50 protein-coding genes and 1 pseudogene (1 of these 51 running past the window's edge) are annotated in these 56,615 nt (G+C 72.3%); 18 read left to right on the top strand and 33 right to left on the bottom strand.

Going from position 1 to position 56,615, the window contains the following annotated elements; genetic code table 11:
- Together ACTMSW_RS24405 and ACTMSW_RS24400 are read left to right on the top strand one after the other, a co-directional pair.
- A protein-coding gene (locus tag ACTMSW_RS24405) for an N-acetyltransferase family protein (protein WP_441183009.1) crosses the window boundary here: on the top strand, positions 1-360 show its 3' portion. 159 nt of this gene lie to the left of the window's left edge; only the last 360 of its 519 coding nucleotides appear in the window; its start codon lies off the left edge, out of view; the stop codon is at positions 358-360.
- Positions 361-440: 80 nt separating this feature from the next.
- Positions 441-1,400 (top strand): alpha/beta hydrolase family protein, encoded by a 960-nt coding sequence (locus ACTMSW_RS24400; protein ID WP_441183008.1) that lies wholly within the window; start codon positions 441-443, stop codon positions 1,398-1,400.
- Positions 1,401-1,534: 134 nt separating this feature from the next.
- On the opposite strand, the gene ACTMSW_RS24395 is transcribed toward ACTMSW_RS24400, so the two are convergent.
- The 6 genes from ACTMSW_RS24395 to ACTMSW_RS24370 all read right to left on the bottom strand — a co-directional run bounded on the left by ACTMSW_RS24395 (position 1,535) and on the right by ACTMSW_RS24370 (position 8,461).
- A complete protein-coding gene (locus tag ACTMSW_RS24395) occupies positions 1,535-3,217 on the bottom strand; it encodes a bifunctional 3'-5' exonuclease/DNA polymerase (RefSeq protein WP_441183123.1) in 1,683 nt (560 codons plus the stop codon).
- 172 nt (positions 3,218-3,389) lie between these two features.
- Positions 3,390-4,190, bottom strand: coding sequence for a carbohydrate ABC transporter permease (locus ACTMSW_RS24390; RefSeq protein WP_441183122.1), 801 nt, complete (start codon positions 4,188-4,190; stop codon positions 3,390-3,392).
- A gap of 169 nt (positions 4,191-4,359) precedes the next feature.
- On the bottom strand, positions 4,360-5,301 hold the full coding sequence (locus ACTMSW_RS24385; protein ID WP_441183007.1) for a carbohydrate ABC transporter permease: 942 nt from the start codon (positions 5,299-5,301) through the stop codon (positions 4,360-4,362).
- A gap of 23 nt (positions 5,302-5,324) precedes the next feature.
- Complete coding sequence (gene ngcE / locus ACTMSW_RS24380) at positions 5,325-6,728, bottom strand: N-acetylglucosamine/diacetylchitobiose ABC transporter substrate-binding protein (protein WP_441183006.1); 1,404 nt, start codon at positions 6,726-6,728, stop codon at positions 5,325-5,327.
- Between the two features lie 24 nt (positions 6,729-6,752).
- Positions 6,753-7,502 (bottom strand): sugar isomerase domain-containing protein, encoded by a 750-nt coding sequence (locus ACTMSW_RS24375; RefSeq protein WP_441183005.1) that lies wholly within the window; start codon positions 7,500-7,502, stop codon positions 6,753-6,755.
- Positions 7,499-8,461, bottom strand: a complete 963-nt coding sequence (locus ACTMSW_RS24370; protein ID WP_441183004.1) for a MurR/RpiR family transcriptional regulator — start codon at positions 8,459-8,461, stop codon at positions 7,499-7,501. Before ACTMSW_RS24370 ends, ACTMSW_RS24375 begins: the two co-directional genes overlap by 4 nt.
- A 191-nt stretch (positions 8,462-8,652) precedes the next feature.
- Between ACTMSW_RS24370 and ACTMSW_RS24365 the strand changes: the two genes are divergently transcribed.
- Complete coding sequence (locus ACTMSW_RS24365) at positions 8,653-9,639, top strand: N-acetylglucosamine kinase (RefSeq protein WP_441183003.1); 987 nt, start codon at positions 8,653-8,655, stop codon at positions 9,637-9,639.
- Positions 9,640-9,964: 325 nt separating this feature from the next.
- Here the strand turns inward: ACTMSW_RS24365 and ACTMSW_RS24360 are convergent, their stop codons facing one another.
- The 3 genes from ACTMSW_RS24360 to ngcE (ACTMSW_RS24350) are packed head-to-tail and all read right to left on the bottom strand — an operon-like array spanning position 9,965 to position 13,227.
- Positions 9,965-10,873, bottom strand: coding sequence for a carbohydrate ABC transporter permease (locus ACTMSW_RS24360; RefSeq protein ID WP_441183002.1), 909 nt, complete (start codon positions 10,871-10,873; stop codon positions 9,965-9,967).
- Positions 10,870-11,778, bottom strand: a complete 909-nt coding sequence (locus ACTMSW_RS24355) for a carbohydrate ABC transporter permease (RefSeq protein ID WP_441183001.1) — start codon at positions 11,776-11,778, stop codon at positions 10,870-10,872. The genes ACTMSW_RS24360 and ACTMSW_RS24355 overlap by 4 nt, the downstream gene beginning before the upstream one ends.
- Positions 11,779-11,808: 30 nt before the next feature.
- Positions 11,809-13,227 (bottom strand): N-acetylglucosamine/diacetylchitobiose ABC transporter substrate-binding protein, encoded by a 1,419-nt coding sequence (ngcE, locus tag ACTMSW_RS24350; protein WP_441183000.1) that lies wholly within the window; start codon positions 13,225-13,227, stop codon positions 11,809-11,811.
- A gap of 198 nt (positions 13,228-13,425) precedes the next feature.
- Between ngcE (ACTMSW_RS24350) and ACTMSW_RS24345 the strand changes: the two genes are divergently transcribed.
- Complete coding sequence (locus tag ACTMSW_RS24345; RefSeq protein WP_441182999.1) at positions 13,426-14,838, top strand: acyltransferase family protein; 1,413 nt, start codon at positions 13,426-13,428, stop codon at positions 14,836-14,838.
- Here ACTMSW_RS24345 and ACTMSW_RS24340 read toward each other — a convergent pair.
- From ACTMSW_RS24340 to ACTMSW_RS24325, 4 genes are all read right to left on the bottom strand, one after another.
- Positions 14,810-16,300 (bottom strand): CoA-acylating methylmalonate-semialdehyde dehydrogenase, encoded by a 1,491-nt coding sequence (locus ACTMSW_RS24340; RefSeq protein WP_441182998.1) that lies wholly within the window; start codon positions 16,298-16,300, stop codon positions 14,810-14,812. The genes ACTMSW_RS24345 and ACTMSW_RS24340 overlap by 29 nt on opposite strands.
- Complete coding sequence (locus tag ACTMSW_RS24335) at positions 16,297-17,604, bottom strand: aspartate aminotransferase family protein (RefSeq protein ID WP_441182997.1); 1,308 nt, start codon at positions 17,602-17,604, stop codon at positions 16,297-16,299. Before ACTMSW_RS24335 ends, ACTMSW_RS24340 begins: the two co-directional genes overlap by 4 nt.
- 65 nt (positions 17,605-17,669) lie before the next feature.
- Positions 17,670-18,536, bottom strand: a complete 867-nt coding sequence (locus tag ACTMSW_RS24330) for a hypothetical protein (protein ID WP_441182996.1) — start codon at positions 18,534-18,536, stop codon at positions 17,670-17,672.
- A gap of 22 nt (positions 18,537-18,558) precedes the next feature.
- The gene (locus ACTMSW_RS24325; protein WP_441182995.1) at positions 18,559-19,434 is read right to left on the bottom strand and encodes a hypothetical protein; all 876 of its coding nucleotides are present in this window, start codon (positions 19,432-19,434) and stop codon (positions 18,559-18,561) included.
- 106 nt (positions 19,435-19,540) lie between these two features.
- Between ACTMSW_RS24325 and ACTMSW_RS24320 the strand changes: the two genes are divergently transcribed.
- Positions 19,541-20,503 (top strand): hypothetical protein, encoded by a 963-nt coding sequence (locus ACTMSW_RS24320; RefSeq protein WP_441182994.1) that lies wholly within the window; start codon positions 19,541-19,543, stop codon positions 20,501-20,503.
- Positions 20,504-20,548: 45 nt separating this feature from the next.
- Here ACTMSW_RS24320 and murD read toward each other — a convergent pair whose 3' ends face one another.
- Positions 20,549-21,898 (bottom strand): UDP-N-acetylmuramoyl-L-alanine--D-glutamate ligase, encoded by a 1,350-nt coding sequence (murD, locus tag ACTMSW_RS24315; protein WP_441182993.1) that lies wholly within the window; start codon positions 21,896-21,898, stop codon positions 20,549-20,551.
- Positions 21,899-21,985: 87 nt separating this feature from the next.
- On the opposite strand from murD, the gene ACTMSW_RS24310 reads away from it, so the two are divergent.
- Complete coding sequence (locus tag ACTMSW_RS24310; RefSeq protein WP_441182992.1) at positions 21,986-23,335, top strand: hypothetical protein; 1,350 nt, start codon at positions 21,986-21,988, stop codon at positions 23,333-23,335.
- A gap of 110 nt (positions 23,336-23,445) precedes the next feature.
- On the opposite strand, the gene ACTMSW_RS24305 is transcribed toward ACTMSW_RS24310, so the two are convergent.
- The 3 genes from ACTMSW_RS24305 to ACTMSW_RS24295 form a co-directional block, all read right to left on the bottom strand.
- Positions 23,446-25,254 (bottom strand): PucR family transcriptional regulator, encoded by a 1,809-nt coding sequence (locus tag ACTMSW_RS24305; RefSeq protein ID WP_441182991.1) that lies wholly within the window; start codon positions 25,252-25,254, stop codon positions 23,446-23,448.
- Between the two features lie 78 nt (positions 25,255-25,332).
- Positions 25,333-26,784 carry an argininosuccinate synthase gene (gene argG / locus ACTMSW_RS24300; RefSeq protein WP_441182990.1) on the bottom strand — a complete coding sequence of 484 codons (1,452 nt, stop codon included), beginning with the start codon at positions 26,782-26,784 and terminating at the stop codon, positions 25,333-25,335.
- 36 nt (positions 26,785-26,820) lie between these two features.
- Positions 26,821-27,696 (bottom strand): TrmH family RNA methyltransferase, encoded by an 876-nt coding sequence (locus ACTMSW_RS24295; protein WP_441183121.1) that lies wholly within the window; start codon positions 27,694-27,696, stop codon positions 26,821-26,823.
- A gap of 388 nt (positions 27,697-28,084) precedes the next feature.
- Here ACTMSW_RS24295 and ACTMSW_RS24290 point away from each other — a divergent pair, with 388 nt between their 5' ends.
- Positions 28,085-28,342: a hypothetical protein gene (locus tag ACTMSW_RS24290; protein ID WP_441182989.1), complete on the top strand. Its 258-nt coding sequence runs from the start codon at positions 28,085-28,087 to the stop codon at positions 28,340-28,342.
- Between the two features lie 21 nt (positions 28,343-28,363).
- Here ACTMSW_RS24290 and ACTMSW_RS24285 read toward each other — a convergent pair whose 3' ends face one another.
- The 4 genes from ACTMSW_RS24285 to ACTMSW_RS24270 form a co-directional block, all read right to left on the bottom strand.
- Positions 28,364-30,565, bottom strand: coding sequence for a transglycosylase domain-containing protein (locus tag ACTMSW_RS24285; protein ID WP_441182988.1), 2,202 nt, complete (start codon positions 30,563-30,565; stop codon positions 28,364-28,366).
- A gap of 155 nt (positions 30,566-30,720) precedes the next feature.
- Positions 30,721-31,503, bottom strand: coding sequence for a hypothetical protein (locus ACTMSW_RS24280; protein ID WP_441182987.1), 783 nt, complete (start codon positions 31,501-31,503; stop codon positions 30,721-30,723).
- A 127-nt stretch (positions 31,504-31,630) separates the two neighbouring features.
- A complete protein-coding gene (locus tag ACTMSW_RS24275; protein ID WP_441182986.1) occupies positions 31,631-32,740 on the bottom strand; it encodes an SPFH domain-containing protein in 1,110 nt (369 codons plus the stop codon).
- A 4-nt stretch (positions 32,741-32,744) separates the two neighbouring features.
- Positions 32,745-33,218 (bottom strand): NfeD family protein, encoded by a 474-nt coding sequence (locus ACTMSW_RS24270; RefSeq protein WP_441182985.1) that lies wholly within the window; start codon positions 33,216-33,218, stop codon positions 32,745-32,747.
- A gap of 83 nt (positions 33,219-33,301) precedes the next feature.
- Here ACTMSW_RS24270 and ACTMSW_RS24265 point away from each other — a divergent pair, with 83 nt between their 5' ends.
- Positions 33,302-34,618 carry a serine hydrolase domain-containing protein gene (locus ACTMSW_RS24265; protein WP_441182984.1) on the top strand — a complete coding sequence of 439 codons (1,317 nt, stop codon included), beginning with the start codon at positions 33,302-33,304 and terminating at the stop codon, positions 34,616-34,618.
- Positions 34,619-34,630: 12 nt separating this feature from the next.
- Here ACTMSW_RS24265 and ACTMSW_RS24260 read toward each other — a convergent pair whose 3' ends face one another.
- The gene (locus tag ACTMSW_RS24260) at positions 34,631-35,446 is read right to left on the bottom strand and encodes a DUF3097 domain-containing protein (RefSeq protein WP_441182983.1); all 816 of its coding nucleotides are present in this window, start codon (positions 35,444-35,446) and stop codon (positions 34,631-34,633) included.
- 193 nt (positions 35,447-35,639) lie between these two features.
- Here ACTMSW_RS24260 and ACTMSW_RS24255 point away from each other — a divergent pair, with 193 nt between their 5' ends.
- Complete coding sequence (locus tag ACTMSW_RS24255; RefSeq protein ID WP_441182982.1) at positions 35,640-36,434, top strand: hypothetical protein; 795 nt, start codon at positions 35,640-35,642, stop codon at positions 36,432-36,434.
- Positions 36,435-36,442: 8 nt separating this feature from the next.
- Here the strand turns inward: ACTMSW_RS24255 and ACTMSW_RS24250 are convergent, their stop codons facing one another.
- The 5 genes from ACTMSW_RS24250 to fabG form a co-directional block, all read right to left on the bottom strand.
- Positions 36,443-37,024: a Uma2 family endonuclease gene (locus ACTMSW_RS24250; protein WP_441182981.1), complete on the bottom strand. Its 582-nt coding sequence runs from the start codon at positions 37,022-37,024 to the stop codon at positions 36,443-36,445.
- Positions 37,025-37,199: 175 nt separating this feature from the next.
- Positions 37,200-37,979, bottom strand: coding sequence for an HAD-IIA family hydrolase (locus ACTMSW_RS24245; protein ID WP_441182980.1), 780 nt, complete (start codon positions 37,977-37,979; stop codon positions 37,200-37,202).
- Between the two features lie 31 nt (positions 37,980-38,010).
- Complete coding sequence (locus ACTMSW_RS24240) at positions 38,011-39,042, bottom strand: ferrochelatase (protein WP_441182979.1); 1,032 nt, start codon at positions 39,040-39,042, stop codon at positions 38,011-38,013.
- 112 nt (positions 39,043-39,154) lie between these two features.
- Positions 39,155-39,922, bottom strand: coding sequence for an enoyl-ACP reductase FabI (gene fabI, locus ACTMSW_RS24235; RefSeq protein ID WP_441182978.1), 768 nt, complete (start codon positions 39,920-39,922; stop codon positions 39,155-39,157).
- 24 nt (positions 39,923-39,946) lie between these two features.
- Positions 39,947-40,651, bottom strand: coding sequence for a 3-oxoacyl-ACP reductase FabG (gene fabG, locus ACTMSW_RS24230; protein ID WP_441182977.1), 705 nt, complete (start codon positions 40,649-40,651; stop codon positions 39,947-39,949).
- A 422-nt stretch (positions 40,652-41,073) separates the two neighbouring features.
- On the opposite strand from fabG, the gene ACTMSW_RS24225 reads away from it, so the two are divergent.
- Positions 41,074-41,235 carry a hypothetical protein gene (locus tag ACTMSW_RS24225; protein ID WP_357037833.1) on the top strand — a complete coding sequence of 54 codons (162 nt, stop codon included), beginning with the start codon at positions 41,074-41,076 and terminating at the stop codon, positions 41,233-41,235.
- A 48-nt stretch (positions 41,236-41,283) separates the two neighbouring features.
- Here the strand turns inward: ACTMSW_RS24225 and ACTMSW_RS24220 are convergent, their stop codons facing one another.
- The 3 genes from ACTMSW_RS24220 to ACTMSW_RS24210 are packed head-to-tail and all read right to left on the bottom strand — an operon-like array spanning position 41,284 to position 44,323.
- The gene (locus ACTMSW_RS24220) at positions 41,284-42,234 is read right to left on the bottom strand and encodes a VWA domain-containing protein (RefSeq protein ID WP_441182976.1); all 951 of its coding nucleotides are present in this window, start codon (positions 42,232-42,234) and stop codon (positions 41,284-41,286) included.
- Positions 42,231-43,238, bottom strand: coding sequence for a DUF58 domain-containing protein (locus tag ACTMSW_RS24215; protein WP_441182975.1), 1,008 nt, complete (start codon positions 43,236-43,238; stop codon positions 42,231-42,233). The genes ACTMSW_RS24220 and ACTMSW_RS24215 overlap by 4 nt, the downstream gene beginning before the upstream one ends.
- Positions 43,217-44,323, bottom strand: coding sequence for an AAA family ATPase (locus tag ACTMSW_RS24210; protein ID WP_441182974.1), 1,107 nt, complete (start codon positions 44,321-44,323; stop codon positions 43,217-43,219). The genes ACTMSW_RS24215 and ACTMSW_RS24210 overlap by 22 nt, the downstream gene beginning before the upstream one ends.
- 278 nt (positions 44,324-44,601) lie before the next feature.
- Here ACTMSW_RS24210 and ACTMSW_RS24205 point away from each other — a divergent pair, with 278 nt between their 5' ends.
- The 3 genes from ACTMSW_RS24205 to ACTMSW_RS24195 are packed head-to-tail and all read left to right on the top strand — an operon-like array spanning position 44,602 to position 47,028.
- On the top strand, positions 44,602-44,832 hold the full coding sequence (locus tag ACTMSW_RS24205) for a hypothetical protein (RefSeq protein WP_441182973.1): 231 nt from the start codon (positions 44,602-44,604) through the stop codon (positions 44,830-44,832).
- A 22-nt stretch (positions 44,833-44,854) separates the two neighbouring features.
- Positions 44,855-45,403: a PH domain-containing protein gene (locus ACTMSW_RS24200; RefSeq protein WP_441182972.1), complete on the top strand. Its 549-nt coding sequence runs from the start codon at positions 44,855-44,857 to the stop codon at positions 45,401-45,403.
- Positions 45,400-47,028 carry a PH domain-containing protein gene (locus ACTMSW_RS24195; protein ID WP_441182971.1) on the top strand — a complete coding sequence of 543 codons (1,629 nt, stop codon included), beginning with the start codon at positions 45,400-45,402 and terminating at the stop codon, positions 47,026-47,028. Before ACTMSW_RS24200 ends, ACTMSW_RS24195 begins: the two co-directional genes overlap by 4 nt.
- 19 nt (positions 47,029-47,047) lie before the next feature.
- Here the strand turns inward: ACTMSW_RS24195 and ACTMSW_RS24190 are convergent, their stop codons facing one another.
- A complete protein-coding gene (locus ACTMSW_RS24190) occupies positions 47,048-48,070 on the bottom strand; it encodes a phosphatase PAP2 family protein (RefSeq protein ID WP_441182970.1) in 1,023 nt (340 codons plus the stop codon).
- Between the two features lie 149 nt (positions 48,071-48,219).
- On the opposite strand from ACTMSW_RS24190, the gene ACTMSW_RS24185 reads away from it, so the two are divergent.
- Both ACTMSW_RS24185 and ACTMSW_RS24180 read left to right on the top strand, forming a co-directional pair.
- Positions 48,220-48,621: a thioesterase family protein gene (locus tag ACTMSW_RS24185; protein ID WP_441182969.1), complete on the top strand. Its 402-nt coding sequence runs from the start codon at positions 48,220-48,222 to the stop codon at positions 48,619-48,621.
- Positions 48,618-49,448: an MBL fold metallo-hydrolase gene (locus tag ACTMSW_RS24180; RefSeq protein WP_441182968.1), complete on the top strand. Its 831-nt coding sequence runs from the start codon at positions 48,618-48,620 to the stop codon at positions 49,446-49,448. Before ACTMSW_RS24185 ends, ACTMSW_RS24180 begins: the two co-directional genes overlap by 4 nt.
- Positions 49,449-49,592: 144 nt before the next feature.
- Here the strand turns inward: ACTMSW_RS24180 and ACTMSW_RS24175 are convergent, their stop codons facing one another.
- Positions 49,593-50,528, bottom strand: coding sequence for a carbohydrate kinase family protein (locus ACTMSW_RS24175; protein WP_441182967.1), 936 nt, complete (start codon positions 50,526-50,528; stop codon positions 49,593-49,595).
- Positions 50,529-50,927: 399 nt separating this feature from the next.
- Between ACTMSW_RS24175 and ACTMSW_RS24170 the strand changes: the two genes are divergently transcribed.
- Positions 50,928-52,055 (top strand): lytic polysaccharide monooxygenase, encoded by a 1,128-nt coding sequence (locus ACTMSW_RS24170; RefSeq protein WP_441182966.1) that lies wholly within the window; start codon positions 50,928-50,930, stop codon positions 52,053-52,055.
- Positions 52,056-52,132: 77 nt separating this feature from the next.
- On the opposite strand, the gene asnB is transcribed toward ACTMSW_RS24170, so the two are convergent.
- The gene (gene asnB, locus ACTMSW_RS24165) at positions 52,133-54,094 is read right to left on the bottom strand and encodes an asparagine synthase (glutamine-hydrolyzing) (protein WP_441183120.1); all 1,962 of its coding nucleotides are present in this window, start codon (positions 54,092-54,094) and stop codon (positions 52,133-52,135) included.
- A 133-nt stretch (positions 54,095-54,227) separates the two neighbouring features.
- Here asnB and ACTMSW_RS24160 point away from each other — a divergent pair, with 133 nt between their 5' ends.
- Together ACTMSW_RS24160 and ACTMSW_RS24155 are read left to right on the top strand one after the other, a co-directional pair.
- Complete coding sequence (locus ACTMSW_RS24160; protein WP_441182965.1) at positions 54,228-55,709, top strand: aminopeptidase P family protein; 1,482 nt, start codon at positions 54,228-54,230, stop codon at positions 55,707-55,709.
- A gap of 278 nt (positions 55,710-55,987) precedes the next feature.
- Positions 55,988-56,615: pseudogene (locus ACTMSW_RS24155) on the top strand (hypothetical protein); the annotation flags it as partial.

Here is a 56,615-nt window from a genome sequence, read left to right as displayed (position 1 = left end):
TGGGTGATCGAGGTGGGCGGCGCGATCGCCGGCTGCGTGTCGCTGCGGCCGGCCGACGACGCCCACGTGCTGGAGCACTTCTACCTGGCCCCGCACCTCCAGGGCGGCGGCATCGGTGCGGCCGTGCTCCGCGAGCTGTTGGCGCAGTGCGACCGCGATGGCATCCGCGTCCGGCTGAACGTGCTGCAGGGCAGTGCGGCCCGGCGACTGTACGAGCGACACGGATTCACCGTCGAGACCGAGGATCCGGTGGACGTGTTCATGGTGCGCGAGCCGACCCCGACCGCTCCGCCACCAGCCGGCCATCCTGCACTGTCCGACCGGAATGATCCGGGCCGTCCGCACTTCCTGCGGACGTGACGGGTGGGTAGCCTGTCGATGTGTTCGGATGCCCGGCGGTGCGCCAGCCCGTTTCGCACCGACTCGTCAAAAGGGGTCGAATGAGGTTCTCAGTTCGCCGCGCCACCTGCCTCTTCGCCCTGGTCGCCAGCATGCTGGCCGTATCGGCCCCTCCTGCCGCCGCGCAGACACGAGTCGCCTCTCGACTACCGGTCGCGGTGTTCGCCTCGACGCTGCCCAACGGCGACGCCGCCGATGTCTACCACCCATCCGTGCCGGGACGGTTGCGTCCGCTGCTCAGTGACGCCTTCCCGGTCGTCGCGGTGCTGCAGGGCGCCAACGTCGACAAGGCGCAGTACTCGGGTCTCGGCCGGCAACTGGCCCGGATGGGATTCGTCGTGGTGATCCCGAACCACGTGCGCGCTCCGGGCGGCCCCTTTCCGCCAGGCGGCCTGTTCACCTCGCCCACCGTGGTGCCGAACGTGTTGGCCGAGGTCCTCGCCCAGGACACCGACCCGACCTCGCCGCTGTACCGGGTCGTCGACACCGCGCACCTCGCCCTGGTCGGACACTCCTTCGGCGGGGCCGTCGGCCTGTTCGCCGCGTCGGGCGTGTGTCCGCCGCCGATCTGCGACGGCCCCTACACCCGTCCACCGGCCCTGACCGCCGCCGCGTTCTACGGGACCAACCTGGCGACCGGAACCCGCCTCGACACCGACGTGGACACCACCGGGGTCGCCGTAGCTCTGGTCCAGGGAACCCTGGACGGAGTCGCCCCACCCATCGAGGCCGACACGACGTACCAGTCGTTGGAGCGACCGCGGGCACTGATCACCGTGGCCGGAGCCAACCACTACGGCATCACCGACACGGCGAACCCGCCGGGCGGGGCACCTGATCCGGTTCCCCCGACGCTGTCGCAGGAGCGCGCGACCACCGAGGTGGCCCGGTGGAGCGGCCTGTGGTTGCGCGCCCAGATCCAGGACGACCTGATCGCCCGCAGCCTGATCTACCGCGTCGGTGGCTCACGGGACGGTGTGGTGACGGTCCGCACGGACTGACCCTCTCCGCATCAGCGGCTGGGGTACAGGATCCGGTCACGACGCGCACATCCGCTGGCCTTGATGCTGGGCAGCGGGGTGGTGGCCGCAGCGGGGGAAGCCGTGACCACGCTCCGCGCCGTTCCCGCTCGGTGTCACGCGGCGTCGGCGTAACTCTCCACGATGGACAGGTCCAGCGGGAAGCGCACCGGAGTATCACCGAACAGCAGCGCCGACGCCCGCCGTCCGCTGCCGGTCACCGCCTCCGCCACCACCTCGGCCTGCTCCGCCGGGCAGTGCACCACCACCTCGTCGTGCTGGAAGAACACCAGCTCCGCGTCGGTGCCGGCCAACTCGCCGCGCAGGACGGCGAGCAACGTCGAGGCCCACTCCGCGGCGGTGGCCTGGATGACGAAGTTGCGGGTGAACCGCCCCCGTGACCGGGCCGCACGAGCCCGGGGCGACTGCGGGTCCCCGCCGCCGTCGACGTCGCCCTGCCCCTCGTCGCCGAACCCGGCCGTGCCCGGTGGGCAGGTCCGCCCCAGCCACGACCGCACCAGTCCGCCGGCCTCCCCGGTGCGGGCCGCCGCCTCGACGTACCCGAACGCCGTCGGGTAGTTGCTCCGCAGCACCGCCAGCGCCGGCACCGCCGCGCCGCCGGTCTGCCCGTACATCGCGCCGAGCAGGGCCACCTTGGCCCGGGCCCGGTCACCGCCGAAGGCGTCCTTCGCCAGGGCCGCGTAGAGGTCCCCCGCCCCACCGGCGGCGGCCAGCCGGGCGTCACCGGAGACCGCGGCGAGTACGCGGGGCTCCAACTGGCCGGCGTCGGCGACGACGAACCGCCAGCCCGGGTCGGCCACCACGGCCCGCCGGATCACCTTGGGGATCTGCAACGCCCCACCGCCCCGGGTGGCCCACCGGCCGGAGACCACCCCACCCGGCACGTACTCCGGCTGGAACCGGCCGTCGCGGACCCAGGCGTCGCGCCAGGCCCAGCCGTGCGCCGTCCAGATCCGGTAGAGCTCCTTGTACTCCAGGACGAGCGGCACCGCCGGATGATCCACCCCGCGCAGCACCCAGGCCCGCGTGTTCGGCACCTCCACACCCACCCGGGCGAAGGCCCGCACGAGCTCCGCCGGGGAGTCGGCGTGCAGCTGTCGTACGCCGAAGGCCTCCGCGATCCGCCCGGCCAGCTCAGCCAGCCGGCGCGGCGGGCCGCCGACCGGGGACGGCTCCCCGAGCAGGTCGGCGAGGAGCGCGTCGTGCACGTCGACCCGCCACGGCAGGCCGGCGGCCCCCATCTCCACGGCGATTAGCGCACCGGCCGACTCGGCGGCGACCAGCAACCGGAACCGGCCGGGATGCTCCGTGGTGGCGATGCGGGCAAGCTGGTCGGCGTACACCCGCGTCAGCGCCTCGATGCCCGGCCCCGGCGGACCGGACGGGGCGTCGAAGAGCGCGTCCTGGCCGTGGCCGGGCGGCGCCGCCGGGCGCGGCGGCGGATCGGCCGGCACCGGCGCGCCGGTGAGCCGGGCCCAGGCGGCGGCGAACGACCGGGGCTCGCCCCAGCGGCCGGCGTGCCCGAGCAGCAGCGCCTCGGTCAACTCGACGTCGTGGCACCGCTCGACCCGCACGCCCGCCCGCAGCAGCGGGGGGTAGACCGCCGCACCGGAGGCCCACACCCAGCGCGGACGCCCGTCGTGCTCGCGGGCGGCCACGGCGGCGGCGAGGTCGGTGACCGCCTCGGCGGGACCGACGGGACGGCCGGTCGGGTCGAGGGGTTGCACCACTCCCCCGCCAACCTCGTCCACCACCACCGCCACCAGCACGAACATCATTCTCCCCCGCCAGTCCGACACTCCCCACCCCCCACCCCCACCCCCACGCGGGAACGGGGCCGGTTTCACGGAAAGAGTGGCCATTCCCGGGGGAATGGCCACTCTTTCCGTGAAACTGCATGGACCACGGGGCGGGCGGGCGCGCGGCGCGCCCGGGGGGACGGGGCGGTGCCTACTTGCTGACGCCGGCGGTGAGGCCGGACTGCACCTGCCGCTGGAAGACGACGTACACGATGAGCACCGGCAGCATCGCCATGGTCACCCCGGCGAACAGCCCGGACCAGTCGGACTTGTAGCCCTGGTTGACCGACAGCTCGATCAGGCCCTGCGCGATGACCTGGTTCTTCGGCTCCCCGGAGACCGACTGCATGAGCAGGGTCGGCAGGTACCACTGGTTCCACTGCCCGAGCACGTTGAAGATGCCGATGCTGATCAGCCCCGGCTTGGCCATCGGCAGCATCACGCTGAAGAACAGCCGGGTGTGCGACGCGCCGTCGACCATGCCCGCCTCGGCGATCGCGTTCGGCAGCGTCCGGAAGAACGAGTGCATGAAGAAGACCGTGAACGACAACGACCAGGCCACGTAGACGAGGATCAGCATCACGTGCTTGTTCGGGCCGAGGAACGGCAGCACCACGCCGGTGTTGTAGACGCCCTTGAACAGCGGCACCGCGGCGAGGTAGATCGGCAGCGTCAGCCCGGACAGGAACATCCAGTAGATCAGCCGGTTGCCCGGGAACTCGTAGCGAGCCAGGACGTACGCGGCCATGGATCCCAGCAGCATGGTCAGGAAGACGCTGCCGACGAGCACCATCAGGGTGTTCAGGAAGAAGCTGTCGATGCCCGAGGTCCAGGCGCGGGCGAAGTTGTCCCACTGGAGTGACTCGGGGATCAGCGACAGCGGCTGGCGGATCACCTCGGGGTCGGTCTTGAGGGCCGACATCACCACCCACAGGAGCGGGTAGACGACCATGACCGCCCACACCACGAGGAACAGGTGGGAGAAGCCGTTGAAGATCCGGGATCCGAAGCCGTTGGCGGCGGACTCGGTTCCCCGGCCCGGTACGGCGCCGGCCGGCGGCGGAGCGGCGGGTCGGGTCCGGTCGGAGCTGTGTGTCACCGTGCTCATCGTCCAGGCCTCCTCAGTACTCGATCCGCTCACGGCGGGTGATGCGGAGCTGGAGGGCCGCCAGCAGGATCGTGAAGATCGCCAGTGCCACCGCGATCGCGCAGGCGTAGCCGAACTGGCCCTTCTGGAACGCATTGAAGTTGATCACCGAGGCGAAGATCTCGCTGGCGTGGTTGGGACCACCCTGGCTGGGCGTCATGACGTACACCAGGGCGAACATGTCCAGGGCGATGAAGCCCAGGTACACCCAGGCCACCGAGACGGTGTCCCGCAGCAGCGGCAGGGTGATCCGGAAGAACGTGTGGAAGCGACCCGCGCCGTCGAGCAGCGCCGCCTCGTAGATGTCCTTCGGGATCGACTGCATGGCCGCGGAAAAGAGCACCATGTAGAACCCGGCGCCGCTCCACACCGCGATGATCAGCAACCACCACAGCACCGCCGGTACGCCGAGGAACGGCTCGGGGTCGTTGGTGAAGGCGATCGGGTTGTCGGCGTCGACCAGCCCGATCTTCATGAGCAGACCGTTGATCAGACCCTGGCTGTCGGCCCGGTAGATCTGCTGCCACATGACGGCGATGACCACCAGGGACAGCACCTGGGGGAAGAAGAAGATCACCTTGTAGAGGCTGGAGCCGAAGACGCCCCGGATGCCGGCCCTGTCCTCGCGTCCGCCCACGTTGAGCAGGAACGCGAGGAACAGGGCCAGCGCGATCGTGAACAGCGGCACGGTGACCAGGAAGAACACGTTGTGCCAGAACGCCTTCCTGATCAGTTCGTCGGAGAACAGCCGGACGTAGTTGTCCAGCCCGACGAACTGCTGCCGGTCGGAGTAGCCTCCCCAGTCGGTCAGCGAGTACCCGGCCGCCTGGGCGAAGGGCCAGACCACGTAGAAGAGGTACAGCGCAACGGGCAGGGCCAGGAAGCCCGTGACGAAGCGCGCGACACCGTGCCGCATGGGACTCACTCTTTTCGCTCGGGTCAGGCGGTGCGGGTCTGCTTCTTGATCGACGAGTCCTTGGCGACCTTGTCGGCGGCCGCCTGCATCTTGTCGACGAACTGCTTCGCGGTGAGCCGGCCGGCCATCAGCTCGGCGGAGAGGTTCTGGCTCTCCTTGTCCAGGTCGGCGTAGAAGTTCCACAGCTTGATCGAGATCAGGTCCGGACCGGCGTTCTTCATGACCTCGTTGGCGGTGGCGATCGCCGAGTCCTGCACGTTGTCGCCGGAGCCCTTGGTGGAGGCCAGCGACTTGGTCAGCTCCGCGAACTTCGCCGAGCCGGCCTTGGACGCCACGGCCCGCAGGAACTCCTTGGCCGCCGCCTTGTTCGGCGCCTTGCTCGGCACGACGAAGCCCTCACCGGCGCCGGCGTAGACGTCCTTCGGGGCCTTGTCGCTGGCGCCCAGGCCCCAGTAGTCCGACAGCTTCATCTCGAAGCCCGGCGGGATGGTCGACGCCATCTCGTTCTTCAACCAGGTGCCCACGTTGATGAACGCGGCCTTGCCGTCCAACCACGCCTGCTGCGACTGGGTGTGGTCGAGCTTGCCCGGGAGCAGCAGCTTGTCCTTGACCATCTTCTCCCAGACCTCGATGGCCGGCAGGACGCCGTCGGCCTTCCAGGCGTTCTCCTTCAGGTTGTCGATGTCGACGACCGCCTGCTTGCCGGCGGACTTCCAGACGGTGGCCATGATCGCCCACCGCGGGTAGTAGCCGTGCACGGCGTCGTGGACGTACGGTGCCATGCCCTTCGCCTTGATCTTCGGCGCGAGCGCGAAGAACTCATCGAACGTCTTCGGCGGCGTCCAGCCCTCCTTGGCGAACAGGGCGCCGTTGTACCAGTTGCCCCACACCGTGTAGGCCACGTTGAACACGTAGAACTTGCCCTGGTAGGTGCCGTCCACGGCGGTACCGGGCAGCAGCGAGTCCCCGACGGTGCCCTCGCTGTCCCAGGCAGGCGCGGTGAGCAGGTCGTCCAGCGGCTCGATCGCACCCTCGTTGATGAGCGTGCTGATGTCCATCATGTCGGCGCCCGAGTTCATGACCAGGTCACTCGGCTGCGTCGCCATCTTCGGCTGCTCTTCGGTCTTGATCTTCTGGGTGGAGCTCATGTTGACCGTGACGTTCGGGTGCTTGGCCTTGAAGATGACCTGGTCTTCCTTGGCCCACGCGTCACCGAGACCACCGTTGAAGATGACCACCTTGACGGCGCTGTCTTCCTTCAGGCCGAACGGGTTGTCCTTGCTCTTCGCGGCACCGGAGTCGTCGGACTTGGTCGGCTCGCTGCCGGCGCAGGCGCTGAGCAGGCCGGCGGCCGGGGTGACGAGCAGACCCGCCGCCGCCGCGCGGCGCAGCAGGGTGCGGCGGTCGAGTTCGGGGGTAACAGACATCTGCGACTCTCCTTGGGATTCGGGTCAGGCGGTACGCCGGAGACGCCCGGCGTACCGCGACTCGAGGGCGTGGTTGTGCTCGTCCCCACCGGGGACGTTGGCGGAGAGGTAGATGGGGGGCACCTCTCCGGCCTGGTGGAACCGTCGTACGACCTCGGCGGTCAGCAACTGCGCCAGCAGCGCCGCGGTGACCGAGGAGACCGCACAGACCGCGCCGCCGCCCTCGAGCGGCAGCAGTGCGTCGCCGTACGGCGCGCCGTTGTCCAGCACGACGTCGGCGAGGTCGACGAGCCGCTTGCCGGACGGGTGCCGTGGGGCGACCCGCCCGGTGTGCTCGACCGAGGTGACCGCGATCAACGGGTGACCGCGACCGGTGACCAGCGCCGCCAGCTCGACCACCGAGCCGTTGATGCCGGACTGTGACGCCACCACGAACACGTCCTGCGGCTGGGGCGTCGCGAGTGCGTAGAGCTGGTGCGCGATGGCCGGGTCGCGTTCCAGCTTCGGGTCGGCGAGCATGTCACGCGGCGCGTCGCCGTGCAGCACCAGGTCGTGCAGGGAGATCCGGTTGGTGGGCACCAGGCCACCGGCCCGGGCGACCAGCTCCGCGGCGAACGCCTCCGAGTGACCGGCGCCGAAGGCCTGCAACACGCCGCCGGAGCGGAGGCTGTCGGTGATCAGGTCGGCGGCGGCGGTGAGCGCGTCGGCGCTGTCGTCGACCAGCCGGTCGAGGACCGGACGGACCGCGTCGGCGTACCCCCGGGCACTGATCATGACGTGACCCCCTTCGCGGCCTTGTGCCCGTCGACGGCCTGGGCGGTACGCCGGAAGGCCGCGTGGGCGCGGTCGTGGGTGCGCTGCGCGACGGCGATGTAGAGCAGGTCGAGCACCACGAGCTGCGGATGCCGGGCGGACAGCGCGTCCGGGCGGAAGGTGGTCGCCTGGCTGGCGGTGAGCAGCACGATGTCGGCCAGCTCGGCCAGTGGCGAGCGCGGGAACCCGGTGAGCGCGACGGTGGTCGCGCCCCGGCTGCCGGCCTCGGCGAGCATCTCGATGGTCTCCCGGGTCTGGCCGGTGTGCGAGATCCCCAGTGCGACGTCGCCGGCCTTGAGCAGGGCCGCACTGGCCAGCCCCTCGTGCACGTCGTTCCAGGCCCACGCGGCCACCCCGATGCGGTGCAGGCTGAACTGCATCTCCTCGCCGACCAGCGCGCTGCCGCTGGCGCCGAAGATGTTCACCCGGCTGGCGCCGGCGATGGCGACGGCGGCCCGTTCCACCTCGGCGAGGTCGAGCAGGGCGGCGGTGTCGTGCATGGCGCGGGTGTCGGCCGCCATGATCTGGTTGAGCACCCGGGACAGCGGGTCACCCGGTTGGATCTCGCGCCCGATGTCGACGGTCCAGCCCGCCGAGCGGGCCCGACCGGTCTCGGCCGCGATGCCCAGCCGCAGGTCGGCGTACCCGTCGAAACCCATCGCCCGGCAGAACCGGGTGATGGTCGCCGGCGAGGTGCCACTCCGCTCGGCCAGCTCGACGATCGTCGCCCGGGCCGCCGCCTCCGGGTCGCTGAGCACGTGCTCGGCGACCCGGCGCAACGCCCCCGTCAGCTCCCCCGCCCCGGCCCGTACCCGCGCCAGCACCCCGTCGGAGGCGACCCCGAGGGCACCCCGCCGGTCGAACCCGTCGGCGTCGACCACCGCGGTCCCCGCGGCGGTGTCCACCTCGTGATCAACCATCGGACGCCCTTTCGAAAAGACTGTTAACTGTTAGTGGTAAAAGTTCTTACTGAAAGCCCCTCCGTGTCAAGACCGTGGGCGAAGTTTTCAAACTGTTACCTGGCGCACAGCCTCCTGGCGGTCTCCGCTCTTGCCCGGACACGCCCGCGCCGACCAGCATGAACGCTGGTTGATCGAGGAGGTGAGACCGCATGTCCGACACCGTCGTGGTCGGCCTCGACGTCGGGGGTACGTCCACCCGCGCGACCGCCCTCACCCTCGACGGCCGCCGCGTCGGCAGCGGTCGCGCCGGCGGCGGCAACCCGACGAGCCATGGCGCCGAGCGGGCCGCCGACGAGCTGCGCGCCGCCCTGCGCGCCACGCTCGCCGACATCGACCCCGCCACGGTACGCGCGGGCGTGATCGGCCTCGCCGGAGCCGCCCGCCTGCTCGCCGACCCCGCCGGACGGGCCGCCTTCGACCGGGCCTGGCACGACGCCGGCCTGCGCTGCCCGTACGCGGTCCACGGCGACGCCCTCGTCGCGTACGCCTCGGGCACCGCCAGCCCGCACGGCACGGTGCTGATCGCCGGCACCGGGGCCATCGCAGCCGCGGTCCGCGACCTGCGGCTGGACCGCGTGGCAGACGGGCACGGCTGGCTTCTCGGCGACGCCGGCTCCGGCTTCTGGCTGGGCCGCGAGGCGGTCCGCCGCCTCCTGGCCGACCTCGACCGGGCCCGCACGCCCGGCCCGCTCGGCACCCGCGTCCTCACGTCGCTGCTCGGCTCGGCCGAGATCGCACCCCGCCCGCGGAACACCGTCGACGCACTGGTCCAGGCGGTCACCCGCCGACCCCCGGTCGAGCTGGCGCGACTCGCCCCCCTGGTCGTCGACGCGGCCGGCGACGGCGAACCGGTCGCCACGGCGCTGATCGCCGACGCAGCGGCGCACCTGGCCGAAAGCGCCGCACGGATCCGCCCGGTCGCCGCCGTCGAGCCCGTCGTCCTCGGCGGCGGCCTGCTCACCGGCGACACCCCGCTGGGAGTGGCGGTCCGCGCCGAGGTCGCCGCACGCTGGCCCGACGCGGACGTCTCAACGGCCGGGGACGGTGCGGCGGCGGCCGCCTGGCTGGCCGCGCTGGCCCTTCCGGAGGTCATCGACCCCGAGGCCCTGCACGCCCTCCTGGTCCCCACCCCCTGATGCGCCCCGCGCCAGGTCCCGCCGCACTACGCGCGCCGCGCCCCGCTCGCGCCGCAAGATCAACGCGATGTCATTGATATCAGGCTGTCCTCGGCACGCCGACACCCCGACACCAATGACATCGAGTCGATCAAAGCCGAGCGGCGAAACGGCCGGAACGGCGACGAAGACCTTTTCCGGTTATGCCTGTGGGGCATATTCATGCCGCACAGGCATAACGCTCACTCAACCACTCCCCGACGTTCTTGACCCGCCGTGCGCGGAAGACGGCGATGGTCAAAATCGGTCACGCGACCGGAGGCGGGTCCCGTGCGACTCCGGTCGGTTACTTGAGCTGGCCGGCGGTGAGACCGGACTGCACCTGCCGCTGGAAGATGACGTACACGGCGAGCACCGGTAGCACGGCGATGGTGAGGCCGGCGAAGAGCCGGGCGTAGTCGCCGGCGTAGCCCTGACTGACCGAGAGCGCGAAGAGCCCCTGGGCGAGCACCCACTTGTCCTCGTCGCCCTGCATGAGCACCTGCGGCAGCAGGAACTGGTTCCAGTGGCTGAGGAAGTTGAAGATCGCGACGCTGATCAGTCCCGGACGCGCCATCGGCAGCATCACCTGGAAGAAGAGGCGGAAGTGTCCGCAGCCGTCGACCAGCGCCGCCTCGGCCACCGAGGTGGGCAGCGTCCGGAAGAACGCGGTCAGAAAGAACACCGTGAACGGCAGGGAGTACGCGGCGTAGACCAGGATCAGGCCGGTCCAGGTGCCGAACAGGCCGGCATTGCGGACCACGAAGAACAGGGGCACCAGGGCCAGGAAGACGGGGAACATCAACCCGCCCACGAACAGGTAGTAAACGAATTGCCGGCCGCGGAACTCGTACCGGGCGAAGACGTACGCGGCGGTGGCGCCCATCAGCATGGTCAGGCTGACCGAGCCGGCCACGACGATGAGGCTGTTGAGGAAGTACCGGCCGATGTTCGCGCCGGTCCAGGCACGGACGAAGTTGTCGAAGCGCAGCGTCTCGGGCAGGCCCCACGGATCGGAGAGGATCTCGCCGTTGCTTTTGAACGCGCTGATGAACATCCACACCAGCGGCAGGACGGTCACCGCGCCCCAGAAGAGCAGGAAGCCGTGTGACAGCAGGTTCGCGACGCCGAGTTCACGGCGCAGGGGACGGTCGGCGGTGGGCGCGACCGGAACCGCGGTCTCCGCCGCCGGGGCGGTCTCGTCCAGAGTGGTCACGACAGTTCGATCCGTTCACGCCGGCCGGCCCGCAGTGCCAGCACCGCCACCGAGAGGGTCAGGAAGAACATCACCACGCCCATCGCCGAGGCGTATCCGAACTTGGTCTCGCTGCCGAACGCCGTGTCGTACATGCGCACGCCGATCACGTCGGTGGAGAAGTTCGGGCCGCCGTTGGTCATGAGCTGCACGAGGACGAATCCGTCCAGCGCGAAGATGGCCAGGTAGACCCAGGCGACCTGGACGGTGTCCCACAACAGCGGGATGGTCACCCGGCGCAGGGTGGTGAGCCGGGAGGCGCCGTCGAGCATGACCGCCTCGTAGATCTCCTTGGGGATCGCCGCCATGGCGGCACCGAAGAGCACCACGTAGAAGCCGACGTTGCTCCACACCATCACCGCCAGGACACACCAGAAGGCGGTCGCCGGGTCGCCCAGCCAGGTCGGCGCGGACAGCCCGAGGCTGGCCAACGAAGTGGTCAACAGCCCCTTGTTGGGGTGGTAGACCTCCTTCCACAGCAGCGCGATGATCACGACGGAGAGCACCTGCGGAAAGAAGTAGACCGTGCGGTAGAAGGCCGTGCCGCGTACGCCGCTGACACCGGCACGGCCCTTCCTACCACCCATGGTGAGCATCGAGGCGAAGAAGAGCCCGAGGACGATCGTCACCACCGGCACGAGCGCCAGCAGGATCGCGTTGTTCTGCAACGCGTTCCAGACGTAGTCGTCCCGCCACAGCGCCCGGAAGTTCTCCAGCCCGACGAAGTTGGCGTCGGCCGAGTAGCCGAGCCAGTCCGTGGTGGAGATCTGGAACGCCTGCAGGTACGGCGACACGACGAAGACGACGTACAGCAGGACCGGCGGCACCAGGAAGGTGACGATCAGCGGCCACTTGCCATGTCTCACGGTGCTCTTCCCCTCCCAGGGCGGACGGCGTCAGGCGTTCCGCTTGTACTTCTTGACCGAGCTGTCCTGGGCGATGGAGTCGGCGCCCTTCTGGCACTGGTCGAGGAACTCCGCCGGGCCGATCCGGCCGCTGAAGAACTCGCCGCACGCGGCGTCGACGAGGTTGCGCTCCAGCTTGCGGTAGTAGTTGTTGTAGACCCAGTTGAACCCGTTGGGGCCGGACGCCTCCAAGGCCTTGACCACCGTGTTCAGGCCGTACGGCAGCTCGACGCCCTCGCTGGCGCCGGCGACCACGGTCAGGCTGGACACCTTCTTCGTGAAGTCCTGCGCACCCTTGCGCGACAGCATCGTCCGGAAGTACTCCAGGCCACCAGCGAGGTTCTTCGCCTTGGCCGGCACCATGAACGGCTCGCCGGCGGTGCCGCGGACCGCCTCGAAGGGCAGCTTGTCGCCGCTGCCCAGGCTCGGGGTCGGCTGGACGGCCATGTTGAACCCGGTCGGGGTGACGTCCTTCTGCTCGGCCTCCAGCCAGGAGCCGCACGAGATGAAGGCGGCCTTGCCCTGGCACCAGGCGGTCTGCGACTGCTTGTGGTCCAGGCCCGCCGAGCCCTCCAGGATGAACTTGTCCTTGACGATCTGGTGCCACGCGTCGGCCGCGGCCTTCATCGCGTCGGACTTCCAGGCGTTGGGCTCCAGGTTGTCGATCGCCACGGCGACCTCCGGTCCACCGAACTTGATGGCGGTGGAGATCAGCGGCCAGCTCATGTAGCGGGGGTGGGCGCCCGCGTACGTCCACGGGGCGATGCCGGCGGCCTTGATCTGCCTGCACAGCGCGATGTGGTCGTCCCAGGTCTTGCCGTACTGCCAGTTGCGCTCGGTGAAGAGCTTGCTGGAGTGCCAGATGCCGTAGACGGTGTAGGTGTAGTTCATCACCAGGAACCTGCCGTCGTACGAACCGACCTCGACCGCGCCGGGCAGCAGGGTGTCGCGCACCTTCTTGCCGGGGATGTCGAGGCTGGGTGCGTCGAGCAGCTCGCCGAGGTCGGCGATGGCGTTCTGCGAGACCAGGCCGTTGAAGTCGATCTGACCGGCGCCGGAGTTGTTGACCACGTCCGGCGGGGTGCCGTCGACGAAGCGGGGCTGGAGGGTCTTGCTGATCTCCTGCGTGGCGGAGTGCTTGATCGTCGCCTTCGGGTACTTCTCGGTGTACATGGCCTCGTGGGCCTTGGCGTACTCCTCGCCGAAGCCGCCGTTGAAGATGACCACCTCCAGCGGCGCGTCCTCCTTGACGCCGAGCGGGTTCTGCTCGCTCTTGGTGCCCTTGTAGGTGCCGGCGTCGCCGGCGTCGTCGTCGCCACCACCGGTGGCACAGCCGGCGAGCAGCCCGGCGGCGGGGGTGGCCAGCAGGCCGGCGGCGGCGCTACGCCGCAGGATGTCACGCCTGTTCATCGTGTCTCCTCGAATCCGGTGTTCCGACGACCACCAGGTACGGGGGAGGCGGTCGTCACGCGAGGCAGGGGGGAAGTTTGTCTTCAGTTCGCAACACGTTGCTGAAGAATTTCTACGGCAGGAGAGCCCGGACTTCAACCCCCGACGGCCGAACCGTTATCACCACCGGCCACACCGCCCCTGGCATACGCTCGGTCCATGCGCCGACTGCGCGCGCTCGCCGAGGCCACGCCGGCTGGCCGGGAACGGATCGTGGACCTGCTCCGGGCGCTCGCGATCGTCATGGTCGTTCTCGGCCACTGGGTGGTGGCCACCATCGGGTACGACACCGCCGGCCGGCCGACCGCCCGCTCTGCGCTGCCCGACCTGCCGTGGGCGTACCCGCTGACCTGGATCGCCCAGGTGATGCCGGTGTTCTTCCTCGTCGGCGGGTACGCCAACGCCGCCTCACTGGCCGCACGCCGCGGACGGGGCGGCGACGCCACCGGGTGGCTGCTGGACCGGGCGGCCCGGCTGCTGCGGCCCACCACCGCGCTGCTGGTGACGCTCGCCGCCGGCGCCGCGGTGGCCTCGCTGGCCGGCGCGCCGCCCGCGCTGGTCCGCGCCGTCGTGTACTACGCCACCATCCCGCTGTGGTTCCTCGCCGCCTACCTGCTGGTGGTGCCCCTGACCCCGGCGATGACGGCGCTGCACCGCCGCTTCGGGCTCATCGTGCCGGTCGGGCTGGCCGCGCTCGTGGCGGCCGGTGACCTCGGGCGGGCGCTGGGCCCGGCGGCGCTGGCCATGCCCAACTACCTCTTCGGCTGGCTCGCCGTGCACCAGCTCGGCATCGCCTGGCACGACGCCCGGGCGGCCCGTTCCGGACGCGAGCCGGCAGGGGCAAGCGGGACCGGCGAGGGCGGCGGGACCGGAAGGGTGGGCGGGGCGGGCAGGCCCGCGCTTCCGCTGTCCCGCCGCGCCGGCGCGGGGCTGCTGGCCGGCGGCCTCGGCGCGACGGTCCTGCTCACCACCATCGGGCCCTACCCGGTGGTCATGCTGAACGTGCCCGGCGAGCGCCTGGACAACGCGGCACCCCCGAGCCTGGCGTTGCTCACGCTCGCCACCGCCCAGGTCGGGCTGATCCTGCTGGTGCGCGACCCGGTCGAGCGCTGGCTGCACCGCACCCGACCGTGGCTCGTGGTGATCGCGGTGAACGCGGTCGTGCTCACCGTCTTCCTGTGGCATCTCACGGCGGCGATCCTGCTGGTCGGCGCCCTGGACGCGATCGGTCGGCTGCCGACCCCGCCGGCCGGCTCGGCGGCCTGGTTCGCCGGGCGGCTGCCCTGGGTGCTGCTGCTGGCCGTGATCCTCGCCGTCCTGGTCGCCGTCTTCGGCCGCGTCGAGGCCCGCACCGGGCGGGGCCGCGCCGACGCCCGCGCCGGCCGAGCGTGGATCCGCACCTCGCTCACCGTCGTGGCGTACGTCGCCGTCGTGTACGCCCTGGTCGCCAACGCCCGTACGTCGCGCTCGGCCCCCGAGCCGCTGGGCCTGCCGGTGCCGGCCCTGGTGGCGTACGTCGCCGGGGCCGGCACCCTACGGTTGCTCAGGACTGGGTCGGGAAGCCGAGGTTGATCCCGCCGTGGCGCGGGTCGAGCCAGCGGCTGGTGACGACCTTGCTCCGGGTGTAGAAACGCACCCCGTCCTCGCCGTGCGCGTGCAGGTCCCCGAAGAGCGAGGACTTCCAGCCACCGAAGGAGTGGTAGGCCATCGGCACCGGGATCGGCACGTTGATCCCGACCATGCCGACCTCGACCTCGTGCTGGTAGCGCCGGGCCGCGCCGCCGTCGTTGGTGAAGATCGCCGTGCCGTTGCCGTACGGGCTGGCGTTGACCAGGCCGACCGCCTCGTCGTACGAGCCGACCCGGAGCACGCTGAGCACCGGCCCGAAGATCTCGTCGGTGTAGATCGACATGTCCGGGGTGACGTGGTCGAACAGGGTCGGGCCGAGCCAGAACCCGTCGGCGTCGCCGTCCGGCACGACGTCCCGGCCGTCCACCACCGGGACCGCGCCGGCGGCCACACCGGCCTCGACGTACCCCCGGACCCGTTCGGCGTGCGCCGCCGTGACCAGCGGGCCCATGTCGCAGCCGCGCCGACCGTCGCCGGTTCGCAGGTCGGCCACCCGCTCGGCGATCTTCGCAACCAGCGCGTCGGCGATCGGCTCCACCGCGACCAGAGCCGAGATCGCCATGCACCGCTCCCCCGCCGAGCCGAACCCCGCGTTCACCGCCGCGTCCGCGGCCAGGTCGAGGTCGGCGTCGGGCAGCACCACCATGTGGTTCTTCGCCCCGCCCAGGGCCTGTACCCGCTTGCCGGCGGCGGTGCCGCGCTGGTAGACGTACCGGGCGATCGGGGTGGAGCCGACGAACGACACCGCCCGCACCGCCGGATGGTCCAGCAACGCGTCGACGGCCTCCCTGTCACCGTTGACCACGTTGAGCACGCCGTCGGGCAGCCCCGCCTCGGCGAACCACTCGGCCAGCAGCAGCGCCGCGCTCGGGTCCTTCTCACTCGGCTTGAGCACCACCGCGTTGCCCGCGGCCACCGCGACCGGGACGAACCACAGCGGAACCATCACCGGGAAGTTGAACGGGGAGATCACGGCGACCACGCCCAGCGGCTGCCGGATCGTGTACGAGTCGACCTCGGTCGACACGTTCTCGCTGAACGCGCCGCGCAGCGCCGAGGGCAGGCCGCAGGCGTACTCGATGACCTCCAGCCCGCGCTGCACCTCGCCGGCGGCGTCGGCGAGGACCTTGCCGTGCTCGGCGGTGATCACCTCCGCGAGCAGGTCCCGTCGCGCGTGGACCAGCTCGCGGAAGGCGAACAGCACCGCCGTCCGCCGGGCCAGGCTGACGTCCCGCCAGCTCCGCGCGGCCCGTTCGGCCGCCTCGACCGCGACCGCGACGTCCGCGGCCGAGGCCAGCTCGACCTGACCGGTACGCCGGCCGGTCGCCGGGTCGAACACGTCCCCGCGCCGCTCCGACGCGCCACCGATCCGCTTGCCGTCGACGAAGTGCCCGATGAGGTTCACGCGGGAACCGCCTCGGCGGCGCAGGAGCGGATCGCCTCGACCAGGATGGCCAGGCCCTCCCGGGCCTCGTCCTCGGTGAGGGTCAGCGGTGGGCCCATCCGCAGCACGTTCCCGTGCAGGCCGCCCTTTCCGGCGAGCAGGCCACCGGCCCGGCACGCCTCGAACACGCGGGCGGTCAGCGCCGGGTCGGGTTCCGCCGTGCCCGGACGGACGAACTCGACGCCGAGCATGAGGCCCTTCCCGCGTACCTCGGCGACGCAGTCGAGACCGGCCAGGGCGGCCCGCAGGCCGTCGGCGAGGATCGCGCCGACGCGGGCCGCGTTGGCCTGGAGGTCGTGGTCGCGCAGGTAGTCGAGGACGGCGTTGCCGGCGGCGGTGGAGACCGGGTTGCCGCCGAAGGTGGAGAAGCTGATCGCCGACACCGACTCCAGCACGTCGGCCCGGCCAACCACCCCGGCCAGGGCGAAGCCGTTGCCGACGCCCTTGGCGAAGGTGAGCAGGTCCGGCGTGACGCCGTGCGCCTGGTACCCCCAGAAGTGCTCACCGGTACGACCCCAGCCGGTCTGCACCTCGTCGCTGATCAGCAGGATGCCGTGCTCGTCGAGCACCTTCTTCCAGGCCGCGAAGAGCCCGTCCGGCGGGGCGACGAAGCCGCCGACGCCCTGGATCGGCTCGGCGATCAGGCAGGCCACGTCGCCGGCGGTCTGGGTGGCGAGGACCTCGCGCAGATCCTCCACGGCCGCCTCGATCCGGTCGGACTCCGGCAGCCGGGACAGCAGGCCGCGCAGCCGCTCACCGGAGTGCAGCCAGGCCACCTGGAGCGGGTTGAGACCGCTGGCGGACCAGTTGCGGTTGCCGGTGACGCCCATCGCCGCGTACGACCGGCCGTGGTAGCTGTTGCGCACGGCGAGGATCTGGTGCGAGCGCCGGTGGTTGGTCGCGACCAGCAGCGCCGCCTCGTTCGCCTCGGTGCCGGAGTTGGTGAAGAAGACCCGGGCGTCCGGGATACCGGACAGGCGGGCGATCTTCTCGGCCAGCTCGATCTGCTGGCGGATCAGGTAGATCGTGGAGGTGTGCACGATGCCGGTGCGGATCTGCCGCTCCACCGCGTCGCGGATCTCCGGGATGTCGTAGCCGATCATGTTGGTCAGCACACCGCCGAAGAAGTCCAGGTAGGTGCGGCCCTGCGCGTCGGTCACCCGGCGACCGGAGCCGGAGACCAGCTCGATCGGCTCGGCGTAGTAGAGCGGCATCCAGGACGGGAGCACGGCCCGGTGCCGGGCCAGCAGGTCGTCGGTGGTCATCGTGGCACCTCTCAGCGCGGTTGGCGTCCCCGCACGCTCTCATCGCCCCAGGCCAGGGACAACTGTCACTGTGTAGCGCGAGCCCACCATCCGCCTGACACCGCGTCAAGCCCCGCACTGTCGTTCCTGTCAGCCCTCGCCTCCCCGGCCGACGTTTTCCGTCGTCGTTTCCCTCGTCGGCGACCCGATCCGTATCGGTGGACGGTCGCGCGGACGGGCACCGGCCGACCGGCCCGGAACCGGCCGGGCAGGTGCAGGGCGACGGCGACGACCGCGAAGGCGAGCCACGCGCCGGCGAGAGCGGACCAGGCCGGACCCTCCTGAAGGTGGTGGTAGGTGGCGAGGAAGCCGACGAGGGCCAGGCTGTTGCGGACGAAGTGCCGGGTGAACTCGGGCAGGTGGTGCCGCGCCTCGACGGCCACCAGGACCCCGGAGTACGGGAAGGTCACCACCATGCCACGGAGCAGGTGACCGAGCAGGCCGGTGCAGACGGCACCGGCGAGGACCACCGCCAGCCGGGCCGGTGCCGGCACACCGCCCCGGCGGGCGTCCACGGGCTCCACCGGGACCTCGCGCCGCGCCGACCGCCCGTGCAGCAGCGCCATCGCCGCCGCCCAGAGCAGAACCGACCCGGCCAGCGCGGCCCCGAACGGCACCGGGGTCGCCAGCAGCAGGGCGCTGAGTCCCACGTACACGGCGACCCCGGCGAGGTCGGCGACGAGGATCGGCCACCGCCACCGGTGATGGGTGAGGACGACCGTGCCGAAGAAGAGGTTCAGGCCGAGCACCCCGAGCAGTTGGGCCGCGTCCACCCGGTGGCCGGTGGCGACCAGGGCGAGCGTCATCGGCAGCGGAAGGCTGTAGACGAACGCGCGCAGCCGGACCGACCGGATGAGGCTGACCGTCCAGACCACGGCCGTCACGAGCAGCACGCCGCTCCACGTCATCGGCCGGTCAGCCGTCCTGGTACGAGGCGACGCCCGCGCACCGCTCGAACGCCCGGGTCAGCCGGTCCACGTCCGTCGCCCGGACCGAGAACAGGTTCTCGGTGATCTCGCCGTGGGCGCTCATCCGCGCCTCCCAGCAGCTCGTCCCGTCCCAGACGGCCAGGTTGCCGTGCAGCCGTGCGCCGACCACGCCCAGCGGCAGCAGGCCGACCCGCACCCCGGCCCCGCGCTGCACCGACACCAGTCGGGACAGCTCCTCGGACATCTGCGCGTAGACGAAGATCCGCGTGACGCGCACCCCCCGGTCGAGGGCGGCGAGGTTCTCGTCCCAGTACCGCCGCCCGATCTCGCCGTGCCACCAGGCCAGCTCACCGCCGACCCGGGGCACCACGTTGGTCACCGCGTCGAGCCGCCGTACGCAGTCGCGGGTGGCGGCGAGCAGGTCCTCGTCGTCGTCACCGGGACGGCTGATCCGTCCGGCCGCCAACTGCTCCGCCTCCAGGCGGAACTCCTCGAAGCGACGACGCGCCTCGGCGGCGACCCGCGTGCCCGCGTGCTCCTCCGTCGCCTCGCGAAGGGCCGTGACGACCGGCGGCGTGCCCTCCGCCAGCCAGCGCGGACCGTCGAGCAGTGCCCGCAGGTGGAAGCGGCGCTCCGCACGTGCCAGCGAGTCGACCAGGAGCGAGATGGTGATGCCCATCAGGCCGGCCAGAAGGGACTCCACGCCGGTCGCGGCGTTGGTGAGGTCGAGCGTGACCGACAGCAGGACCGACAGCGCGATGCCGGTGAGCGCGACCGGATCGGTGTGCGCCAGCAGCCGGACGAGTCCGCCCGGCGCCCTGCCACGTCCCCCCGCCCGGCGGCGGACCACGTCACCTGTCATGTGCGGCCTCCGATGGTCGTCCGCCCGCCAGGGTAGGACCCCGACACCATGGGTGACCGCGTCGTGACGCCCACCCCGTCCGCCGGTCGGCCGCTACGATCCGACGGTGCGGATCGGGACCCTGACCCTGCCCACCGGAGCCGTCGACAGGGACGCCGAGCAGCTCGCGGCCGGTGTCCGGCAGTGGGTCACGTCCCCGCCGCTGCGTGCCCTCGTGGACCACTTCGGCGGTGCGTGGCCGGACGGCAGCCTGGCCGACGTGCTGGTCGGGCTGGACGACTTCTCCGCCCGGTACTGGGACTTCCGCGCCGGCGGCGAACGCCCTGACGCCCGGGAGCCGTCCTTCGACCCGCACACCGTCGCGCTGGTCCTCGACACCGCCGCCGCGCTCGGCCTGGTCCGTGCCGTGCCGCCGAGCCGAGAGGCGTACGCCCACCTGGTGGTGCTGGGCGGGCTGGCGCACGCCTGCGTGCGCCGCGTCGCGTACGCCGCGCACCTGCTGCGCACCGGCCCGGAGGTCACCGGCGAGGCCGCCGTGCTGGGCAGCTTCCGGCCGCTGTCCGAGGTGGAGCGTCGCCTGCTCGCCGACGCCGGGCTGCCGCCGTGCGCCACCGAGGTCGACTTGCTGGACGCGGCCGTCCGGCGGCTGTTCGGGGTGGCCTCGCCCGCCGACGAGGACGGCCACGACGCCGGGCACCCGCACCACTCGTGGTCCTCCCGCACCTACCGGCCGTCGGGCCTGCCGCCGGTCCGCGTCCTGGCCGCACCGTCGAGCGAGCCGGAGCGCCGCCGCGCGCACACCGCCGACACCCAACGGTTCTGGGCCGGGCACGTGCGCCTCTCCCCCGGCGACGAGGTGCTGTGCGTGACCGCGCCGATCTACGTGCCGTTCCAGCACTGCGACGCGCTGCGCACCCTCGCGCTGCCGTACGGCTGCGGGGTGGAGACCGTCGGCGTCGACCCGGCCCTGCCGGACGTGGCGGTGCTGCCCGAGCCGGCGCTCACGGCCGGTCGGTACCTCCAGGAGATCCGCTCGGCGATCCGGTCGATACGCGCGCTGCTGGTGTAAGGAAGGGCCCCCGCTTAACGCCTGGTGTCTTGAAAGGGTCCCTTCCTAACCGGCGGCGGTGTCCCGGACGGCCTGGGCGAACACCTCGGAGCGGTGCTCGAAGTTGCGGAACCGGCCGTAGCTGGGCGCCGCTGGCGACAGCAGCACCACCCCGCCGGGCGGGGTCACCTCGCGGGACAGCCGGACCGCGTCGACCAGGTCGTCGACCGTCTCGGTACGCACCTTCGGCAGCCCGTCCAGCGCCGCCACGATCCGGGGCCCGCTGTCGGGAATGCCGATGACGGTGATCTCGCGTTCCGCGAGGTGCTCCGCCAACGGGGTGTAGTCCAGCCCCCGGTCGGTGCCGCCGACGATCACCGTCAACGGCCGGCCCTCGTACGCGTCGATGGCGTGCATGGCCGCGTACGGGCTGGTGGCGAGGGTGTCGTCGACGAAGGTGAGACCGGACGGGTCGGCCATCTCGGTGAGCCGGTGCGCGAGCCCCTGGAACCCGGCCACCGCCACGGCGAGGGTGTCCTTGCGGGCGACCACGTCCACGCCGAGGGCGTCGAGCACGGCGAGTGCCACGCAGAGGTTGCCCTCGTTGTGCCGGCCGACCAGCGGCAGCACCGCGCGGGCGAACAGCGGCTGGTCCCCGAGGTGGAACCAGGGTGTGCCGTCTCCGCCGGTGGCCACGTGCGCGGTGTCCGGAGTGCCCGCGCGGACCGCCGGCCGGTCGCCCAGTTCGGCGGCGAGCCGCGGGTCGGCGCCGTTGACCACGACCGTCTCCGGCCCGTGCGCGAGGAGGTTCAGCTTGTCCCGGTAGTACTCCCGCTCACCGCCGTGCGCGTCCAGGTGCTCCGGGAAGAGGGCGGTGACCACCGCGACCCGGGGCGAGTCGGTCAGGTCACTGCACTGGTAGCTGGACAGCTCCAGCACGTACAGCTCGGCCTCCGGCAGGTCCAGCGTCGGCACCCCGATGTTGCCGCCGAAGACGTTGGGCCGGTCCACCGCCGCCAGCAGGTGGCTGATCAGGCTGGACGTGGTGCTCTTGCCCTTGCTGCCGGTCACGCCGACGGTGCGGGCGGCGTGGTCGGCCATCCAGAGGGCGGTGCCCTGGGTGACGGTCGCACCCCGCTGCCGCAGCTCCACCAGCCAGGGGTGGGTGTTCGGCACGCCGGGCGAGCGGACCACCACGTCGGCGGCGAGCAGCCGCCCGAAGCCCTCCTCACCGGTGACCAGGGGAGCCGCCTCGGCGAGGGGTCCCTCCCACGGCAGGCTGAGGAAGTTGGCGCTGTCGTCGACCGCGACCAGGCCGGCCGGGCCGTGCGCGGCGATCGCGGTCACCGCGGCCCGGCCCTCCCGGCCGGCCCCCCAGACGGCGACGGTACGTCCGCGCAGGTCAGACAGGCGCACAGGTGATCTCCTCCAGGTCGGCCGGTCGGGACGGTCGCTGTCCGGCGCACTCGGGCACGGCGGACGAACCAGGGCCTAGTATGGCGTGTGCCCTACGAGCAGCTCCGGCGGATGGACGCCTTCACCTTCCCGTCCTACTCGATCGACCTCTCCACCGGGGAGGTGTTGTTCGACTACGCCCTCAGCGGCCCCGACGGCGAGCAACGTTTCACCGAGGTGGTCACGCTTCCGCTGCCGGAGGAGCCGCCGTCGGACGAGACGGTGGCGACCCTGGGCCGAGTCCTGGAGCTGCTGCACGTGGTCGCCGGGGTCAGCTACTACAAGACCGCCGCACCCGGCCGGCTGGTGCTGCCGGCGCCGCTGGGCGCGGCCGCCGCCGAGCTGGTCACCGCCGTCTACACCAAGGGCCTGGCGGAGTACGCGTACCGCAACAAGCTGCCGCACGTGCTGCTGCTGACGCCGGAGGTGCCGGCCGGCACCGTCTCCGCCGCCCGGGTGTACGACAACTCCGACCTGCGCCCCCTGTCCGCCGTCGGGGGTGGCAAGGACTCGATCGTCAGCCTGGAGGCGCTGCGGCGGGCGGGCTTCGATCCGGTGCCCTTCTCGGTCAACCCCAACCACGTGATCGTCTCGGTCAACGAGGCGTCCGGCCTGACGCCCCTGGCGGCCCGGCGGCGGATCGACCCGGTGCTGTTCGAGCTGAACGCGGCCGGGGCCCGAAACGGGCACATCCCGGTGACCGCGATCAACTCGCTGATCGCCGTCGCCACCGCCGTCCTGCACGGGCTGGGGCCGGTGGTTATGTCCAACGAGCGCTCCGCGTCCGACCCGAACCTGGTGTGGAACGGTCACGAGATCAACCACCAGTGGTCCAAGGGCGTCGAGGCCGAGGGGCTGCTGCGGGCGGCGCTGGCCGAGCACGCCGGGCTCACCGAGCCGTACTTCTCCCTGCTGCGGTCCCTGTCCGAGCTGCACATCGCCCGGCTGTTCGCCGCGATCGACCGCTACGACGACGTGGTGACCAGCTGCAACGCGGCCTTCAAGCTGCGCGACGCCAGCGAGCGCTGGTGCCGCGACTGCCCCAAGTGCCGGTTCGTCTTCCTGGCCATGGCGCCGTTCATGCCCCGGGAGCGGATCACCCACATCTTCGGTGGTGACCTGCTCGCCGACGACACGCAGATCCCCGGCTACCGGGAGCTGCTCGGCGTGGACGGCCACAAGCCGTTCGAGTGCGTCGGCGAGGTCGAGGAGTCGGTGGTGGCGTTGAGCCTGCTCGCCCAGCAGGCGCAGTGGCGGGACACCCCGGTCGTCCGCGCCCTGGTCGACGCCGTACCCGACACCGCCTGGCAGGCCGCCACGACGAGCGACGTCTTCACCCCCGGCGGCCCCAACCACGTCCCCCCGCCCTACGCCAAGGCCCTCGAAGCCCTGACCTGACCCCCACCCCCCACCCCCACCCCAAGATCCGCGCAGTTTCCCGGAAACAGTGGTTGTTCACGGCGAGATAGCCACTGTTTCGGGGAAAGTGCGCACTCAGTGGGGTCCCGTCAGGGGGTGCGGATGGCGTCGAGGGCTTCCAGGGCCACGTGCAGGGAGAGGCAGGCCTCGACGGAGTCCAGGTCGACGTCGAGGATGCGGGCGATCCGGGCCAACCGTTCGTAGAAGGCCGGTCGGGACAGGTGGGCGGCGGCGGCCGCCGCGGACTTGTTCCGGCCGGCGACCAGGTACGCCCGCAGGGTGCCGAGCAGCTGCTCGCGGGGGTGCTGCGCGTCGTACGCCAGCAGGGCTCCCAGCTCGCGCTCGACGAACGTCTGCACCCGCGGCTCGTCCCGCAGCAGGTGCAGCAGGCCGGTGAGCCCGACGTGCGGCAACCGGAAGATCGGCAGGTCCCGGCGGTCGCGTCGGGCGGCGTCGGCGATCTGCCGTGCCTCGACCAGCGAGCGGCGTGCCTCCCGCAGGCTGCCGACCCCCGACCCGGCGGCGATGATCACCGCGCCGGTGGCAGCCACCCGCCCGCGGGGGCGGGGCACCGGGTGGGCCGGGTCGGCCTGCCGGGGTGCCGAGGCGTCGGGCCGGCCCCGCCGGAGCGCAGCGGCGAACGCGGCCAGCGCGCGCTCCTCGGCGGCCGGCTCGGGCAGGGCCAGCAGCGCGCCGACGGCCTGGTCGTCGATGGCACTGGTCAGCGCGGTCAGTTTCGCCTCCCGCAGCGCCTGACCGACCGCCTCGGCCAGGTCGCGCAGCCGCGCCGGCGCGGCCTCCGGGTCCGGTTCACCCGTCGGCGCCCCGTCGTCGGTCCGGTGCCGGACCACCACTCCGACGAGGTGCCGGCGGTCCAGCACCACCCCGAGCGCCTTGGCCCGCAGTGCCACCTCGTCCACCGGCCGCGAGTGGTCGAGCAGCGCGGTGAGCAGGGTGCGGTGGATCTGCCGTTCCAGGCCCTCGGCGTCGCGGCGGATGAGCCGGCCCAGCGCGAGCGTCGACGCGGCCCGTTCCACGAGGATGGTGAGCCGGGTCGGCGGTACCGCGGTGGCCCGACCGGACGCGGCGGGGGCCGGGGCGGCCGGGTCGCGCCCGTCCGGGCCACCGCCGGTCCGCTCCCCGGCGGGCGCAGTGGTCAGGTCGCCGCCGCCGGGCCAGCGCAGCAGCAGCCGCCCCCAGTCCTGGCCACGTGCCCCGACCGTGGTCACCAGCCAGCCGCTGTCGGCGTCGTACGCCGTCCGTCCGGCCGGCCGGATCCGCCGCGAGTGCTGCTCCCACCCGTCGAGCAGCAGTTCGGCGCTCTCCCCCGCCGGGTCGTACGCGAGCACCTGCCGGGACAGGTTCTCCAGCACCACCGGGCAGCCGGACAGCTCGGCCGCCTGCCGGACCACCTCGCCCGGGCCGGCGCCCTCCACCGACAGCTCGGTGAAGCGCTGGTGGATCTCCTCGGTGGCCCGCAGCTCGGTCAGCTGCGCGTCGACGATCAGCGCGTGCACGGCCTCGGTGATCCGTACGAACGGGGTGGCCCGCCGCAGCTCCACCAGCGGCAGCCCACGCCGCTCGGCGGCGGCGGCCATCACCCGGGGCACCCCGCTGAGGTACCTGCGGCCCAGCTCGACGACCAGGCCGGAGACGCCGACGTCGGCCAGATCGCCGATGAAGGCGCGCAATCCGGCGTCGTCGGCGGGCAACCCGATGCCGGTGGTGAGCACCAGTTCGCCGCCGCCGAGGAGCGTGGCGATGTCGGGCACCTCGGTCACGTGCACCCAGCGGACCGGCGCGTCCAGGCCGCCGTCACCGGCGACCAGGCGCGGAGCGCCGTGGCGGACCGGGTCCAACGCGAGGACTTCACGCACGGTAGGGAACACGGCCGACACGTTACCGTCCGTGACCTCGCCGCGCGATCGGCCGGTCGGTGGCCCGGTCAGTTCGACCTTCGCAGGCGGAGGCGTCGCTCAGTCGACGCCGAACTCCATCGCCGCGCGGTCGAGTGCCTCGTCGTAGCCGGAGGAGATGCCACGGGAGGCGATGGCCTCCGCGCCGCCCTGGGGCATCGCACCGATCAGCCCGGTCGAGGCCGCCTGCGCGGCGCCCACCATCCGCTGGGGAGTCGCGCCGCCGACCATGCCGAGGGTGGCGTACTGCTCCAGCTTCGCCCGGGAGTCGGCGATGTCCAGGTTGCGCATGGTGAGCTGGCCGATCCGGTCCGACGGACCGAACGCCGAGTCCTCCGTACGCTCCATCGACAGCTTGTCGGGGTGGTAGCTGAACGCCGGGCCGGTGGTGTCCAGGATCGAGTAGTCCTCGCCCCGGCGCAGCCGCAGCGTCACCTCGCCGGTGACCGCCGTGCCGACCCAGCGCTGCAACGACTCGCGCAGCATCAGCGCCTGCGGGTCCAGCCAGCGCCCCTCGTACATCAGCCGACCGAGGCGGCGACCCTCGCTGTGGTAGTTCGCCAGGGTGTCCTCGTTGTGGATGGCGTTGACCAGCCGCTCGTACGCGGCGTGCAGCAGCGCCATGCCGGGCGCCTCGTAGATGCCCCGGCTCTTGGCCTCGATGATCCGGTTCTCGATCTGGTCCGACATGCCCAGGCCGTGCCGGCCGCCGATGGCGTTGGCCTCCAGCACCAGGTCGACGGAGCTGCCGAACTCCTTACCGTTGATCGTCACCGGGCGACCCTGGTCGAAGCCGATCGTGACATCCTCGGTCGGGATCTCCACCGACGGGTCCCAGAACCGCACTCCCATGATCGGGTTGACGGTCTCGATGCCGGTGTCGAGGTGCTCCAGGATCTTCGCCTCGTGCGTGGCGCCCCAGATGTTGGCGTCGGTGGAGTACGCCTTCTCGGTGCTGTCCCGGTACGGCAGGCCGCGTTCGAGCAGCCACTCCGACATCTCCCTACGCCCACCCAGCTCGGTGACGAAGTCGGTGTCGAGCCACGGCTTGTAGATGCGCAGCTGCGGGTTGGCCAGCAGGCCGTACCGGTAGAACCGCTCGATGTCGTTGCCCTTGAAGGTCGAGCCGTCGCCCCAGATCTGGACGTCGTCGGAGATCATCGCCCGCACCAGCAGGGTGCCAGTCACCGCCCGGCCCAGTGGGGTGGTGTTGAAGTACGCCCGCCCGCCCGAGCGGATGTGGAAGGCCCCGCAGGTCAGCGCCGCCAGGCCCTCCTCGACGAGGGCGGCGCGGCAGTCGACCAGTCGGGCGACCTCGGCGCCGTAGCTGAGCGCGCGGCCGGGCACCGAGGCGATGTCGGGCTCGTCGTACTGGCCGATGTCGGCGGTGTAGGCGCAGGGCACGGCGCCCTTTTCGCGCATCCACGCGACCGCGACAGAGGTGTCGAGGCCGCCGGAGAAGGCGATGCCGACACGTTCACCGATGGGCAGGGAGGTGAGAACCTTGGACACAAGGAAGATTATGCACCAGGTCGCATGGTCATGCAATCAGGAGTGTCCGAATGGCGGGTCGTCGCGACCCAGTTCCCAGAAAGCCACCGCCGCGGCGGCGGCCACGTTCAACGAGTCCACCCCGCGCCGCATCGGGATGACCACCCGTACGTCGCTGGCCGACTGCGCCGCGGCGGTCAGGCCGGGGCCCTCGGCCCCGAGGAGCAGCGCCGCCCGCTCGCGCTGCGCCGGCGTCAACCGCTGCATCGGTACGGCATCCGGAGCCGGCGTCATGGCGAGCACGGTGAAGCCCGCGGCCCGCACCTCGTCCAGCCCCTCCGGCCAGCGGTCGAGCTTGGCGTACGGAACCGCGAAGACCTCTCCCATGCTGACCCGTACGCTGCGCCGGTACAGCGGGTCCGCGCAGGACGGGGAGAGCAGCACCCCGTCCACGCCCAGCGCCGCCGCGCCGCGGAACACCGCGCCGAGATTGGTGTGGTTGTTGATGTCCTCCAGGACCACCACCCGCCGGGCGGCGGCCAGCACCTCGACGGCGGTCGGCAGCGGCTTGCGCCGGAACGAGGCGAGCACCCCACGGTGCACGTGGAACCCGGTCGCCCGTTGCAGCACGTCCGGGGTGGCCGCGTAGACCGGCGCGTCCCCGACGTCCAGGTCGGCGAGCTGGTCGACCCGCTTGGCGTCCACCAGGTACGACCGGGCCGGGTAGCCGGCGCGCAGCGCGCGACGCAGCACCAGCTCCCCCTCGGCGATGAACAGGCCGTGCGGTGGCTCCCAGCGGGTACGCAGCTCGACGTCGGTCAGCGCGCGGTAGTCGGCGATCCGGTCGTCGTCGGGGTCGGTGATCTCGTGGACGGGCACCGTGCGATTCTGCCCGAGCCGCAGGTCGAGCCCGCGCTTGCGGGGTCCCGCTATCGTCCCCTGACGTGCCCCGTCCCGTGATCGTCGCCCTCGTCGGCATCGACGGCATCGACATGACCACGCAGGCTCGAGCGCTGGCCGACCGGCTGACCGCCGGCGGCACGCCGGCCCGGTACTTCGAGAACGCGGGCGGCCGGCCGCTGTGGAACCGGCTCGCGCACGCGCTGGGCCGCCACGACGGGCCGGCGCTGTTCGGGCGTACCGGCCATGTGGCACTGGAGGCGACGGTGCGGTGGCTGGCCATCGCCCGGTCGGTGCTCTGGTCGCGGGTGTCCGGCCGGGTGGCGGTGATGGACCGGTGGTCCTGGTGTCAGTACGTGGTGATGGACGTCCGGCGCGACCGCGGCCGGGCGCTGGCCCGCGCCGCGTACGCCGTCTTCCCGTGCCCGGACGTGGTCGTCTACCTGGCGGTCACCCCGGCGCTGGCGCAGCAGCGGGTGCTGGAGCGCGGGTACGACACCGAGGAGCTGGCTACCTGGCGGCACTGGACGAGGGGTACCGGTCGCTGCCGGAGTTCGGCTCGTTCGTGGTCGTCGACGCCGACACCGACGCCGCGGCGGTGCGGGCCGCCCTCGACGCGGTGCTCGCCCCCACCCTGCGCGGTGTTAAGAAGGGCCCCCTGTACAACGCGAGGCGTTAAGAAGGGGCCCTTCCTTACACCTCAGCCGCGGCGGTCGAGCCAGCGGCGCAGGTCGGCGAGGGGGTCGTCCTCCTCGATGGGCGGCTGCGGGCGGCGCTCCGGCTCGCGGCGCTCCACCGGGCGGCGCGGCTCGCCGACCAGGTCCCGGCTGGGCACACCGAACGCCTGCTCCGGCTGGCCGTCGACCGCCGTGGCGATCACCCGGGCGACCGCGTCGATCACCCGGGCCTGCACGGCGCCGCCGACGGAGTCGGTCGAGTCGTCCGGGTTGGCCGCGATGCCGGCCACCGCGACCTGCGGGGTGAAACCGACGAAGCTCTCCGTGCCGTTCCTCTCGGAGCTGCCCGTCTTGCCGGCCACCGGGCGGCCGTCCAGGATCCGGTTCACCGACGTGGCGGTGCCGCCGTTGCACTGGCCGAACGCCGACTGCTGGCCGACCGGGCAGCGGGCCGCGTCGGTGGCGGCGCGGGCGACGTCGGCGTCGAGGACCCGCTCGCAGGACGGCTCGCCCACCGGCACCCGCGCGCCGTCGGCGGCGGTGACCGACACGACCGGCAGCGGCGTGCAGTACGTGCCCTCGGCGGCCACCGTCGCGTACGCGTTGGCCAGGTCCAGCGGGGTGGTGGTGGCCACCCCGAGGGTGAACGAACCCCAGTTCTCGGCGTTGTCCGCGGCGAAGGCGGCATCGGCGTCGGCCCGGAAGGTGATGCCGAGGCGCTGCGCCATCTCGACCACCTTCTCCGGCCCGACCTGCTCGGCCAGCCACACGAAGTACGTGTTCACCGAGCGGCCGAAGCCGTCCCACATCATCCGGTAGCCGTCCATCCACTCCGGGTTGGCGTTGACCGGGCACCAGCGCCCGTCGCAGCTGCCCTCGCCCTCGGCCGCGTACCGGGTGGGCAGCCGGCCGGGGGCGTCGAAGCCGGTCGCGAGCGGCTTGCCGGCCTCCAGGGCGGCGAGCATGGTGAACAGCTTGAACGTGGAGCCGGCCTGGTAGCCGTCCACGCCGTCACCGCCGGAGATCAGCGGGTTGACCGTGTTCGGGTGGTTGGTCTGCCCGGCCGGGTTCGGCTCCAGGCTGTACTTCCGGTTGACGGCCATGGCGAGGACCCGGCCGGTGCCCGGCTCCACGGCGGCGATCGGCAGGGCGCGGGCGTTGTCGTAGGAGTACACGCTGGTGGCCTGCTTCTGCGCGGTCGCCTGGACCTGCGGGTCCAGCGACGTGACCACGGTGTAGCCGCCCCGGCGCAGCGCCTGCTCCCGCTCCTCGGCGGTGGCGCCGAACGCCGGCTGGGTCAGCCACCAGCTGCGCAGGTAGTCGCAGAAGAAGCCCCAGTCGTCGTGACCGGACGCGACGGCCGTGCAGCCGTTGGGCTGCGGGGTGGGCTTCAGGGTGAGCTTCTCGGTCCGGGCCGCCGCCGCCTGTTCGGCGCTGATCGCCCCGGTCTCGACCATCGCGTCGAGGACGTACGCCCGGCGGTCCAGCGCCGCCTGCCGGTCACCGTCGATCGGGCTGTACGCCTCCGGCGACTGCACCAGACCGGCGAGCAGGGCCGACTCGGCGAGGGTGAGCTGGGCCGGGGCCTTGCCGAAGTAGCGCTGGCTGGCCGCCGCGATCCCGTACGCGCCGGACCCGAAGTACGCGATGTTCAGGTACCGGTTGAGGATCTCGTCCTTGCCGAGGCGCTGCTCCAGCGCGGTCGCGTACCGGATCTCCTGGACCTTGCGCCCGATGGTCTGCTCGGTGGCCGCGGCGCGCTCCTCGGCGGTGCGTCCCGGGTCGGTCTTGAGCACGTTGCGGACGTACTGCATGGTCAGGGTCGAGCCGCCCTGCGCGGTCTCCCCACCGCGCACGTTGGCGACCAGTGCCCGGGCCAGGCCGCGCAGGTCCGCGCCGCCGTGGCCGTGGAACCGCCGGTCCTCAGCCGCCACGATCGCCTGCCGCATCACCGGGGCGATGTCCTCCAGCGGCACGTCGGTGCGGTTCACGTCGTAGAAGGTCGTGATCAGCGTCCTGCCGTCGTTCGCGTAGAGGTAGGAGCGCTGGGGCGTGGCCGGGGTACGCAGCGCCTCGGGCAGTGCGGCGTATCCGCCGAGCGCCGCCCGCGCGGTGAACCCGAGCAGCAGGTTGCCCGGCAGCGCGGCGACCGCGAGGACGAGCCCGGCGAGGACGCCGGCGAGCAGCACGGTGAACAGCCGCGACAGCGGCGTACGGAGGGCCATGGTCCCCAAGGATTGCCGCGAAAGCCGCCAACCGACCACCCCTGACGGTGACTGTCAGCAACTTCACGGCCCCCACCAGCCCTTCACCCCGGCCCGGGCTGTCGATCAAGAGGTTTGCGTCAGGATCGGCGCCGTGGTTGACGCAAACTCCTTGATCACCTGGGTGACGGGCGGCGATCGGGGGTGGCGGCGAGGCTGGCGGCGGTCGCGTCGCGGATGATGTCGCCGGGGATCAGGCGGCCGGAGCGGTAACCGATACCGATACCGGCGATCAGGACGAAGATCGCGCCGAAGGTCTGCAACGACCCGACCAGCGCGCCGGCCAGGCCGAGCAGCGGAGCGGCGATCATGAGCATGGTGCCGTCGCCCATGCTGAACATGCCGGAGCGGGCCACCGCCCACCCGGTCAGCAGCCATCCCACGCTGTAGAAGCCGGCACCCACCAGGACGAGCATCCGGGCGGTGGTGCCGAAGACCGACGTCTGCTCCGCCAGGCCGGCGAACGGGAGCATGAGCACCGTTCCGGCGATGCTGGCCAGCAGGCCGGCGACCGCCGACCAGCGGCTACGGGTCGCGGCCAGCAACCCGGTCAGCGCCAGCAGGGCGAGCAGGCCCAGCCAGACCGCCGCCACCCAGGCGATCAGGTAGATCGGGCGACCGTCGGCCGGGTACGGGTCGGTCGCCACGCCGCCGTCGCTGGCCCTCGCCACGACGCCGTAGAGGACGGCGTACGTGGGCAGCAGCCAGACCGCCCCCCGGGCGAGCCGGCGCAGCGACCAGGCCCAGCTCGCGTTGGTGGCCGGCACGGGCGGCCCCGGCTCACCGATGAACGGCAGCACCCCGAACCCACCGCCGGTACGCCGCGTCCCGATCGGTCCGGCGGGGTCGTGCGCCCCGACCGGGGTAGCGGACCGTGCCCGCTTCGCCGGCTCCCTCATGCCTCACCTCGCCCGTCCCACGGGCGGCGCGAGACGCGCCGAGGCGCCCCGATGCCTGGTCACCGCCCGTCCTAGGACCGATGGTGGCAGGCGTCGGAGCGCCTCATGAGTAGTTCTCGCGTTTAGGTCAGCCTCGTTCGCGCTGGTCGGCCGGGTCGGCCAGCAGGCTCGCCGGGGAGACCGGCTCCGGCGCCGGCAGCCCCTGCGGGGTCTTCCCGCCGCTGGCCTGCGCCTCGGCCACGCGTACCTCGTCGTGGATCTCCTGCGCGGCTGCCGCCGCCGCCTGCGCGGCCTCGGCCGCCTCGCGCTCGACCTGGCTCGCATGGTCGGCCGCCTCCGGCGCGGGGACGTCCCCCACCATCTGGCTCAGGCCACCGAGGGCGCCGCCCATGCCCTCCAGGGCCTTGGTCAGCTCGGCCGGGACGATCCAGACCTTGTTGGCACTGCCCTGGGCGATCTGGGGCAGTGCCTGCAGGTACTGGTAGGCGAGCACCTTCTGGCTCGGGTTCGCCTGGTGGATCGCGTCGAAGACCGTGCGGATCGCCTTCGCCTGACCCTCGGCCTGGAGGATCCGGGCCTGCCGGTCACCGTCGGCCCGCAGGACCGCGGACTGCTTCTCACCCTCGGCGGTGAGGATCTGCGACTGCTTGTGCCCCTCGGCGGTGAGGATCGCCGCCCGGCGGTCCCGCTCGGCGCGCATCTGCTTCTCCATCGAGTCGCGGATGCTGGCCGGCGGCTCGATCGCCTTGATCTCGACCCGGGTGACCTTGATGCCCCACCGGCCGGTGGTCTCGTCCAGGACGCCGGAGAGGTGCCGGTTGATCTCCTCGCGGCTGGTCAGTGCCCGCTCCAGATCGAGCGAGCCGATCACGTTGCGCAGCGTCGTGACGGTGAGCTGCTCGATCGCCTGGAGGAAGTTCGAGATCTCGTAGGTCGCCCGGACCGCGTCGACCACCTTGAAGTAGAGGACCGTGTCGATCGAGACCACCAGGTTGTCCGAGGTGATCACCGGCTGCGGCGGGAAGCTGACCACCTGCTCCCGCATGTCGACCTTGGTACGCACCGCGTCGATGAACGGAACCAGGAGGTTCAGGCCCGGGTTCAGGGTGCGCTTGTACTTGCCGAGCCGCTCGACGACGTCCTGACGCTGCTGCGGCACGATCCGCACCGCCTTGGCCAGGGTGATCACCGCGATCAGCGCCACGGCTATCAGCAGGACCGGGAGAACGATTTCCATGTGCTCACCTTTTCGCTTCGGGTAGGTCCCCGGAAGGAGAAATGTCGTCCCGCCACACGAGCGCGGTGGCCCCTCGCACCTGGACCACCTGCACCCGTTCGCCGGGGGCGAAGGACTGGGTCGCGTCGTACGCGCGCGCCTGCCACAACTCGCCGTCGATCTTGACCAGACCGTGGTCGGTGCCGACCGACTCCAGGACCAGCGCCGTGCTGCCCTCGATCGCCTCCACACCGAACGGCTGCTCGCCGCTCTCCACCGCCGACCGGCGGTGCCGGCGCAGCGTCGGGCGTGCACCCAGCACGGTCAGCGCCGACACGATCGCGAAGACGATCGCCTGGATCCCGACCGGCGCGCCGAGCGCCGCGGCACCGGCGGCGGCGAACGCGCCGACGGCGAACATGAGCAGGAACAACGTCATCGTGAAGATCTCGGCGACCGCCAACAGAGCACCCAGAACGATCCACCACACCGCATCCACACCTCGATCGTGACATGCCGATGCACCTGTCATCGAATTGTCATGATCAGTAGGCTCGGGCCACGCCGTCAGGAGGAGACACCGTGCCCTTGCTGCCCGAAACCACCCACCGGATCGACGACCTCGTCGCCCGGGCACAGGCCGCCGGCCGTACGCCGTCGCTGGTGCTGGGCGTCGTCCGGGACGGCACGCTGACGCACCTCGCCACCGCCGGGGACCACCCCCGCCCGTACGGCGACCTCCAGTACCGGCTCGGCTCGATCAGCAAGACCATGACCGCGACGCTGGTCATGCAGGAACGGGACGCCGGCCACCTGTCCCTGGACGATCCCCTCGACGCGCACCTGCCCGGCACCGGCGTCGGCGCCCTGACCATCCGCCAGCTGCTCGGGCACGCCAGCGGGCTCCAGCGGGAGCCCGGCGGCGACTGGTGGGAGCGGGCCGAGGGCGTGGAGCTGGCCACCCTGCTCACCGGCGTGGGCCCGGAGAAGATCGCGTACCCGCCGCACCGGGCGTACCACTACTCGAACCTGGCGTACGGGCTGCTCGGCGGGGTGCTGGAACGGATCACCGGCACGCCCTGGGCCGAGCTGCTGACCGAGCGCCTGCTCGTCCCGCTGGGCCTGCGGCGCACCACGTACGCGGCCACCGAGCCCTTCGCCCGCGGCTACGTCGTCCATCCGTGGCACGAGACGCTGCGGGAGGAGCCCCGGACCGACACCGGGGCGATGGCCCCGGCCGGGCAGCTGTGGTCGACGATCGAGGACCTGGGCCGGTGGGCGGCCTTCCTCGCCGACCCCGCCCCGCAGGTGCTGGCGGCGGAGACGCTGGCCGAGATGTGCGCCCCGGTGGTCATCAGCGACCTGGACACCTGGTCCGGCGGACACGGCCTGGGGCTGGAGCTCTACCGCGAGGGCGAGCGCGTGTACGTCGGCCACGGCGGCTCGATGCCCGGCTACGTGGCCGCCCTGACCGTGCACCGGCCCTCGCGCACCGCGGTGGTCGCCTTCGCCAACGCGTACGGCTTCCGGGTCGGACACATCGGCGGGCTGAGCCGGGAGGTGCTGACCATGGTGCTGGACACCGAGCCGACGGCGGTCACGCCGTGGCGGCCGGCGACCGCGCCGCCACCGGCGGACCTGGTCGACCTGACCGGCCGGTGGTGGTGGATGGGGACGTCCCTCGACCTGGTCTGGGACCGGGCCACCGGCGAACTGGTGGCGCACGTACGGGGTGAACGGGTGAGCCGCTTCGTCCCGAACGGGCCGGACCGCTGGCGCGGTCGAACCGGCCCGGAGAACGGGGAGATCCTCACGGTGCTGCGCGACCCGGCCGGCACGGTGGTCGCGCTGGACATCGCGACGTTCGTGTTCACCCGCACCCCCGACCAGGAGCCCTGACCGGGGGCGGCGTCAGCCCTGCGGCTCGGTGACGAAGTCGATCAGGCGTTCCATCGCGTTGATCAGCGGGGTCTCCACGTCGGCGAAGCTGTCGACCCGGGACAGGATGTGCCGCCACATGTCGGCGGGCGCGGCGACGCCGAGCGCGGCGCACACCCCCTCCTTCCACGGCCGGCCCGGTGGCACCACGGGCCACGCCGGGATACCCAGCGCCGACGGCTTCACCGCCTGCCACACGTCGACGTACGGGTGCCCGGTGATCAGCACGTGCGGCGAGGTCACCCGCGCCACGATCCGACTCTCCTTCGAGCCGGGCACCAGGTGGTCGACGAGCACGCCCAGCCGCCGCGTCGGGCCGGGCCCGAACCCGCGCACCTCCGCGTCGAGGGCGTCGATGCCGTCCAGCGGCTCCACCACCACGCCCTCGATGCGCAGGTCATCGCCCCAGATGCGCTCGACCAGCGCGGCGTCGTGGACGCCCTCGACCCAGATCCGGCTGGCCTTGGCCACCTGGGCGCGAACGCCGTCCACCGCGATCGAGCCGGACGCCGTACGCCGGCGGGCGGCGGGCACCGGGGTGCGGCTCGGGCGGCGCAGGGTGACCGGCCGACCGTCGAGCAGGAACGCCGCCGGCAGCAGCGGGAAGTTGCGCCGCCGCCCGTGCCGGTCCTCCAGCACCACCGCACCGGACTCGAAGCCGACCACCGCGCCGCAGAACCCCGAGTCGACGTCCTCGACCACCAGGTCCGGCTCCGCGTCCACCTCCGGGGTGACCTTCCGCCGTCGCCAGTCGCCCGCCAGCACGTCGTCCGCGTATCGCCCCGCCATGTCGATCACGCTAACCCCGTCCCCGTCACACCGCACCCAGCGCCACGCCGAGGACCGGCGCCGGCCGTCCCCGGTCGGCCCGGACATCGACCGGTGACCGGTCCTCCGAGGACACGCGGGTGCGAAACGGGCAGGCGACGCCGACGGAGCGGCAGTCGAGACAGGGGCGGCGGTGACCACGTACCCTTTCGGCATGTCCACCCCCGCAGCGGGCGCGGCGACGATCACGCCGCGCCGGTCGAGCCGGTTCGTTGCCTGGGTACGCGCGTGGCGCGCCGGGTTGGTGCCCTTCGACGAGGTCGCCGACGCCATCGCCGGCGACGAGGAGCACCTGGTCGCCGACGCGCCCGGCACCTGGACCGACGTACCGCTGCCGCAGGCGCTGCCCACCCTGGCCCGGCTCTCGCCGGACGAGATCCGCCTGGTGCTGCCCGCGCCAGGCGATCCGCGCGGGTTGCCCGGCCCCGGTGACTTCGCCGGCGCGGCGCTGCTCGCCGGTGAGGCCGTGGTCGCCGGCGGCCTCGGCCTGATCCCCGAGGTCCGCACCCACGTCTCCGGCTCCGGGGACGCCTTCGAGACCGTGCTGTGGCGGTTCTACCCGCTGCCCCCGGACGCCCCCGCGGCCTCCCGCATGCTGCCCGGCGCGGCTGAGGCCGAGGCGGAGCTGGCGGCGGCTCTCGCCGAGACCACTGCCGCGCTGACCCGGCTCGACGTCGCCCAGTGGCGACCGGAGCTGGCCGGGGCGCTGGAGGCGCTGCGCCGGCCCGACGGGGCGACCGACCTGCCGCCCGGGTTCGACCCGCGCGCCCGCCGGCTCTTCGCCCGGGCCGCCGTGCTCGACCGGGTGCTCGCGCTGGCCGGGCACGCCGCACCGGGCGGCGCTGTCAACAACTACGAGGCCCAGCAGCGGGACGCGGCCCTGCGCCCGCTGACCACCGCCTGCCGCCAGGCCCTCGTCGCCGCCTGCAACGCCCCCCTGCGCCCGTAGGGCGTGGGTCAGAGCTGGTCGATCTCGGTCAGGTCGAGGTCCACCTCGAACGGCAGCTTCACCGACAGCCGGTCGTGGTAGATGCCGGTCAGGGCGTACGCGTGGGTGGCGGGGTCCAGTTCGTAGGCGTACAGGACGATCGCGCCTCCGGAGCCGTCCTCCACTCGCCAGAAGTGCCGGATGCCGGCCTTGGCGTACAGCTGCGGCTTCCGCTCCCGGTCACGCTCTTCGGAGTCCGGTGAAACGACCTCGACCACCAGCTCCACCGCGTCCGGCGGGTACCACGTCTGGTCCGGCCCGGTCTCCGCGCTGGCCCGCACCACCAACAGATCCGGCTCCGGTCGCTGGCGGGGGCCGAGCGTCACCGACATCTCCCGTCGCACCCGCAGATGCTTCGGGGCCGTTCGCCGAAGTCCGTGCACCAGCAGATCCACAGCAAGGGAGTGGAAGGCCTTCTGCGGACTCACGAAGACGAGACTCGCGTCGATGAGCTCGGTGTGTGGCGGCAGGTCCGGGAGTCGATCCAGGTCCTCGGCGGTGTAGCCGCCGGGCGGTGGCTTCGGCCACTCGAACACCGGTTGAGCACTCATCCACACCCTCCCGCTGTCGGCCTACGGATCAGCCTAACCGCACGGTCGGCGAATCTCGTGCGCGGCGCTCTTGAGCGGTCAGGCACCGTACCAGGTGGTTGTGGTTCTGTGCGGCGAGTAGCGGCGCGGGCGCAGCGGATCGACATGGTGGTGCGCCGACCGGGACGGCGGCCGGTCAGATCTCGTCGATCAGGTCGGCGACCGAGTCGACTATCCGCGACGGCCGGTACGGGTAGCGCTCCGCCTCGGCGCGGCTGCTGATGCCGGTGAGGACCAGGATCGTCTCCAGGCCCGCCTCCAGCCCGCAGAGGATGTCGGTGTCCATCCGGTCGCCGATCATCGCCGTCGTCTCCGAGTGCGCGTTGATCGTGTTGAGCGCCGAGCGCATCATCATCGGGTTCGGCTTGCCGACGAAGTACGGCTCGACCCCGGTCGCCTTGGAGATCATCGCGGCGACCGAGCCGGCCGCGGGCAGGGCGCCCTCCACCGACGGCCCCGTCACGTCCGGGTTGGTGCAGATGAACCGGGCCCCGTCGTTGATCAGCCGGACGGCCTTGGTGATCGCCTCGAAGCTGTAGGTGCGGGTCTCCCCCAGCACCACGTAGTCCGGCGCGAAGTCGGTCAGCACGTACCCGACCGCGTGCAGCGCCGTGGTCAGCCCCGCCTCCCCGATGACGTACGCGGTACCGCCCGGCCGCTGGTCGGCCAGGAACTGGGCGGTGGCCAGGGCCGAGGACCAGATGGCCGTCTCCGGCACGTCCAGCCCCATCCGGGCCAGCCGGGCCTGGAGGTCCCGCGGCGTGTAGATGGAGTTGTTCGTCAGCACCAGGAAGGGCTTGCCGGAGGTACGCAGCCGGGACACGAACTCCGGCGCTCCGGGCACGGGCTGGCCCTCGTGAACGAGAACGCCGTCCATGTCGGTCAGCCAGCTCTCGACGGGCTTGCGGTCAAGCATGTGTCGTCCCAGGGGGGTGTCGGGGTGGCGGTCAGGAGGCGCGACGCGCCGGCACGCAGCAGACCGTGGGGCAGGTGTCCCACAGCGGCAGCTCGCCGAGGCGGCGGCGCAGGGCCACGCCGTCCGGGTCGATCCGTTCCCGGACCAGCTCCCGGACCATCGTGACGAAACGCGGGTCGGTGCCCGGCGTACCGGCCCGGACGAAGTCCAGGCCGAGCTGCTTGGCGGTGTCCAGCGCCTCGGTGTCCAGGTCCCACACCACCTCGAGATGGTCGGAGACGAAGCCGATCGGGCTGACCACGACGCTGGTGACGCCCTGCGCGGCGAGCGCGGCGAGGTGGTCGTTGACGTCCGGCTCCAGCCACGGCACCTGCGGCGGGCCGGACCGGCTCTGCCAGACCAGGTCGTACGGCAGGTCGGGGGCGGACGCGGCGTGCACCAGCCGGGCTGTCTCGGCGAGCTGTGCCGTGTACCGGTTGCCGTGCGGGCCGGCGTTGGCGTCCATCGAGTTGGGGATCGAGTGGGCGGTGAAGACCAGCCGGGTGGTGGACCGCTTCGCCGGGTCGAGCTGCGCGAGCGCGGCCCGCACCGCGTCGGCGTGCGGCTCGACGAAGCCCGGGTGGTCCCAGAACTGGCGCAGCTTCTCGATCATCGGGGCGTCGGCGCCGACGGCGGCGCGGGCGGCGGCGATGTCCTCCTGGTACTGCCGGCAGGACGAGTAGCCGCCGAACGCGCTGGTCACGAACGCCAGGGCGTGCCGTACGCCGTCGTCGCGCATCTGCGCCACGGTGTCGGCGAGCATCGGGTGCCAGTTCCGGTTGCCCCAGTAGACCGGCAGGTCGATGCCGTTGGCGGCGAAGTCCTCCCGGATCGCGGCCAGCAGCTCGCGGCACTGCTGGTTGATCGGGGAGACGCCACCGAAGTGCTGGTAGTGCTCCGCGACCTCCTCCAGCCGCTCCGGAGGCACGCCCCGGCCCCGGGTCACGTTCTGCAGGAAGGGCATCACGTCCTCGGGCCGTTCGGGCCCGCCGAAGGAAACCAGCACCACCGCGTCGTACGCCATGGTCCCATTCTCGCCCCCGCCGCTCGCGGCGCGACGACGCCCCCTGCTTCCGGCTGTTAAGAGGGGCCCCTTCCTCTACCTGAGGCGTTAACAGGGGGCCCCTCCTTTCACCTCAGGCGCCGATGGCGTGGTACCCGCCGTCGACGTGGACGATCTCGCCGGTGGTCGCCGGGAACCAGTCCGACAGGAGCGCCAGGCAGGCCCGCGCGGCCGGCTCCTGGTCGGTCAGGTTCCAGCCCAGCGGGGCCCGTTCGGTCCAGGCGTCCTCGAACTGGTCGAAGCCGGGGATCGACTTGGCGGCGATGGTGCGCAGCGGCCCGGCGGCGACCAGGTTGCTGCGGATGCCCTGCTTGCCCAGGTGCAGCGCGAGGTAGCGGGACGCGGACTCCAGGCCGGCCTTGGCCACGCCCATCCAGTCGTAGACCGGCCACGCCTTCGTGGCGTCGAAGGTCAGCCCGACCACCGCGCCACCGGGGGACATCAGCGGCAGGGCCGCCATGGCCAGGGAGGTGTAGGAGTACGTCGAGACCTGCAGGGCGGTGGCGACGTCCGACCAGGGGGCGTCGAGGAAGCCGCCGCCCAGGCAGCTCTGCGGGGCGAAGCCGATGGAGTGGACCACGCCGTCGAGGCCGTCGGCGTGCTCGCGGACCTTGTCGGCCAGCCCGGCCAGCTGCTCCGCGTTGGTCACGTCCAGCTCGATCACCGGAGCGGGCTCGGGCAGCCGCTTGGCGATCCGCTCGACCAGGGAGAGCCGGCCGTAGCCGGTGAGCACGACCTGCGCGCCGTTCTCCTGGGCGAGCTTCGCCACCGAGAAGGCGATCGAGGCGTCGGTGATGACGCCGGTGACCAGCAGCCGCTTACCGGCGAGCAGTCCTGACATGTGTTGACCTTCCTCCGTGCTTGCTCAGTGACCCATGCCCAGGCCGCCGTCGACCGGGATGACCGCGCCCGACACGTATCCGGCGCTGTCCCCGGCGAGCCAGGTGACCACCCCGGCCACCTCGTCCGGGGTGGCGAACCGGCCGGCGGGGATGGCCTTGCGGTACTCCGCCCTGCGGTCCTCGGGCAGCGCGGCGGTCATGTCGGTGTCGATGAAGCCGGGCGCGACCACGTTGGCGGTGATGTTGCGCGAGCCCAGCTCCCGGGTGATCGAGCGGGCCACACCGACCAGCCCCGCCTTGCTGGCGGCGTAGTTGACCTGACCCGGGCCACCGTAGAGGCCGACCACCGACGAGATGAAGACCATCCGGCCCCACTTCGCGCGGAGCATCCTGGCCGACGCCCGCTTAGCGCAGCGGAACGAGCCGGTGAGGTTGGTGTCCAGCACCCGGGTGAACTGCTCCTCGCTCATCCGCATGAGCAGCGTGTCGTCGGTGATGCCGGCATTGGCGACCAGCACCTCGACCGGCCCCAGCTCCGCCTCGACGGCGGTGAAGGCGGCGTCGACCGACTCCTGGTCGGTCACGTCGCAGCGCACCCCGAACAACCCCTCGGGCGCGTCACCGCTGCGGTGGGTCACCGCCACCCGGTCGCCCTGCTTGGCGAAGGCCTGCGCGATGGCCAGGCCGATTCCCCGGTTGCCCCCGGTCACCAGCACGGTACGGGCCACGGCTCCCCCTCTGCTCAGCTGATCTCGCGTCGCGTCGGAGCCTAGGCGTTACCGGTAGGTAAGCGCTAACGGCCGATCGGGGCGGGCCCCGGCCGCCGTCGACCGGCGTCCGTCGCCGGCCGCCGGTCCCGGACTCGGCCGACCGGTCGGCCGAGTCCGGGGGCAGGCATCGGCGGGTGTACGATGATCCGCGTTTGCGGGCCTTCGGTGCCCGCGTTCCGGGCCCCGCCGACCGCAGGAGGTGATCGCTGTGCGAGATAGCGATCCTCCCAGTCGTGGCCGGGCCGTCCGTCAGTCCCGCTGAGCCACGACTCAGCAGGTGAGCTGACCCGACTCCGCTCCCGCCGCACCGCCCGCCCGTCCGGCCACCCGGCCGGGCCGGCCCGTGTGTGCCATCCGGAGCAGCCCGGTCACGACTTCGTGTGCGCGTCCTGATCAGCCCCTGCGGCCCGCCCACCCCGCCCGGCGGACCGTCCAGTCGCCACCCGGAGCCGTCCATGAGCCGCTACGTCGCCCCGCTGGGCTTCACCCTCGCCGCCGTCTGGGTGGCCGTGCTGTTCGTCCTGGCCGGCGGCGGTCACTGACCACCGCCGGCCCGCCAGCCGACCCCGCCGCACGCGGGGTCGGCCGGGTCAGAGCATCCGGGACGACCACAGGAGACTGAGCGCGCCGGCGCAGAGGGCCAGCAGCAGCGCCACCCCCGCGTACCACTGGGTGATCTCCCGTGGCTCGGTACGGAAGCCGATCGAGCTGCCCATGTCCTGGTACACCTGCTTCAGCTCGGTCACCGAGGCGGCCTCGTAGAAGTAGCCCTCGGTGGCCTCCGCCAGGTCGGCCAGGGCCAGCCGGTCCACCGGCACGCGCTGCAACTGGCCACCGATGTCCACCTGGCCCGAGTCGGTGCCGAACGCGATGGTGGAGACCGGTACGTTCGCGGCCTGCGCGGCGGCCGCCGCCTCCTCCACCGAGCGGCCGGACGTGCGGTAGCCGTCGGAGAGCAGCACGATCCGCGCGGGCGGTGCGCCGGCCGCACCGTCGGCGGGCACCGACCGGATCGCCTCCAGGCAGGTGAACACCGCCTCACCGGTCGCTGTGGCCTCGGCCAGCACCAGTCCGTCGATGGCGGCGACCACCGCCTCCCGGTCCTTGCTGGGCGACACCAACACGTTCGCGGCCTTGGCGAACGAGACCAGCCCCAGGTTGTAGCTCTCCGGCAACTCGCCGACGAACTGCTTGGCCGCCTCCTGGGCCGCCTCCAGCCGGTTCGGCGCCACGTCGTCGGCCTGCATGGACAGCGACACGTCGATGGCGAGCATCACCGTCGCCCGCTCCAGCGGCTCCCGGGTGTCCACCGCGGGCCGGGCCAGCGCGGTGGCGAGCACCAGCAGGCAGAGCAGGAACGCCGTCGCCGGGACGTGCCGCCGCCAGCCCAGCCCCTTCGGCGCGACCGTACGCAGCAGGTCCACATTGGTGAACCGCATCGCGTAGGCCCGGCGGTGCAGTTGCCGCCAGACGTAGAACGCCGCGAGGGCGAGCACCGGCAGCACGGCCAGCAACCACCACGGTTGCAGAAATCGGATCATCGTGTCGTCCCTCGGGTGCGGGCGTGCCGCTGCGCGGCCACGAATCGCACCATGTCCAGCAGCCAGTCACGGTCGGTACGCAGTCGCAGGTGCGCGGCCCCGGCACCGCGCAGAGCGGCGGAGATCTCCGCCCGCTGGGCGGCGGCCGCCTCGGCGTAGCGCTGCCGCAGGCGCGGGTCGGCCGTCTGCACCTCGTGCAGTTCGCCGGTCTCCGGGTCGACGACCGGGAGCACCCCCACGTCGGGCAGTTCCAGTTCCCGGGGGTCCACCACCTCGATGGCCAGCACGTCGTGCCGGACCCGCAGCTTGCGCAGCGGACGGGCCCACTGCGGCACCGGCGCGAGGAAGTCGGAGATCACCACCGCCACACCGCGCCGCCGGGGCGGCCGGTTCAGCATGTCGACAAGGGCACCGAGATCGCTGCGGCCGGGGTGGATCTCGGTGGCGGCGATGGCCCGCATCAGGCCGTGCGCCTCCTTGCGGCCGCCGCGGGCGGGCAGCCGGGTCAGGACGCCCGGGCCGGCGGCCGGAGCTGGAGCACGCCGCCACCGACCGGCCGGGGCGACGGGAGCGGAGCCGCTGCCGACGACCGCGCCGATCCGGTTGCCGCCCCGGACGGTCAGGTGGGTCAGTGCGGCGGCGGCGGCCACCACCACGTCGCGCTTGAGCCACTGACCGGTGCCGAAGTCCAGGCTGGCCGACAGGTCGACCGCGAGCCACGTCTCCAGCTCGCGGTCGGCCACCGTACGCCGGACGTGCGGCATCGTCGTGCGGGCCGTGACGGGCCAGTCCATCCGGCGTACGTCGTCGCCGGGGCGGTACTCGCGGGACTCCCCCGCCTCACTGCCCGGTCCGGGCAGCAGGCCGGCGTAGTCGCCCTGGAGCAGGCCGTCGAGCTTGCGGGTGACCAGGAGTTGCAGGCGGGACAGGACCGCCTCGGTACGGTCGTGGGGTACGTCGGCCGGCCGACGGGTGGGTGGGGTCACGGCCGCTGCCCGGGCCAACCGGCCGCGGGCGGCGCGGTGGTCGGCGTGGGGCTGGACTGCTGTCGGGGCGCGACGGACGGCAGCGGGATGGTCGACATCACCCGGTGCACGACATGGTCGGCGGGCACGTCGTCGGCGAGCGCGTCGTAACTGAGCACCAGCCGGTGCCGCAGGATGTCCGGGGCGATGTCCTGCACGTCCTGCGGCAGCGCGTAGTCGCGGCCGCGCAACAGGGCCAGCGCGCGGGTGGCCCGGACCAGGCCGAGCGAGGCGCGGGGGCTGGCGCCGTACTGGATGAGCTGGGCGACGTCCGGCATGCCGTGCTCGGCCGGGGACCGGGTGGCCAGCACCAGCCGGACCGCGTAGTCGACCAGGGCGTTGTGCACGAAGACCTGGTCGGCCTTGTGCTGCAGGGCGGTCAGGTCGGCGGTGGTGAACACCGGCGTCGGCTCGGGCGGGGCGACGCCCATCCGGTAGACGATCTCCCGCTCCTCGGCGTCGGTGGGGTAACCGACGACGATCTTCATGAGGAACCGGTCCCGCTGCGCCTCCGGCAGCGGGTAGACGCCCTCCTGCTCGATCGGGTTCTGGGTCGCCATCACCAGGAACGGTCGCGGTACCCGGTGGGTCTCACCGCCGATGGAGACCTGGCCCTCGCTCATCACCTCCAGCAGCGCCGACTGCACCTTGGCCGGCGCGCGGTTGATCTCGTCGGCGAGCAGGAAGTTGACGAAGACCGGGCCCAGCTCGACGTCGAACTTCTCACTGGACTGCCGGTAGATCCGGGTGCCCATGATGTCGGCCGGCACCAGGTCGGGGGTGAACTGCACCCGGGCGAAGGAACCGCCGACGACCTTGGCGAGGGTCTCCACGGCGAGCGTCTTGGCCACGCCGGGAACGCCCTCCAGGAGGCAGTGTCCCCGGGCGAGCAGCGCGACGAACATCCGCTCGACCATCCGGTCCTGGCCGACGATCACCCGCTTGATCTCGAACAGCGCCCGCTCCAGCAGCGTCGCGTCCTCAGCCGGCGTGGTCGCCGGGGCGGGTGTCTCCGGGCCGGCCCCGTTCGGGGTCGGAGCGTCGGGCATGGTCGGCTGGGCCACCGGTCCTCCACAGCATGATCGGTCGTCGCGGCGTGGTGCGTGTCAAGACTCGCATGCCCGGCTGAGTGCCGAGGCGCGGAGAACCCGATTTCGGCCGCGCCGTCCGCTTCATCGAATCGCCGACAACGCTGGACAGGAACCGCCCCGCCGCGTGTACGATTCACCCGTCGCCGGGCGGCTCCCCCCGTGGCCGCCCGGCGCTCACTTCCTCGCGGCTCTCCGTTCACCGGCCCGCCCCGGTCCCGGATCGCAGCCCGCACCTCCGTAGACTGGACGTGATGTCCGATACGTTCCCCTCCGGTACTGCGCTGACCTGCTCTGCCCGGGGTTGTCGCGCTCCGGCGCGGTGGGAGCTGCGGTGGAACAACCCCCGACTGCACAATCCCGACCGCCGCAAGGTCTGGCTCGCCTGCGCCGACCACCGGAGCTCGCTCGGCGACTTCCTGGACGCCCGGGGCTTCCTGCGGGAGGTCGAACCGGTGGCCGGATCGCCTACTCTCGACACGTGAGCGCGCACAACGGATCCCCACGGTGAGTGGTGAACACGCCGCCGGGTCGCCGCACCCGGCGCCCGACGTCGCCCCGTCCCCGGCCGGCCCCCTCGACCCCTGGCCGGACACCGTCCGGTGGCAGTCCATCTCCCGGGACCTGATCTGGGTGGAGCTGCTGCGCCTGGCCGCGGGCCTGCTCTTCGTCGTGGTGGTGCTGGCCGTCGGCTGGGCGCTCAGCGGCAGCGCACTGTTCGGGGCCGCGATCGCCGCGGTGCTGCTGTTCGGCTGCCTGCGGGTGGTGACCATCGTCCGGGCCGTGCACGCCTGGGGGTACGCCGAGCGCGAGGACGACCTGCTGGTCCGCCACGGGTTGCTGGTGCGGCGGCTCTCGATCGTGCCGTACTCGCGCATGCAGTTCGTCGACGTCAGCGCCGGTCCGCTGGAGCGCGCCTTCAACCTGGCGACCGTCCAGTTGCACACCGCGGCGGCGGCCAGCGACGCCCGGGTGCCGGGGCTGCGCCCCGCGGAGGCGTCCCGGCTGCGCGACCGGCTCACCGCGCTCGGCCGGGACCGGGCGGAGGGCCTGTGAGCGACCCGGCCCCGCGGGACCCGGAGCCGGTCGAGCCACCCGCTCCGCAACCGGCTCCGCAGGAGTGGCCGGCACCGCCTCCCGCCCCGCAGGCCGCACCCGGGCCGGTGTACGGGCCGGTGCCGGCGTACGGGGCCGCGCCGCACCCGGGGCCGCCGTACGCGCCGCACCCCGGCCCGCCGTACGCGCCGCACCCCGGGCCGTACGCGCCGTATCCCGGGCCGCCCGTGCCGGCGGGAACGTACCCGGGCGGGCCCTGGCCCGGCCCCGGACCGCACGACCCGGGAGCGCCGGGTGCGGAAGGGGCGGGCGGGGTCGAGCCCCGGCAACGGCTGCACCCGTTGAGTCCGGCCCTGCACGGCGCCAAGTCGCTGGTGGTGGTCATCGCCGGCCTGTCCTGGTCGACGCTGTCCCGGGTCGGCTTCGGCTGGTTCGCGGTGATGGCCGCCGTGCTGGCGCTGGGAGCCACCGTGCTGGCGGTGGTGAGCTGGTACAACACCGGCTACCACGTGGTCGGCCGGGAACTGCGGGTGTACGAGGGCCTGCTCTGGCGGCGCACCCGGGCGATCCCGCTGGAACGGCTCCAGGCCGTCGAGGTGGTCCGACCGCTGCTCGCCCAGCTCACCGGCCTGGCCGAGCTGCGGCTGGAAGTGGTCGGCGGAGGCAAGACCGAGGCGCCGCTGGCGTACCTCAGCGTGGCCGAGGCGACGGCGCTGCGCCAACGGCTGCTGGACCTGGCCGGGCGGAGACCATCGGTCGGGGCCGAGCCGAGCCCCGAGGCGCCGACGGGAACGGCGGAGGCAGCCGTGCCGCCCGGCCGGCCCGTGCACGCGGTCGACAACCGTGACCTGCTCGTCAGCCAGCTGCTCACCCCGCAGGCGTTCCTGATCCCCTTCGGCGTCGCGTTCGTGGCGGTCCAGTTCCTCTCCCAGGGCTCCTGGTCGTTCATCGCGGTGGCGAGCACGCTCACCGCGATGGCCGGCGTGCTGCTGCAACCGGTACGCCGGGTCTTGGACGACTGGAACTTCCGGCTGGCCCGCGATGCCGGGACGCTGCGCGTCCGCAACGGGCTGCTGGAGACCCGCGCCCAGACGGTGCCACTGGACCGGGTGCAGACCGTCGGGGTGACCTGGCCGCTGCTGTGGCGGGTCCGGGGCTGGCTGCGGATGCGACTGGAGGTGGCCGGCTACTCCGGAGGGGAAGCCGACGACCGCAACCGGCCGGACCGACTGCTCCCGGTGGGCGACCTGACCACCGGGGAGAAGATCATGGATGAGGTGCTGCCCGGCGTACGTCTCACCACCCTGCCGCTGGTCCCACCGCCGGCGCGGGCCCGCTGGCTCAACCCGCTGAGCCGGGGCGTGCTCGGCGCCGGCCTGCACGATCGCGTGCTGGCGGTGCGGTCGGGCCTGCTCACCCGGCAGGTGGCGCTGGTGCCGTACGCCCGGATCCAGAGCGTGCGGGTCGTGCAGGGGCCGGTGCAGCGGCGGCTGCGGCTGGCCACGGTGCACGCCGACACCGCCGGCGGCGCCGGTGCCGCCGCGCAGGACCGTGACCTGGCGGAGGCGTGGGCCCTCGCCGCCGAGCTGATGGCCCGCGCCCGGGCCGCGCGCCGCGCCGGCTGAACCGCGCGGGCGCCGCGGGTCAGCGGCCGGCGGGGACCGCCGCCGTGGTGGTCCCGGCCGCGTCGTCGGCCGGCGGCTCCGACGGGGTACGACCGGCGTGCCGCGCCGCCCACCACCGCTCGGCCAGGCCGACCACCAGGAAGGTCATCCCGACGTACGCCCAGCCGACCAGCACGTCGATCACGTAGTGCTCGCCGCAGTAGACCAGGGTGAACGTCATCGCCAGCGGGTACGCCAGCAGCAGCGGCCACCAGCGCTTCCGGGTGGCCCGCAGGAAGAACAACACCACGAACAGGGCGAAGGCGGTGTGCAACGACGGCATCGCCGCCACCGGGTTCGAGGCGATCTGACCGGCGTTGAGCAGGTTGCCGGCGCCGTGCATGCCGAACGCCTTCCACCCGCGGGTGGAGATCCGCGCGACCTCCTCCAGCAGGCCGTTCTGCGCCGCCCACCACGGTGGGGCCGCCGGGTAGAGGAAGTAGGTGACCAGGCCGGTGGCGCAGAGGAAGCCCCAGCGGCGCATGAACGCCGCCCACCGCCCCCGGTCCCGCAGCCACAGCACGGCGGCGGCGGCGAGTGCCACCACGAAGTGGGAGAAGTACACCCAGCTCGCGAACACGTCCCACCACTGCACCTCGGGCCGGTACAGGTGCTGCTGGAGCCAGACCGTGGGCACCTGACCGTCGGTGGCCCAGCCGAACATGACCCGGTCGGCCACGATCAGCTCGTACGCGTGCGGGGTCGCCCCGTTGTCGGCGAAGCCCCGGGACAGGTTGTACGCGATGAGGAGCAGCACCACCGGTACCCAGTCCCGGGCGAAGCGCAGGTGACTGCGCCACGGGCGGGAGGAGTTCCAGGCGACGGTCGCCGCCCAGATCCAGAGGAACGCGTACGCCGGGTCGGTGGGCAGGCCGATGAGCAGCCAGCCGGTGACGAACGCGACGGCCCACACCGACATCGAGACCACACGTCGCCGCCCGCCGTCGGGATCGGGCAGCGGGTCGGTCCGGGCGGGGGGCTGGGGATCGGTCGCGACAGACATCGCGCTCAAGGTTAACGGCGGGTTCCAGCCGGGCCGACGGTGGATCACGCGCCGCACAATGGCGCATGTCACGGCGGTGTCCTCCACCGGTGCCGACGGGTTGGCCACGGGTGCGACCGGCCGCCGGACGAGCACCTAGGCTGAGGGTCATGCAGGAGCAGCCGGAGCCCGCGTTCGCGCCGGGCCTGACCGCCCGGGTCGAGTTGACCGTGACCGACGCCGACACGGCGCAGGCGGTCGGCTCGGGCGACGTACCCGTTCTGGGCACGCCGAGGGTCCTCGCGCTGGCCGAGGCGGCCACCGTGGCGGCGACGACGACGTCGATGCCCGGCGGGTCGACGACCGTCGGGGTCCGCGTCGAGCTGGAGCACCTCGCCGCCACCCCGGTCGGCCGCCGGGTGCTCGCCTCGGCCCGGCTGGTCGCCGTCGACGGCCGGCGGCTGCAGTTCGACGTGACCGTCACCGACGGGGAGCAGACGGTGGCCCGGGGCCGGGTGGAGCGTCTGCTGGTCGACCGCCAGCGGTTCGTCGAGCGCGCGGCACGGTCATGACCGCCCGCTTCGTGGAGGTCGCCGACCGGGTCCACGTGTACCGCGAGCCGCTGCTGCGGGTCAACGTCACGCTGGTCGTCGGCGACGGCGCCGCACTGCTGGTCGACACGCTCTCCACCGCCGGTCAGGCCGCCGCGCTGGCCGAGGCGGCCCGCGCGGTCACCCCGCACCCGTGGACGCTGGTCAACACCCACCACCACTTCGACCACTGCTTCGGCAACGCGACGCTCGCCGCCGACCCACCCCGCCCGGTGTACGCGCACGAGCGGGCCGCCGCGGCGCTGCGCGAACACCCGGACCGGCTGCGCCGGGAGGCGTACGAGGAGATGCGCGAGGAGCACCCCACGCTGGCCGGTGAACTCGCCGACACCGCGCTGCTGCCGCCGACGCACACCGTGCACTCCGAGACGGTGCTCGACGTCGGGGGCCGGCGGGTGGTGCTGCGCCATCCCGGCCGGGGCCACACCGACGCCGACCTGGTCGTGCACGTACCGGACGCCGACGTCCTGGTCGCCGGTGACCTGGTGGAGCAGAGCGGACCGCCGGCGTTCGAGGAGTCGTACCCGTTGCAGTGGCCGGACACGGTCGCCGAGCTGCTGCGGACCCTCACGCCGGCGACCGTCGTGGTGCCGGGGCACGGCGAGACGGTGGACGCCGCCTTCGTCCGCGCCCAGCACGCCCAGCTCGTCGAGTTGGCCTGGCTGATCCGGGCGGGCCACACCGGCGGCGCTCCGCCGGAGCGGGTGGCGGCCGAGGCGCCCTTCGGTGCCCGCCCGGCCCTGCACGCCGCCCGCCGCGGCTACGCCGAACTAGACGGCACCCCCTAACCCCCGCCCCGCCCCGCCCGCCCGCCCGCCCGCCCGCCCGCCCGCCCCGGCAGTTTCACGGAAACAGTCGCTATTCCGCGTTGAATAGCGACTCTTTCCGTGAAACTGCGGGCGGAGTGGGGGTGGGGGGGTGGGGGGTGGGGGTTAGGGGGTGTAGCGGTGGGTGACGTCGGCGCGCGTTGGCATCGCCGTGGCACCGCCGGGTGACTCGCAGACCAGGCCGGCGACCCGCAGGGCGTACGCCACCCGTTCGGTCCAGCCGGCCGCGTCGGTCGGTTCGCCGTCGACCAGGAGGTCCGCCATGAGCGCGCCCATCACCGAGTCCCCCGCCCCGGTGGCGTCCACCGCGGCGACCTTCGGGGCGGGTACGCGTACCGGATCGGCACCGGAGGCGGCGACCACCGCTCCGGCCGCGCCGAGGGTGACCACGACGGTCGCCGCGCCGAGTTCCCGCAGGTACGCGGCGACGCCCTCGACCGGTTCCCCCGGGTAGAGCAGGGCGGCGTCGGCGGTGCTCAGTTTGACCAGGTGCGCCCCGGCGGCGAACTCGGCCACGACCGCACGCAGCCCGGCCAGCGCCTCCGGACCGTCGAGCAGGCGGAGGCGCACGTTGGGGTCGAAGACCCGCAACCCGGCGGCGAGCGACCAGGCCCGGCGCGCGGCTTCCAGTGTGGCCGGTCGGAGCAGCACGATCGAGCCGCAGTAGAGCACGTCGGCGCCGGCCACCAGGTCCGGGTGGAGATCGTCGGCGGTGAGCAGGGCGTACGAGGGCGGTTCGCCGTAGAACCGGAAGTCCGGCTCGGCGCCGACGAAGGTGGCCACCGCCAGGGCCGTCGGCGCGGGCACGGTGACCGCGCCGGACAGGCCGACGCCCGTGCCGGCGAGGAAACTCCGGATGCGCCCGGCCAGCGCGTCGTCGCCGAGCGAGCCGACGAACTGCACGTCGCCGCCGAGCCGGGCGATCGCGACGGCCACGTTGAGCGGCCCACCGCCGACGGCCTGCCGGTAGACCGGCTCGCCGTCGTACTCGGTGTCGAGCAGGTCGACCAGCGCCTCGCCGAGCACCACCGCGTATCCCATCCGGTTCCTTCCGTCGTCGGTCCTGCCGCTTCCCGACCCGGCCGAGCCCGTACGTGCCGGCGGGGACGAGGAGCGCCGACAACACCGTATTGGGGTATCGGGGCGGACGCGAGGCGAACACCGAGGCCGGCTCGCGCGCATAGAGAAACACCTATTGCTTCGTACGGGCGGAGCGTGGTGGGATGGCGCATGCCGGGCGGTACGGGGGGCTGCCGTACCGCCGGCGCCGGGTGCACCGCGAGGGCTGCGGTCCGCGAGGCGGGCCGCCGACGGCGTACGCCCGCTCCCGGGCCGCGCGCCGTGACCGTCGTGACCGCCCGTCGCCGTGGGACGGCCTCCGTGCCCACCCCACGCGCGTGATGTCGCGGGGCGCTTCCGTCCCGCGAGTCAGGAGAACCCGTGTCCCACCGTTCCCGAACGGCCGCGCTGCTCACCGCGGCCGCGACCCTGCTCGTGGGCGCCGTCGCGCTCACCGCCGGCGCCGAACCCGCCGCCGCGCACGGCGCCGCCATGACCCCCGGCAGCCGGACCTTCCTGTGCTGGAAGGACGGCCGCACCGCCACCGGCGAGATCCGGCCGAACAACCCGGCGTGCTCCGCCGCGGTGGCCCAGAGCGGCGCGAACTCGCTCTACAACTGGTTCAGCGTGCTCCGCTCCGACGCCGGCGGCCGCACCGTCGGCTTCATCCCCGACGGCAAGCTGTGCAGCGGCGGCAACCCCGGCTACAGCGGGTACGACCTGGCCCGCACCGACTGGCCGGTGACCCACCTGACCGCCGGGTCCCGGCTGGACTTCAAGTACAGCAACTGGGCCCACCACCCGGGCACGTTCTACTTCTACGTGACCAAGGACAGTTGGAGCCCCACCCGTCCCCTGGCCTGGAGCGACCTGGAGGAGCAACCGTTCCTGACGGTCACCAACCCGCCGCAGAGCGGAGCGGTGGGCACCAACGACGGCCACTACTACTTCAGCGGCAACCTGCCGGCGAACAAGTCCGGGCGGCACATCATCTACTCCCGGTGGGTCCGCTCGGACAGTCAGGAGAACTTCTTCGGCTGCTCGGACGTGGCCTTCGACGGAGGCAACGGTGAGGTCACCGGCGTCGGACCGGGCGGTACGCCGACCACGCCGCCGCCGAACCCCACCACTCCCCCGCCGAACCCGACGACGCCGCCGCCGAACCCCACCACTCCTCCGCCCAATCCGACCACGCCTCCGCCGCACTCGGGCGACTGCATGGCGGTCTACAAGGTGGTCAACTCCTGGCCGGGGGGCTTCCAGGGCGAGGTGATGATCATGAACCACACGAAGTCGACGTGGTCCGGCTGGACGGCGACCTGGACGTGGCCCAGCGGTCAGACCATCACCAACGCGTGGAACGGCACACTGAGCACCTCCGGGTCGTCGGTCACGGTCACCAACGCGGCCTGGAACGGCACCCTCGCGCCCGAGGGCACGACCACCTTCGGCTTCACCGCCAACGCCACCACCAACACCCTGCCCACGGTCAGCTGCACCGGTCGCTGACCGGGTCCGCGGGGCGCGGTGTTAACAAGGGCCCCCTGTACAACGCGAGGCGTTAACAGGGGGCCCTTCCTTACACCTCAGCGGACCATGGAGCCGACCACCGGCTTGGTGAGCAGGGCGGACTGGTTGCGCTGGATGCCCGGGTCGAGGGTCTTCGCCACGAAGATGGCGTGCCAGATGCAGAAGATCAGCACGGTCCAGACCTTGCGGGAGTGGTCGGCCTCCTCCCGCTTGTGCTCGTCCAGCAGACGCAGCGCGTACGACAGGTCGAGCAGGTCGCCGGCACCCGAGGTGCTCAGCACGTGCCGGGCCCACTCGTACATCTCGCCGCGCAGCCACACCCGGGTCGGGGTCGGGAAGCCCAGCTTCTTCCGGTTCACGATGGCCGGCGGCACCACGCCCTGGAGGGCCTGGCGCATGGCGTACTTGGTGGCGTCGGAGCGGGGCGGCAGCTTCAGGTCCACCGGGATCTTCGCCGCCACGTCGAAGACCTCGCGGTCCAGGAAGGGCACCCGCACCTCCAGCGAGTGCGCCATCGAGATCCGGTCGGCCTTGACCAGGATGTCGCCGCGCAGCCACGTGTAGAGGTCGACGTACTGCATCTTGGTGACGTCGTCCAGCTCGGTGCACTCGGCGTAGATCGGCGCGGTCACGTCGGTGTAGCGCACCGAGGGGTCGTAGCGCCGCAGCAGGTGCTGCTTCTCCTCCTCGGTGAACATCCGGGCGTTGCCGTAGTAGCGCTCCTCGATCGGAGTGGTGCCGCGCTCCAGGAAACTCTTGCCCTTCACGCCCTGCGGGATCGCCTTGGAGACCGCCCGCAGACCCTTCTGCACACCGCCCGGAAGGCCGTTGACGGCGCCGAGGGACAGCGGCTCCCGGTAGATGGTGTACCCACCGAAGAACTCGTCGGCGCCCTCGCCGGAGAGGACCACCGTGACGTGCTCGGCGGCCTTCTTGGCCACGAAGTAGAGCGGCACCAGCGCCGGGTCGGCGACCGGGTCGTCCAGGTGCCAGACGATCTTCGGCAGCGCGTCGATCATGTCCTGCGGCCCGATCTTGGTCGGGATCGTGGTCACGTCGAGGTGGCGCGCCGACTCCTGGGCGACGTCGATCTCCGAGTACCCCGGCACGTCGTAGCCGACCGTGAACGTGAGGATGTTCGGGTTGAACTCGCGCGCGAGCGCGACCACCGCGGTCGAGTCGATGCCGCTGGAGAGGAACGAGCCGACCGGCACGTCCGAGCGCATGTGCATGCGGACGCTCTCGCGCAGCGTCTCCCGGATCTCGTGGTAGAGGCGCTGCTCGTCGTCGACCGGCGCGGGCCGGAACACCGGCCGGTACCACCGGCGCACGTCGATGCGACCGCCCGGGGTCCAGGTCAGGTACTCGCCGGACCCGATCCGGCTGATGCCCTTGTGCAGGGTGCCGGGTTCGGGCACGTACTGCAGGGTCAGGTAGTGGCTCAGGCTCGCGGTGTCGACGCCGGCGTCGCCGACGTAGTTCGACTGCGCGAAGGGCAGCAGCGCCTTCTTCTCGGAGGCCAGGTAGAGGCCGTCCTGCGTCTCCAGGTAGTGCAGGGGCTTGATCCCGAAGTAGTCCCGGCCGCCGAAGGCCCGGCGCTCCTGCCGGTCCCAGATGACGAAGGCGAACATCCCCCGCAGCCGGGTCAGTACCTGCTCGCCCCAGTAGTGGTAGCCGGCGACGATCACCTCACCGTCACCCGCCGTGGCGAACTGGGCACCGAAGTCGCGGACCAGCTCGTCGCGCAGCTCGATGTAGTTGTAGATCTCGCCGTTGAACGTCAGCAGGTACCGGCCGCCCGCGTAGGGCAGCGGCTCGTGGCTGGAGGCGACGTCGATGATGGCCAGCCGCTTGTGCGCGAACACGCCGTCCGCGTACCGGCCGGAGGCGTCGCCGACCACCTCGACCCCGGTCTCGTCGGGGCCGCGGTGGTGCAGGCATTCCAACGCCCCGGCGATGTTGTCGCGGTGGGCGGCGGCGTCGCCGCGCGCACTGAAGAAGGCCAGGAGTCCGCACATGGTGGTCATCTTTCCACGCGGTGCGGATCGGACGTCGCGGGCGTCCGGAGATAGTGCGGCCGCCCGCGCCGCCTCGATGGGAGCGTCGCGCGGTACCGTCGGGACCAGCAGCGGATCACGGAGGGAGCGGCGCATGACCGAGGATCGCACCGACAGCACGCCGGCGGACGGCACCGAGTCGCACGACCCGGACTTCCCGGAGGCGTTCCTGACGTTCATGCGGCAGGGCTGGCGGGACACCACCCTGCCGGTCGGCCCCCGCCCCGAGGTGCCGAACTACGCCAAGCGCCGGGCCGCGCTCTCCGCGGCCTTCCCGGGCGAGACCCTGGTGATCCCCACCGGCGGCGAGAAGGTACGCGCCAACGACACCGACCACCCCTTCCGGCCCGGCAGCGACTTCGCGTACCTGACCGGCGACCACGACCCGGACAGCGTGCTGGTGCTGCGGCCGAACGGCTCCGGCCACGACGCCGTGCTCTACATGCGGCCCCGGTCCTCCCGGCAGACCGACGAGTTCTTCCGCAGCCGGCACGGCGAGCTGTGGGTGGGGCGGCGGCACACCCTGTCCGAGAAGTCGACCGAGCTGGGCCTGCCGACCGCCGACCTGACCGAGCTGGACGCGACGCTGGCCGACCTCGCCCCCGGACGTACGCGCGTGTTGCGCGGTTTCGACGCCCGGGTGGACGGGGCGGTGCGCCCGTTCGACGGCGCCCGCGCCGAGGGGCAGCCGGCCCGCGACCGGGAGCTGGCGATCGCCATCTCGGAGATGAAGCTGGTCAAGGACGAGTGGGAGATCGCCCAGCTCCAGGACGCCGTCGACGCCACCGTTCGGGGCTTCGAGGACGTGGCTCGGGTGCTGCCGGCCGACCGGGCCGTGTCCGAGCGGCTGCTGGAGGGGATCTTCGCCCTGCGGGCCCGCCACGACGGCAACGAGGTCGGCTACAACTCGATCGTCGGCGCCGGCGAGCACGCGACGATCCTGCACTGGGTGCACAACAACGGGGCCACCCGTCCGGGTGACCTGCTGCTGATGGACATGGGCGTGGAGAACCGCCACCTCTACACCGCCGACGTGACCCGGGTGGTGCCGGTCAACGGCCGCTTCACCCCGCTCCAGCGGCAGGTGTACGACATCGTGCACGCCTCGCAGCAGGCCGGGATCGACGCGATCAAGCCCGGGGTGAAGTTCCGCGACGTCCACCTGACCTGCATGCGGGTGCTCGCCGAGGGGTTGGCCGACCTGGGCCTGCTCCCGGTGAGCGTGGACGAGGCGATGGACGAGAAGAGCACCGTCTACCGCCGCTGGACGCTGCACGGCTTCGGCCACATGCTCGGCCTCGACGTGCACGACTGCGCCAACGCCCGCAAGGAGGTGTACCGGGACGGCGAGCTGGGCGAGGGCTACGTGCTGACCGTCGAGCCGGGCCTCTACTTCCAGCCCGAGGACGAACTGGTCCCCGAGGAGCTGCGCGGCGTCGGCGTTCGCATCGAGGACGACATCCTCGTCACGGCCACCGGTGCGGTGAACCTCTCCGCCGGTCTCCCCCGGGCCGCCGACGAGGTGGAGACCTGGCTGGCCGAGCAGCGCGAGGCCGGTCCCCGCCTGCCCGGCTGACCCCGTACGCCCCGAAGGGCCCCTTCCCGTTCGCGGGAGGGGCCCTTCGTCGTTTGTGGGGATGGGGTTTGTACTGGTCACACCCCTTCCTGCCGACCGGGTCGGTTGCCGAGCACCTGGCCACATCTGAGCGGAATGCGGGCTTTCTTCGGATAAGCCCTCATCGCGAGGAACGTTCTCATACGGTGGCTCTCAGATGCTGCAACCGATTTGTAGCTGGTCGCGCCGCCTCGTGTGGTGCGGCCCCGTCTGGTAGCAGGAAAGGGCGGAAGGCTCTGATGTCCAACAACCACATGACTCCCGACGAGGGGGCTACCGCGGCCACACCGAGTTCAGGGCGGCGCAAACTCTGGGCGGCTGCCGGCGTGGCCGGACTGACCGGCGTGGTCGGCTTGGCGGCACTGGGCGGCCTGGCCGCTCGTGATGACAAGCCCGGTGGCCCCGACAGAACCTCGGGCGCTCAATCGTCCACGAAGCAGCCCGTCAGCGACGCCGGCAAGGCTGACGACGGGAAGTCCCACGTCGGTGCCGACAAGCACGGCGATTGGGACGACCAGGCGTGGGACGACGAGCGCCGGGGTGAGCGCGGTAAGGACGACAAGGGTCGGGGTGAGCGCGGCAAGGATGGCAAGGGTCGGGGTGAGGACCGGGATCGGGATCGGGATCGGGTCAGGGAGGTGGACTGTGACGAGGAGGATCTCATCGAGGCCATCGATCTGCTCAACCGTGGTCACGGGGGCACCCTGAAGCTTGCCAAGGACTGCACCTACGAGCTGGACGAGTACGACGACGAGGACAAGAAGGACGACAAGAAGCACGACGACAAGGACGACAAGAAGCACGACGACAAGAAGCACGACGGTAAGAAGGACGACGGTAAGAAGGACGACGGTAAGAAGGACGACG

Source organism: Micromonospora sp. BQ11 (assembly GCF_052068135.1).
GTDB lineage: Bacteria > Actinomycetota > Actinomycetes > Mycobacteriales > Micromonosporaceae > Micromonospora.
Note: the sequence above shows the minus strand (reverse complement) of the source record. Positions and strands in the feature narration are given on the sequence as shown.

Excerpts from the sequence above, each read along its gene's own strand:
- ACTMSW_RS24400 (WP_441183008.1), top strand. The coding sequence starts at position 441 with ATGAGGTTCTCAGTTCGCCGCGCCACCTGCCTCTTCGCCCTGGTCGCC.
- ACTMSW_RS24395 (WP_441183123.1), bottom strand. The coding sequence starts at position 3,217 with ATGATGTTCGTGCTGGTGGCGGTGGTGGTGGACGAGGTTGGCGGGGGA.
- ACTMSW_RS24390 (WP_441183122.1), bottom strand. The coding sequence starts at position 4,190 with ATGGTCGTCTACCCGCTCCTGTGGGTGGTGATGTCGGCCCTCAAGACC.
- ACTMSW_RS24385 (WP_441183007.1), bottom strand. The coding sequence starts at position 5,301 with ATGCGGCACGGTGTCGCGCGCTTCGTCACGGGCTTCCTGGCCCTGCCC.
- ngcE (WP_441183006.1), bottom strand. The coding sequence starts at position 6,728 with ATGTCTGTTACCCCCGAACTCGACCGCCGCACCCTGCTGCGCCGCGCG.
- ACTMSW_RS24375 (WP_441183005.1), bottom strand. The coding sequence starts at position 7,502 with ATGATCAGTGCCCGGGGGTACGCCGACGCGGTCCGTCCGGTCCTCGAC.
- ACTMSW_RS24370 (WP_441183004.1), bottom strand. The coding sequence starts at position 8,461 with ATGGTTGATCACGAGGTGGACACCGCCGCGGGGACCGCGGTGGTCGAC.
- ACTMSW_RS24365 (WP_441183003.1), top strand. The coding sequence starts at position 8,653 with ATGTCCGACACCGTCGTGGTCGGCCTCGACGTCGGGGGTACGTCCACC.
- ngcE (WP_441183000.1), bottom strand. The coding sequence starts at position 13,227 with ATGAACAGGCGTGACATCCTGCGGCGTAGCGCCGCCGCCGGCCTGCTG.
- ACTMSW_RS24345 (WP_441182999.1), top strand. The coding sequence starts at position 13,426 with ATGCGCCGACTGCGCGCGCTCGCCGAGGCCACGCCGGCTGGCCGGGAA.
- ACTMSW_RS24335 (WP_441182997.1), bottom strand. The coding sequence starts at position 17,604 with ATGACCACCGACGACCTGCTGGCCCGGCACCGGGCCGTGCTCCCGTCC.
- ACTMSW_RS24325 (WP_441182995.1), bottom strand. The coding sequence starts at position 19,434 with ATGACAGGTGACGTGGTCCGCCGCCGGGCGGGGGGACGTGGCAGGGCG.
- ACTMSW_RS24285 (WP_441182988.1), bottom strand. The coding sequence starts at position 30,565 with ATGGCCCTCCGTACGCCGCTGTCGCGGCTGTTCACCGTGCTGCTCGCC.
- ACTMSW_RS24280 (WP_441182987.1), bottom strand. The coding sequence starts at position 31,503 with ATGAGGGAGCCGGCGAAGCGGGCACGGTCCGCTACCCCGGTCGGGGCG.
- ACTMSW_RS24275 (WP_441182986.1), bottom strand. The coding sequence starts at position 32,740 with ATGGAAATCGTTCTCCCGGTCCTGCTGATAGCCGTGGCGCTGATCGCG.
- ACTMSW_RS24260 (WP_441182983.1), bottom strand. The coding sequence starts at position 35,446 with ATGGCGGGGCGATACGCGGACGACGTGCTGGCGGGCGACTGGCGACGG.
- ACTMSW_RS24255 (WP_441182982.1), top strand. The coding sequence starts at position 35,640 with ATGTCCACCCCCGCAGCGGGCGCGGCGACGATCACGCCGCGCCGGTCG.
- ACTMSW_RS24250 (WP_441182981.1), bottom strand. The coding sequence starts at position 37,024 with ATGAGTGCTCAACCGGTGTTCGAGTGGCCGAAGCCACCGCCCGGCGGC.
- ACTMSW_RS24245 (WP_441182980.1), bottom strand. The coding sequence starts at position 37,979 with ATGCTTGACCGCAAGCCCGTCGAGAGCTGGCTGACCGACATGGACGGC.
- ACTMSW_RS24240 (WP_441182979.1), bottom strand. The coding sequence starts at position 39,042 with ATGGCGTACGACGCGGTGGTGCTGGTTTCCTTCGGCGGGCCCGAACGG.
- fabI (WP_441182978.1), bottom strand. The coding sequence starts at position 39,922 with ATGTCAGGACTGCTCGCCGGTAAGCGGCTGCTGGTCACCGGCGTCATC.
- ACTMSW_RS24220 (WP_441182976.1), bottom strand. The coding sequence starts at position 42,234 with ATGATCCGATTTCTGCAACCGTGGTGGTTGCTGGCCGTGCTGCCGGTG.
- ACTMSW_RS24205 (WP_441182973.1), top strand. The coding sequence starts at position 44,602 with ATGTCCGATACGTTCCCCTCCGGTACTGCGCTGACCTGCTCTGCCCGG.
- ACTMSW_RS24190 (WP_441182970.1), bottom strand. The coding sequence starts at position 48,070 with ATGTCTGTCGCGACCGATCCCCAGCCCCCCGCCCGGACCGACCCGCTG.
- ACTMSW_RS24185 (WP_441182969.1), top strand. The coding sequence starts at position 48,220 with ATGCAGGAGCAGCCGGAGCCCGCGTTCGCGCCGGGCCTGACCGCCCGG.
- ACTMSW_RS24180 (WP_441182968.1), top strand. The coding sequence starts at position 48,618 with ATGACCGCCCGCTTCGTGGAGGTCGCCGACCGGGTCCACGTGTACCGC.
- ACTMSW_RS24175 (WP_441182967.1), bottom strand. The coding sequence starts at position 50,528 with ATGGGATACGCGGTGGTGCTCGGCGAGGCGCTGGTCGACCTGCTCGAC.
- asnB (WP_441183120.1), bottom strand. The coding sequence starts at position 54,094 with ATGTGCGGACTCCTGGCCTTCTTCAGTGCGCGCGGCGACGCCGCCGCC.
- ACTMSW_RS24160 (WP_441182965.1), top strand. The coding sequence starts at position 54,228 with ATGACCGAGGATCGCACCGACAGCACGCCGGCGGACGGCACCGAGTCG.